This is a genomic window from Pseudoalteromonas sp. S554, assembly GCF_005930865.1.
Taxonomy (GTDB): Bacteria; Pseudomonadota; Gammaproteobacteria; order Enterobacterales; family Alteromonadaceae; genus Pseudoalteromonas; species Pseudoalteromonas marina.
Genome location: NZ_PNDV01000035.1, coordinates 57,672 through 100,914, shown reverse-complemented (window position 1 = coordinate 100,914; position 43,243 = coordinate 57,672). Strand labels below are relative to the sequence as shown.

Annotated in this window: 37 protein-coding genes, 1 other RNA gene and 3 pseudogenes; 21 read left to right on the top strand and 20 right to left on the bottom strand. The window is 40.2% G+C overall.

The genetic code is table 11. The features are described 5' to 3' along the window. Nucleotides 1-64: 64 nt before the first annotated feature. A pseudogene (locus CWB65_RS09370) lies at nucleotides 65-328 on the top strand (EamA family transporter); the annotation flags it as partial. 97 nt (nucleotides 329-425) lie between these two features. Here the strand turns inward: CWB65_RS09370 and CWB65_RS09365 are convergent. Next, a complete protein-coding gene (locus CWB65_RS09365) occupies nucleotides 426-1,304 on the bottom strand; it encodes a flagellar protein MotY (RefSeq protein ID WP_008132510.1) in 879 nt (292 codons plus the stop codon). A gap of 205 nt (nucleotides 1,305-1,509) precedes the next feature. On the opposite strand from CWB65_RS09365, the gene rnt reads away from it, so the two are divergent. Continuing rightward, nucleotides 1,510-2,193, top strand: a complete 684-nt coding sequence (rnt, locus tag CWB65_RS09360; RefSeq protein WP_138740454.1) for a ribonuclease T — start codon at nucleotides 1,510-1,512, stop codon at nucleotides 2,191-2,193. Here rnt and CWB65_RS09355 read toward each other — a convergent pair. Beyond that, nucleotides 2,177-3,802, bottom strand: coding sequence for a flagellar assembly protein A (locus tag CWB65_RS09355; RefSeq protein WP_138740453.1), 1,626 nt, complete (start codon nucleotides 3,800-3,802; stop codon nucleotides 2,177-2,179). The two genes, rnt and CWB65_RS09355, sit on opposite strands and share 17 nt — an antisense overlap. A gap of 267 nt (nucleotides 3,803-4,069) precedes the next feature. Here CWB65_RS09355 and ssrA point away from each other — a divergent pair. Then, nucleotides 4,070-4,426, top strand: a transfer-messenger RNA (tmRNA) gene (gene ssrA / locus CWB65_RS09350). A 95-nt stretch (nucleotides 4,427-4,521) separates the two neighbouring features. Here ssrA and CWB65_RS09345 read toward each other — a convergent pair. The 4 genes from CWB65_RS09345 to mnmC all read right to left on the bottom strand — a co-directional run bounded on the left by CWB65_RS09345 (nucleotide 4,522) and on the right by mnmC (nucleotide 9,257). Next, complete coding sequence (locus CWB65_RS09345; RefSeq protein ID WP_008126918.1) at nucleotides 4,522-5,580, bottom strand: hypothetical protein; 1,059 nt, start codon at nucleotides 5,578-5,580, stop codon at nucleotides 4,522-4,524. A 469-nt stretch (nucleotides 5,581-6,049) separates the two neighbouring features. Beyond that, a complete protein-coding gene (locus tag CWB65_RS09340; RefSeq protein ID WP_138740452.1) occupies nucleotides 6,050-6,685 on the bottom strand; it encodes an SDR family oxidoreductase in 636 nt (211 codons plus the stop codon). Between the two features lie 173 nt (nucleotides 6,686-6,858). After that, a complete protein-coding gene (locus tag CWB65_RS09335; protein ID WP_138740451.1) occupies nucleotides 6,859-7,188 on the bottom strand; it encodes a hypothetical protein in 330 nt (109 codons plus the stop codon). A gap of 59 nt (nucleotides 7,189-7,247) precedes the next feature. Beyond that, a complete protein-coding gene (mnmC, locus tag CWB65_RS09330; RefSeq protein ID WP_008126922.1) occupies nucleotides 7,248-9,257 on the bottom strand; it encodes a bifunctional tRNA (5-methylaminomethyl-2-thiouridine)(34)-methyltransferase MnmC2/FAD-dependent 5-carboxymethylaminomethyl-2-thiouridine(34) oxidoreductase MnmC1 in 2,010 nt (669 codons plus the stop codon). Between the two features lie 178 nt (nucleotides 9,258-9,435). Between mnmC and fabB the strand changes: the two genes are divergently transcribed. Next, a complete protein-coding gene (fabB, locus tag CWB65_RS09325) occupies nucleotides 9,436-10,647 on the top strand; it encodes a beta-ketoacyl-ACP synthase I (protein WP_008126923.1) in 1,212 nt (403 codons plus the stop codon). 71 nt (nucleotides 10,648-10,718) lie between these two features. On the opposite strand, the gene CWB65_RS09320 is transcribed toward fabB, so the two are convergent. Beyond that, a complete protein-coding gene (locus tag CWB65_RS09320) occupies nucleotides 10,719-11,087 on the bottom strand; it encodes a hypothetical protein (RefSeq protein ID WP_138740450.1) in 369 nt (122 codons plus the stop codon). Nucleotides 11,088-11,137: 50 nt separating this feature from the next. Here CWB65_RS09320 and CWB65_RS09315 point away from each other — a divergent pair, with 50 nt between their 5' ends. Then, entirely contained in the window at nucleotides 11,138-11,683 is a 546-nt protein-coding gene (locus CWB65_RS09315) for a GNAT family N-acetyltransferase (RefSeq protein ID WP_171047582.1), read from the top strand. 139 nt (nucleotides 11,684-11,822) lie between these two features. Beyond that, on the top strand, nucleotides 11,823-13,496 hold the full coding sequence (ggt, locus tag CWB65_RS09310) for a gamma-glutamyltransferase (protein WP_138740448.1): 1,674 nt from the start codon (nucleotides 11,823-11,825) through the stop codon (nucleotides 13,494-13,496). A gap of 66 nt (nucleotides 13,497-13,562) precedes the next feature. On the opposite strand, the gene CWB65_RS09305 is transcribed toward ggt, so the two are convergent. Genes CWB65_RS09305 through CWB65_RS09270 form a run of 8 tightly spaced genes read right to left on the bottom strand, consistent with a single transcriptional unit; the run spans nucleotide 13,563 to nucleotide 21,813 of the window. Then, nucleotides 13,563-14,315 carry a DUF3379 family protein gene (locus CWB65_RS09305; RefSeq protein WP_006793334.1) on the bottom strand — a complete coding sequence of 251 codons (753 nt, stop codon included), beginning with the start codon at nucleotides 14,313-14,315 and terminating at the stop codon, nucleotides 13,563-13,565. Further along, complete coding sequence (locus CWB65_RS09300) at nucleotides 14,315-14,872, bottom strand: sigma-70 family RNA polymerase sigma factor (protein ID WP_021032391.1); 558 nt, start codon at nucleotides 14,870-14,872, stop codon at nucleotides 14,315-14,317. The genes CWB65_RS09305 and CWB65_RS09300 overlap by 1 nt, the downstream gene beginning before the upstream one ends. A gap of 60 nt (nucleotides 14,873-14,932) precedes the next feature. Beyond that, entirely contained in the window at nucleotides 14,933-16,588 is a 1,656-nt protein-coding gene (locus tag CWB65_RS09295) for a BatD family protein (RefSeq protein WP_138740447.1), read from the bottom strand. Next, nucleotides 16,582-18,492, bottom strand: coding sequence for a VWA domain-containing protein (locus tag CWB65_RS09290; protein ID WP_138740446.1), 1,911 nt, complete (start codon nucleotides 18,490-18,492; stop codon nucleotides 16,582-16,584). The genes CWB65_RS09295 and CWB65_RS09290 overlap by 7 nt, the downstream gene beginning before the upstream one ends. Next, nucleotides 18,492-19,478 carry a vWA domain-containing protein gene (locus CWB65_RS09285; RefSeq protein ID WP_138740445.1) on the bottom strand — a complete coding sequence of 329 codons (987 nt, stop codon included), beginning with the start codon at nucleotides 19,476-19,478 and terminating at the stop codon, nucleotides 18,492-18,494. The genes CWB65_RS09290 and CWB65_RS09285 overlap by 1 nt, the downstream gene beginning before the upstream one ends. Beyond that, nucleotides 19,471-19,905 (bottom strand): DUF4381 domain-containing protein, encoded by a 435-nt coding sequence (locus CWB65_RS09280; RefSeq protein ID WP_008126932.1) that lies wholly within the window; start codon nucleotides 19,903-19,905, stop codon nucleotides 19,471-19,473. The genes CWB65_RS09285 and CWB65_RS09280 overlap by 8 nt, the downstream gene beginning before the upstream one ends. Nucleotides 19,906-19,908: 3 nt before the next feature. Continuing rightward, nucleotides 19,909-20,853, bottom strand: coding sequence for a DUF58 domain-containing protein (locus CWB65_RS09275; RefSeq protein WP_008126933.1), 945 nt, complete (start codon nucleotides 20,851-20,853; stop codon nucleotides 19,909-19,911). Between the two features lie 3 nt (nucleotides 20,854-20,856). Continuing rightward, nucleotides 20,857-21,813, bottom strand: a complete 957-nt coding sequence (locus CWB65_RS09270; protein ID WP_006793341.1) for an AAA family ATPase — start codon at nucleotides 21,811-21,813, stop codon at nucleotides 20,857-20,859. Nucleotides 21,814-22,119: 306 nt separating this feature from the next. Here CWB65_RS09270 and fadI point away from each other — a divergent pair, with 306 nt between their 5' ends. Together fadI and fadJ are read left to right on the top strand one after the other, a co-directional pair. Beyond that, complete coding sequence (gene fadI, locus CWB65_RS09265) at nucleotides 22,120-23,430, top strand: acetyl-CoA C-acyltransferase FadI (RefSeq protein ID WP_006793342.1); 1,311 nt, start codon at nucleotides 22,120-22,122, stop codon at nucleotides 23,428-23,430. Next, nucleotides 23,430-25,649, top strand: a complete 2,220-nt coding sequence (gene fadJ, locus CWB65_RS09260; protein WP_008126935.1) for a fatty acid oxidation complex subunit alpha FadJ — start codon at nucleotides 23,430-23,432, stop codon at nucleotides 25,647-25,649. Before fadI ends, fadJ begins: the two co-directional genes overlap by 1 nt. An 84-nt stretch (nucleotides 25,650-25,733) precedes the next feature. On the opposite strand, the gene CWB65_RS09255 is transcribed toward fadJ, so the two are convergent. Next, nucleotides 25,734-26,129, bottom strand: a complete 396-nt coding sequence (locus CWB65_RS09255) for an MmcQ/YjbR family DNA-binding protein (RefSeq protein WP_138740444.1) — start codon at nucleotides 26,127-26,129, stop codon at nucleotides 25,734-25,736. Nucleotides 26,130-26,322: 193 nt separating this feature from the next. Here CWB65_RS09255 and efpL point away from each other — a divergent pair, with 193 nt between their 5' ends. After that, the gene (efpL, locus tag CWB65_RS09250) at nucleotides 26,323-26,895 is read left to right on the top strand and encodes an elongation factor P-like protein EfpL (RefSeq protein WP_006793345.1); all 573 of its coding nucleotides are present in this window, start codon (nucleotides 26,323-26,325) and stop codon (nucleotides 26,893-26,895) included. 397 nt (nucleotides 26,896-27,292) lie between these two features. Next, nucleotides 27,293-27,487, top strand: a complete 195-nt coding sequence (locus tag CWB65_RS20050) for a hypothetical protein (protein ID WP_008126937.1) — start codon at nucleotides 27,293-27,295, stop codon at nucleotides 27,485-27,487. On the opposite strand, the gene CWB65_RS09240 is transcribed toward CWB65_RS20050, so the two are convergent. Both CWB65_RS09240 and CWB65_RS09235 read right to left on the bottom strand, forming a co-directional pair. Further along, nucleotides 27,484-29,742, bottom strand: a complete 2,259-nt coding sequence (locus CWB65_RS09240) for a putative bifunctional diguanylate cyclase/phosphodiesterase (protein WP_008126938.1) — start codon at nucleotides 29,740-29,742, stop codon at nucleotides 27,484-27,486. The genes CWB65_RS20050 and CWB65_RS09240 overlap by 4 nt on opposite strands. 53 nt (nucleotides 29,743-29,795) lie before the next feature. Next, complete coding sequence (locus tag CWB65_RS09235) at nucleotides 29,796-32,519, bottom strand: insulinase family protein (RefSeq protein ID WP_138740443.1); 2,724 nt, start codon at nucleotides 32,517-32,519, stop codon at nucleotides 29,796-29,798. Nucleotides 32,520-32,709: 190 nt separating this feature from the next. Here CWB65_RS09235 and sixA point away from each other — a divergent pair, with 190 nt between their 5' ends. The 3 genes and pseudogenes from sixA (at nucleotide 32,710) to CWB65_RS09220 (ending at nucleotide 34,292) form a co-directional block, all read left to right on the top strand. Further along, nucleotides 32,710-33,180: a phosphohistidine phosphatase SixA gene (gene sixA, locus CWB65_RS09230; RefSeq protein ID WP_008126942.1), complete on the top strand. Its 471-nt coding sequence runs from the start codon at nucleotides 32,710-32,712 to the stop codon at nucleotides 33,178-33,180. A gap of 14 nt (nucleotides 33,181-33,194) precedes the next feature. After that, nucleotides 33,195-33,547: pseudogene (locus tag CWB65_RS09225) on the top strand (RidA family protein). A 6-nt stretch (nucleotides 33,548-33,553) separates the two neighbouring features. Beyond that, nucleotides 33,554-34,292: pseudogene (locus CWB65_RS09220) on the top strand (SDR family oxidoreductase). A 1-nt stretch (nucleotide 34,293) separates the two neighbouring features. Here CWB65_RS09220 and CWB65_RS09215 read toward each other — a convergent pair. Together CWB65_RS09215 and smrB are read right to left on the bottom strand one after the other, a co-directional pair. Continuing rightward, the gene (locus CWB65_RS09215; protein WP_008126948.1) at nucleotides 34,294-35,223 is read right to left on the bottom strand and encodes an AEC family transporter; all 930 of its coding nucleotides are present in this window, start codon (nucleotides 35,221-35,223) and stop codon (nucleotides 34,294-34,296) included. Between the two features lie 27 nt (nucleotides 35,224-35,250). Continuing rightward, complete coding sequence (gene smrB / locus CWB65_RS09210; protein ID WP_006793353.1) at nucleotides 35,251-35,808, bottom strand: endonuclease SmrB; 558 nt, start codon at nucleotides 35,806-35,808, stop codon at nucleotides 35,251-35,253. Between the two features lie 152 nt (nucleotides 35,809-35,960). Here smrB and prmB point away from each other — a divergent pair, with 152 nt between their 5' ends. The 8 genes from prmB (at nucleotide 35,961) to CWB65_RS09170 (ending at nucleotide 43,116) form a co-directional block, all read left to right on the top strand. Beyond that, on the top strand, nucleotides 35,961-36,896 hold the full coding sequence (gene prmB, locus CWB65_RS09205) for a 50S ribosomal protein L3 N(5)-glutamine methyltransferase (protein ID WP_006793354.1): 936 nt from the start codon (nucleotides 35,961-35,963) through the stop codon (nucleotides 36,894-36,896). A gap of 103 nt (nucleotides 36,897-36,999) precedes the next feature. Beyond that, the gene (gene aroC / locus CWB65_RS09200) at nucleotides 37,000-38,097 is read left to right on the top strand and encodes a chorismate synthase (RefSeq protein ID WP_010555971.1); all 1,098 of its coding nucleotides are present in this window, start codon (nucleotides 37,000-37,002) and stop codon (nucleotides 38,095-38,097) included. A gap of 121 nt (nucleotides 38,098-38,218) precedes the next feature. Next, entirely contained in the window at nucleotides 38,219-38,611 is a 393-nt protein-coding gene (locus CWB65_RS09195) for a DUF4112 domain-containing protein (protein ID WP_138740442.1), read from the top strand. Between the two features lie 68 nt (nucleotides 38,612-38,679). Next, nucleotides 38,680-39,333 carry a glutathione S-transferase family protein gene (locus CWB65_RS09190; RefSeq protein ID WP_008126950.1) on the top strand — a complete coding sequence of 218 codons (654 nt, stop codon included), beginning with the start codon at nucleotides 38,680-38,682 and terminating at the stop codon, nucleotides 39,331-39,333. Between the two features lie 101 nt (nucleotides 39,334-39,434). Beyond that, nucleotides 39,435-39,989 carry an elongation factor P hydroxylase gene (locus CWB65_RS09185; RefSeq protein ID WP_006793360.1) on the top strand — a complete coding sequence of 185 codons (555 nt, stop codon included), beginning with the start codon at nucleotides 39,435-39,437 and terminating at the stop codon, nucleotides 39,987-39,989. After that, entirely contained in the window at nucleotides 39,979-41,142 is a 1,164-nt protein-coding gene (locus CWB65_RS09180) for an ATP-NAD kinase family protein (RefSeq protein WP_138740441.1), read from the top strand. Before CWB65_RS09185 ends, CWB65_RS09180 begins: the two co-directional genes overlap by 11 nt. Continuing rightward, nucleotides 41,139-41,414, top strand: coding sequence for a YfcL family protein (locus CWB65_RS09175; protein WP_006793362.1), 276 nt, complete (start codon nucleotides 41,139-41,141; stop codon nucleotides 41,412-41,414). Before CWB65_RS09180 ends, CWB65_RS09175 begins: the two co-directional genes overlap by 4 nt. A gap of 145 nt (nucleotides 41,415-41,559) precedes the next feature. Then, entirely contained in the window at nucleotides 41,560-43,116 is a 1,557-nt protein-coding gene (locus CWB65_RS09170; protein WP_138740440.1) for an AbgT family transporter, read from the top strand. Nucleotides 43,117-43,243 lie beyond the last annotated feature (127 nt).

Here is a 43,243-nt window from a genome sequence, read left to right as displayed (position 1 = left end):
GATTTGATTTTTTCATAGTTCCAGTTTCTCAAGTTATTGAGTCTCTGGCAAACACGGGGCGATTCAGTCGCTTTGGGCAATTGGTTATTTAGGACTATTTGGGTCGTTAATAGGGGCATTGGCATATTTTCATGTTTTACAAAACTTAAACGCGAGCACCGTTGCGTTAACAACACTTATTACACCTAGCTTTGCAATAGGGTTAGGTGCGTGGCTTAATAACGAGCCACTAAGTAAAGAGCTAATAATTGGCGCTGCTATTATTGTAATTAGTTTAGGCTTTTTTCAATTTGGTGATAAATACTTAAAAACTAAAAGTAAGCGCTAGGGTGTGTTTAACTTTGTGGCTTGAAGCCTGTTTAATCGAGGGGCGGTTAGTTAAATCACGGCGCAAAGTCTGTAACCTCGTCAATTAAGTAAACCCCCTACATTTTAGCTATTTGAATGATCAAACGGCGGTTTTTATCGCGGCCTAAAATATTATCATTGGTGTCTACAAAGCGTTTTTCACCAAACCCCGTTGTTTTTACTTTATTTTCATCCACACCTAAGCTCACCATATAATCTTTTATCGCTTTTGCACGCTTACGAGATAGGTCTAAGTTGTTCCAACGACCGCCATAACTGTCGGTATAAGAATCAATACTAATGGACTCAATGGTTGAATCGTTTTTTAGATATTCAGCAATTTTATCAAGGCGTTGCTGGGATGACTTAGTTAACTTACTGCTATTAGATTGATAGTTCATCACTGTAAACGAAATATCCTCAAAGCTGTAAGGTAATAGTTCGTCACGGCATTGCAAAAAGGCCCAATAGGCTTGCTTAAAGTTTACACTTGAAATACCAACGGCAATTTTATCGGCACTATTTTGCCAGTCTTGGTAATAAAAAGTGGGGTAAAACCCTTTTTCAAGTTCTGTAAGCATTTCCCAAGCAGTTTGATTACCGAGTTCACCATCAAACTTTTTAAGTAGCTTCATATTTGCTATGTCGCGTGCTGGCAGCCCAGAGCGCCAAGAAGGAGGAACTGCTTTAAGCCCTGCAATGGCGTAATTTTCAGGGCGAACAACCATATCTAAATTGAAAGTTAGGTTTTTATTTTTACTCGCCGATGCTTTAAAAATAGCCTCGCCATAGTAAGGTACCTCATGGTTCAACTGGCATTGCAAACGTGTTGTTTTAACCACTTCCCAATTTGAACTGTCTTGATTTGCAGAGTAATTACGCATGGCCGCATGTGCACTGACGCTCAATAGCGCAGAGCTAATACTAACGCTCATTAATAATAACTTTAATTTCATCAAAGACTCCCCGTAAACCCGACACGCCAAAAATTTGGCTTTGTTCAGTACTGCCACATTATATAGCAGTTAACACTTAGCTAGTATCACTTAAAGCAAATTGTATGCCTATAATTATAGGCATAAATAATAGGTAAAAGTCCCTAGCCGAACGGCACCTACTTTTGACATAATAGAAGGCTTATACCTACAAACCAAGAATACTATGGCAAATACTGAGCAAACCCTTTTCGCAAAACGCTTTCGTGGCTTTTTTCCTGTTGTTATTGATGTTGAAACTGCTGGTTTTAACAAAGAGACAGATGCATTACTTGAAATTGCAGTCTCTGTTTTAAAAATGGATGATGACGGGTTGCTTAGCATAGATCAAACAGTGCATTTTCACGTTGAGCCGTTCGAAGGCGCAAATATTGAGCAAGCAGCAATTGAGTTTAACGGCATTGACCCATTTTCGCCATTACGAGGTGCAGTCGCAGAAGAAGACGCTATCAAAGAGATTTGTAAGGTCGTGCGTAAAGCGCAAAAGGCAGCAGGGTGCCAGCGTTCTGTTATTGTGGCGCATAACGCCGCGTTTGATCATGGCTTTTTAAATGCGGCTATTGAGCGCAATAATATAAAGCGCACACCGTTTCATCCATTTGTGAGCTTTGATACAACAACGTTAGCAGGGCTTGCTTTAGGCCAAACAGTATTAGCTAAAGCTTGTCGTGCAGCTGGAATTGAATTTGATAACAGTCAAGCACACTCGGCACTTTACGACACAGAACGCACCGCTGAATTATACTGTTTAATTGTAAACCGCTGGCAAGAGTTAGGCGGTTGGCCGCTTGCGCCACTCGATGAAAGTGACGATGATGAAGCCGCCAACGAAGCTAAAACGACTGAGTAATTTTACCCTCAGATAATCTTACGAAGTGGGGGGGATAAATACGCGAAAACTGTTTAGTTTCTTTTGCTATTTTAAGCTCCACACCAGGGTGCATTAACTCGTTCACTTTTAAGCGGCTAGAGGCTAGTAGCTGGGCTATTTTTCTTTTTACGATTGCTTTTTGTTGCTTAACATGACGAGAGCGGACATTCACTTGCTTTTCGTTAGCCGTAATTTTATCAGTAAATTGCTTGCGCTGAGCAGGGTTAGTTATTTTCTCTGCTTTAGTTCGCGCATTTTTTAATTCCAGTAATTTAGTACTTAATACCTTTTCAAAGTCGTTAATTTGGCTTTGCTTATCACGCAGTTCAAACCAATTTTGTGCTAAAAATACACGCGTTTTAGTACCAGCAGGCGCACCTAATTCACCTGTTTCAATACGCATTGCATCAAATATATTACCACCAATAATTTTGCCACGAGGGTTATCGGCTTTGCCAACACGTATTAAACGCTTAGCTGTTAGGTCACAATGTAATACTTGGCGCTCTATGAATAAACTTTGTTCAGTCTTAATGTCACAATATTGAGCATAGCCTATAGAAATTGTACGCTTGGCTGAAATACGGCAAGTAAATGCTTCTTCGTTTTCACGGTTTCGGCCTATGGCACCTAATACAATAGTTACAGCACTTTCGCTCTGCACAATTCCTGATTCAACAAAGCCTAAAACAGTAATGTCACCTTTCGCTTTTACTCGCATTCCGTCTTTTATATCGCCACTAATAATTACACTGCCGTCAAAATCAATGTGGCCTGTACTTACATCTACATTATCGAAACATAAAACGTCGTCAACGCGCATTCCACGTGGCAGCGCAACAGGAACGCCTTTGCAATCTGCAATCAGTAAATTAGGGTTTGTTGGGTCTATTTTTGTCCCTTCAAAGGGTTGTAGTTCAAGTTCTTTTCCTGGCGAAGCAGGGATAATATCGCCAAACACCGTGTATCCGTCTTCACCCTGGGTGGCGGCTATACGTTGCATAAGAGGAGTGCCCGGTTTAACAGTAATGATAGCCCCAAGATCTTTCATATCAACTTTACCGCCAGCGGTTGCTTGCGGGCTTAAAACGCGATCTTGTGCTGTTGAACAAAGGCGAACAAATTTAGCATCGCTACCTTCTTTTGGATTGCGGCCATGGGCTACAATAGCGCTATATGCTACACCTGAAGCTTTTTCAAACTGTTGGCCTAAAAAACTATCAAGCGCACGCGGACTAATCCCTTTTTTTACACCTGCTTGGCTAAGCGCCTCTTGCGCATCTTCCATTGTTAGCAGTGATCCACCTTTAGCTGTAGTAATAGTGGCCTCTGCGACCATATTCTTTTCATCAATATTAATAGCAATAGTGGCATCCACTGCTTTAGCAATCACTAAAGATACTTCTTTGTGGTTTTTAGAAGGCGCAAAAAGTTTCCCGATATTAGCTGTAATAGTTTCATACTCGCCAAATTCAGATTGTTCAAACATTTCAATTAATTGAGTGCTTGTGACCGGAAAACCGCTATCAATAGGATGTTTAATTAAAGAAACACACCCTGTATTTTTATCTAATGAAAAAACCGACATTTTAAATCCCTACTTCTTATGCCTGTTATTATTCTTAACCTTTACAGTTACAACTAAACCTTTAGCACTAGCTGGCTAATCCCTTATTTGAACACAGGTTTGCCATATTGTTAAGTAAATGTTTACTGTGGCTAATACATTATTGCTAATTTGGTTGCTAAATATGCAGTTAGCCTGTGTAAATCAAATAAAGCGTTATTAAGCCTTGAGTATCATCACTTTACTCAGTTATACTGCTTGCACGCTCTGAATGAGTTTACTAATTCAGGGGCTGATTAGGATTCGACGGAATTCAAGAAGCCCAAGGTGCATGTCGAGGTGCGGTTTGCCTCGTAAAAAAGCCGCAATCTAAAGTAATCGCAAACGACGATAACTACTCTCTAGCAGCTTAGGCTGGCTAGCGCTCCTTCCATGTATTCTTGTGGACTGGATTCTGGAGTGTCACCCTAACACCTGATCGCGATGGAAACCCTGGCCGGGGTTGAAGCGTTAAAACTAAGCGGCCTCGCCTTTACTTACCGTGTTTGTCCGGGATTTAAAGGTTAATTAAATGACAATACTAAACATGTAGTACCGACGGTCGAGGCTTTTCGGACGGGGGTTCAAATCCCCCCAGCTCCACCAATATCGGTTTTTAAATTCGTTTGTTTAAAAACCCTAAAAAACCCGCAACTTGAGCAATCAAGTTGCGGGTTTTTTTATGTGGTTAATAAAAGCTATTATGATTCTCTTATTGTGCGTAGCTTCATTTTTATCACAATGATCATTAATATAAGTAGTGATAAAACACTAATTGATAGCGTTAAGTTAATTACGGCGTTGTTGGGCTGATTAACTTTAGGGTGTGCGTTGCCATTTTGCTGCTGCCTAATATAACGCTGGCTTATCCAGTCTACGGCGTTGATCCATTGTACTTTATTTGGATCTGTATTATTGAGTGTACTCATTGTATGTGCGTCATTATTTAAACTTTTTGCTAAATTAATGAGTTGCAACCAAAACGCATTTTTCTCACCTAAGTCGTCTATTTCTTGCAGGCGAAGGTTTAATTTTTCTCCTCCCATTTTTTCAATATTAGGCTGCTTTACACTGTCGGCATAGCTATTAATTAATAGAGAAAACCGATTGAACTGCTCGCTATCGTGGCTTTGCTGTGCATTATTATTGGCACTCAGATTCGTTTTTTGTTGATTACTAACTGCCTTTTGCTCAGTTATGTACTGTTTGTAATCTTGGTAGGTTAAGCCAATTATCGTGTTACTTTGTGATTCACTCATTGTATTTGAAAGCAAATTATAGCTAAGAGTAAGGCCCGTAATTGTCATAACTAACAGAGCTATATAGCAAAGATAGAGTAGGCTTTTTAGTGAAGAGCGCTGTAGCTTTACTTTGTCGTTTTTGTAACGCGTAATTATAGTTTGTATAGAATTAGTTTTTTTCTGCAGTAATGTACGTTTTGAATTAGACGTTTTATGTTCTTCTGCATCATCATGTTTTGTTAATTTTTTTAACGCTAAAGGATACTGCTTTGTTGTAAGAGCGGTAGATTGATGCAGTTCAACTCGTGTTATTAAGCCCATTTTTTTTAGTGACGATTCTGCTTTAACGGCTTCTATACTCGTTAGATCTTTTTTTAATGCGTAGGATTTACCATCAAACAACTTTATAGCAATAGTATGGGGAATATTTAAAAATTGGCTAAGTTGTTTTTGTACCAATGAAATATCGGCATGTTGCTGTAGTTGGCCATTAAAAATAATTTTAAATGTAGCGCTCACTTTAATTCCTTTGTTTTCATTTCCCTTAAGGAGCTTTTTTATCTATATACATAACATAAACTTAACAGATTAAGACTCTGTTTTCTATATTCCTCACTAATGATTTTTTATTAATAATTTAATGTGCTTAAACTTAATACAGTAAATGACTTTACGAGAGGAAAATTTGAAAGAAAGAGGGATAGTAGGTTACGTTTAGGTCACAGAACGCTGCTCACTAGGGGCTTATCGTCAAGGGATTCTATTGCTAATTTGTTAACTCTTATAGGCAATGCTTTGGTTTGCAGTTGTTGACGTGGTTAGAGGGTAAATTGTTTGGGGTCGCCTTATGGCTGTTGTGGCGTATCTAAATGATTTGTTCTTTTTGAATTAAATATTAGCAGCTTGTTTTGAGTGTCAGCTGTTTAGTTAACTTGCTAATAGTTGAAAGTGTTGCCCCATTAACGCTTTTGTTAATGGAGCACTTTGGCTATTTAACCGCAGATTTAATGGCAGTATCACCGTCAAAAAGTTCAAAAATACGGTTCTTTTCAAACGAATTGGTTGCGATATGCAGCAGTGCATTGGCTACATTTTCACGACTAATTTCAGCCTTATCTTGGTCATCAGGGCGCTGTGTTGTCACTTTCATTGATGCGCTTTCATTAGTGAGCGTACCCGGGCGAACAATGGTGTAATTTAAACCACTACTGGCAAGGTGTTCATCGGCCATATGCTTAGCAACTAAGTATGGTTTTAAATCACTTTCTATTGCGTCAGGGTTATCTGCACCTATTGAGCTGACCATAATAAAGTGCTTAACGTTATTGTTTTTTGCGTAATTAGCCGCTTTTGCTGCAGCCCATAGATCAATTAATAGTGTTTTGTCGTCGCCGGTGCTTCCACCAGAACCAGCCGCAAAAATTACTTGATCACAACCTTTAATAGCTTCACTAAAATCACCTTCTAAATCTTGCTCTACAATATTTAAAAACGGGCTTTCTAAATCACTTAGCTTAGTTTTATCACGAACAAGGGCGGTAACATTTTGTTCGTTCTTAAGTAATAACTCCGTTGTCATTTTACCAATTTGACCACTAGCGCCAATAATTAAGGTCTTACTCATAATTAACTCCTTTCACTTGTTAGTAAATGTATTTGCTTACAAGTAGACCTTGGGCTTAAAAATTGTTTTTAAAGGGCAAAAAGAGACATTAACGTATTAATTTTAAAAAACATTTAATATAAAAAGAGTACCTTAACTGAGTATGAAAATGAGTAGTTATATTTGTGTTTTTTTTATAATATTTTTTCAATCATTATACTCACTTCGGTCACATAGTTACGGTGGTATAAGCTAATACGTACTTTACGATTTTGGTAATTGTAATAAAGGGTGCGGTAGTTTTCACTGCCGGTTATCTTCAATGGGTCACCTAATTGTTGCTGATAAAAGTCTGTAATGGAGGAAATAGACTGCGTTAAATACCCAGTTTTAACAAGTGGGTATTCATCTGTTACTTCCATAGTTGTTATAAACTCATCTGGCACTGCAATATCAATAACATTTATGGCAAGTGTTTTAAACGAGGTAAACAATAACAGCGATAGTATAATTAATTTTTTCATTGTGACTCTTTAAGTTCCTTTTATTGAGAACAGTTTACCCAAATAGTGGGCTTTGTCATTTATATTTTATTACGAATTAAATCTCTTACAATAAAGCGAGCGGGGTGTATAGCTTGGCTTACTCGCTCGCTGAGTGGGCGCGGCTCGTTTGCTAAGCAGCTAATAAAATGTTCAGCACACAGTGGTGCGCTGCACAAGGCACGAGCTCCAAAGCCCGTAAAAATATGTAGCCCTTGTTGAGGGTGATTGAGAGGCAAATATTGATAACGCTTACCCAACCTCAGGTTTGCAAATGCATTTGTATAATCGCTTTGTTCACACCATTGCCCAGCCATTGGCAAGTGGTCGATGAATGTGCATCTTACTGCTGCTTTTGCAGAGCTTACTTTTCCTAACGTTGTAGCAAAGTCGCTATGATCGTAAAAGTTTATGAGTTGAGCACGGTTAGTTTGGTTATCCTCATCTGAAACATGGCGGCTTTTACTGTTTTTATCAAATGTAGCGCCCATGCAATGATGGTCTAAATAAGCTGGTGTAAAGTAGCCTTTATGGCAAAGTACCGTTTTAAGCTTTCGAGATTCAGGACTTGCTTGAACATGCGATACTTGCCCGCGCACGCCTACAATAGGAAGTGATTTTGTTTGCTCAAATGTGTCGCTGTGCTCACCAGCGCAAATAATAACATCGCTAAATGGGCCAAACTGTTGATTATTGCTTGTTAAAACCCAGCCGTTTGCTGTTTTTTCTATGTTTACTATATTGCAATTAAAGTGGCTGTTGTGGGGTATTAGCTTATTGGCTGCGCCTAGCATTGCATTAACAAGTTGTGGTGGATTAACCCAGCCACCTTGTTCAAAATAAACACCGGGGTACCCAGTTTTAACGCCGGCTATTTCATCGCCTTGCTCTGCGGTTACGTTTTGCATAAGTTGCTTTGGCCAAAGTTGCTTTTGAGCAAGGTTTTTGTGTTTATCTGCAAGGGGCTTTTTTACAGCATGTTGCAAAACACCACACCATTGGTGATCAAAGCTAAATCCATCATTTAATAATTGCTGATAAACGCGCTTTGCGTATAAAAAACTATGCGCAAAAAGTTCACTATGGGGTGAATCTTTAGCTTGTAAATGAGGATACACCGCGCCTTGCACATTATGTGACGCACCCATGGCAGGCTGCGGGTCTTTGCAGAATAATTCAGCGTTTATACCGCGTTTAGCAAGGCTGTATAAAATACAACTACTGGCTATACCGCCGCCAATAATAGCAACATTATTAAGTTTACTATCGTCTTGATTAAAGTAAGGGGGGGCTGACTGAGCCGTGTTTGCATGAGGTATTTGGCCAATTAGCATGTCTCTTTTTTTGCCAAAGCCTTTGGTTTTAATTGTATCAAACCCGGCTTCTATTAAACCACGACGAACAAAACCTGCTGCTGTAAACGTAGCTAGAGTTGCCTTTGCTTTTGAAATGTCAGCCATGCTATTAAATAAGCTTTGCTGCCACATTTCAGGGTTTTTGCTTGGGGCAAACCCATCTAAATACCAGGCATCTACAATCCCTGTTTGTGGGTAGCTCATTGTATTAATAGACGCGAGTGCATCGCCAAAATGTAAGTCGAGGACAACACGTCCGTTGTCAAACTCAAGTCGGTGACACCCTTGTAAATTAATAGGGTAATTGTTGACGAGTTTTTCACTTAATTTTTGTAATGTAGGCCACGCTTGAAGCGCCTTGCTTAAATCGTTAACTTTTAATGGGTATTTTTCAAACGAAATAAAGTGAAGGCGCTTTACACCTTTATCTAATTGATTTTGTGATTGTTGACGTGCAATATGATCGTTAAAGTGTTGCCATGTATTCAAAAAATTTAACCCAGTACCAAATCCTGTCTCTGCTATTACAAAGTGGGGTTGGTCATGAGTTTGTAATCGAGTTTCTATATTATTTTGCTCATAAAACACATAATGCGATTCAGCAAGACCGTCGTCATTCGAAAAATAAATATCACCAAAGTCATCAGCAAATGGTGTACCTAAATCGTTAAAGTGTATATGTGCGTTTTTAATCATAATGTTTAAATTTACAAAATATATTTTTCATTATTTTACGGGTTTTCTTTGTAATAGTCTGGCGTTATTTATAAGCTAGCAGTTCAGAGTACAAGTGTACGCTAGAAAGCTGACCACTTAAGTGATTAAATTCGCGTAAAATAAAACGCAATTAAGTATTAAGCTAAGGGAATCACCCATGAGAAGAGCCGTAATTACCGGTATCGGTGTTGTATCAAGCATTGGTAACAACAAAGAAGAAGTTTTAGAGTCATTAAAAACAGGTAAAAGTGGTATCGCTTTCAACCAAGAGTTTGCTGACTACAACTTGCGCAGCAACGTATCAGGTAAAATTGATATAAACGTTAAAGACCATGTTGACCGCAAAGCAATGCGCTTTATGGGTGATGCTGCTGCGTACTCTTACATTTCGATGACTCAAGCAATTGAAGACTCAGGGTTATCAGAAGAGCAAGTGTCAAACGAGCGCACGGGTATTATAGTTGGCTCTGGTGGTGGTTCATCTAAATGGCAAGTAGAAGCCGCCGATATTTTACGTGAGAAAGGCGTAAAGCGTGTAGGCCCTTACATGGTGCCTCGCACTATGGCCAGTACAACTTCAGCATGTTTAGCGACTCCTTTTAAAATAAAAGGGGTTAATTATTCAATTAGTTCAGCATGTGCTACGTCGGCGCATTGTATTGGTAATGCGGTTGAACAAATTCAACTTGGCAAGCAAGACGTTGTGTTTGCTGGTGGCGGTGAAGAGCTTCACTGGACGCTTGCAATGGAATTTGACGCAATGGGTGCACTCTCTACTAAATACAACGAAACACCAGAAAAAGCATCGCGCACTTATGATGCTAACCGTGATGGTTTTGTTATTTCTGGCGGTGGTGGCATTGTAGTTGTAGAAGAGCTAGAGCATGCATTAGCACGCGGCGCACATATTTACGCTGAAATAGTAGGGTATGGTGCTACATCTGATGGGTACGATATGGTTGCTCCATCGGGCGAGGGTGCTGCACGTTGTATGCGTCAAGCAATGCAAAATGTAGACAGCATTGATTACCTTAACACGCATGGTACATCAACACCTGTGGGTGATGTTAAAGAGCTTGGTGCAATTCAAGACGTATTTGGTGGTAACTCGCCCATGATCAGTGCGACTAAGGCAATGACGGGTCATGCCCTAGGGGCTGCCGGTGTGCATGAAGCCATTTTCTCTTTGTTAATGCTTGAGCATGGTTTTGTAGCACCTTCAATTAATGTTGATGAATTAGACGAGCAGGCTGAAGGTTTAGATATTGTTACTGAACGCAAAGATGTAGAGTTAAATACAGTGATGTCTAACAGCTTTGGCTTTGGTGGTACAAACGCCACTTTGGTAATGAGCAAATACAAAGCTTAATTACCTACATTTGTTTTTTTCGGTTAAAAAAAGGTAAGCCACAATGGCTTACCTTTTTATTATAAAGGGAGTTATTCCCCCTTACTGTGTTCTTCGCGGGCTTGCTCAATTTCGTCTGCAATCTCTTGGGCTTTTTGCTTGGTTTTTTCTGTTAATTCACCTGCGGCTTCTTTACTTTTTATCCATGCATCGATAGCAATTTCCTTACCATCGTCGTACATGTTTAAGCCCATGGCTTTGCTTTGTTGAAGTAACTCGTTTAACGACTCATCATTTTTAAGATCGTGTGTTGTTTCTTTTACTTCATTCCAGGCATCGCCTAGTTTTTCTTGCATTTGAGCGCTTTTTTCTTTTGTTTCTTCTTTTACTTCTTTAGCGTCTTCACAACCGGTTAAAGTAATTAAAGTGCCTAATAATGCTAAACCTGCTAATTTGTTCATATGCTATCTCCTCAAGAGATTAATAGTTAATTCCAGATAAGTATAGAGTAATGAAAATGAACGTTCCCGTAACAGAGCGGTTAAAGTTTAAATTAATGAACGAGCATGATTGGCAACAACTATATGAGCTTGATCAAGACCCTGCAGTAATGCAATTTTTAACGCGTGGTGTGCCTACAACTAAAAAACAAATTAGAGAAGAGGGGATACCGCGTATGCTGGCATATCGCAATGCTAAAAAGGGTTGGGGGCTTTGGTCTGTGACAACTAAAGACACCAATACATTTATTGGTTGGGTCCTTTTAAGACCTATGGATTTTTTTAGTGAACAACAAAACTTTAGTGATATTGAAATTGGTTGGCGCTTTAAACAAATAAGCTGGGGGCTGGGGTATGCAACGGAAGCCGCGAGAGCATTATGCGCAGAGCTCACCAAACAGCCTGATGTTAATTATATTAGTGCAAGTGCGTTAGCAGATAACATAAGTTCTATAAAAGTAATGAAAAAGCTTGGACTAACGTTTGTCAAATCTTACACGCATACTGATGAGCAGGGTGACTTACCTGCTGTTTTATATTCTAAACGCCTAAAGTAAGACTAAAATCTGCACCCACAAGGATTGACCTAGCCATAAATGCTGTGCATAAATATGGGAAGGTTATACTGCTTATTATTTTTAACTTAACTTTTAAGTGAAACTTCCAACAACTAAAACAATAATTTAAGGACGTTATATGGGCTTATTTTTTTCGCCAACCAAGCTAGTGATAACGAGTGTACTTGTGTTTCAATTCAGTGCATTTCATGTAGCAGCCAAGCAAGTTGCGCAAAGTGCTGTTGCTATGCCTGACTCGTACAGTGCTGATACGGCTAAAAATATATTAGAGCTGGGCGGAAATGCCGTAGACGCAGCTATAGCAGCACAGTTTGTATTGGCTGTAACCCTGCCTGAAGCGGGTAACATTGGTGGCGGCGGATTTATGCTGATCCAAAAAGATGGCAAAAGTGATTTTATAGATTACCGAGAAACGGCTCCAAGAGATGCACACCGAGACATGTACTTAGACGAACAAGGCAATGTAATACCTAATAGGTCTATTTATGGCATACACGCAAGTGGTGTACCTGGTAGTGTTGCGGGTATGTGGTTAGCTCATAAAAAACACGGTACGGTAGAATGGAAAAAATTAGTACAACCTGCCGTTACTTTAGCTGAGCAAGGTTTTATTGTGCCACCAAAATTGGCGCAAGGGGTTAGTAATTACATAAGCTATTTAAACGAGCAAAAAATAGATGTTAACTTCGAAAAATATTTTGCTGGTTTAAAAGCCAATGAAAAATTTACACAACCTGAGCTGGCAAAAACATTAAAGCGAATTCGCGATGACGGACAAGCAGGGTTTTATGAAGGCGAAACAGCCAATATTATCGAAAAGTTTATGCGTAAGCATGGCGGTATTATTACCAAAGCTGATTTAAAAAATTATACGGCTAAGTCGCGCACACCATTAAAAGCAAGTTGGAACGGGTATGAAGTGCTTACTTCGCCGCCACCCAGTTCAGGCGGTATTGCAATTTTACAATGGCTAAAAATGTATGAACTGCAAAAACTACATAACGAAGTGGCTCATAATTCGTCGTCTTACGTGCATTTGCTTTCTGAAATAGGTAAACGCGTGTTTGCAGACCGAGCAGAGTACTTAGGTGATCCTGACTTTTTTGATGTGCCAGTAAACGCATTAATCAATGAATTATATTTAAAAAAGCGTATGGCTGATATTTCATTAACCGCGATTTCAACAACCGAAAAAATAAAGCCCGGACTGAAAGAAAGCGAACAAACCACACATTTTTCTATTGTTGATAAAATGGGGAATGCCGTAGCAAATACCACAACTATAAATTTGGGGTTTGGTAGTGGGGTTGTAGTTGAAGGCGCCGGGTTTATTTTAAATGATGAAATGGACGACTTTAGCGCAAAACCGGGTGTTATGAATGCGTTTGGTGCGTTAGGTGGTAAAGCTAATGAAATACAGCCACATAAACGTATGCTTAGCTCCATGACACCGACCATTTTATTAAAGGATAACACAGTAAAAATGGTAACCGGCTCACCTGGTGGTACAACGATTATTAGCTCGGTTTACCAGTCAATTTTAAATGCAATAGAGTTTAATATGAGTGCAGAGCAGGTGGTTAACGTGCCTCGCTTTCATCATCAGCTGTGGCCTAAAAACATTATACGTGTTCACAAAGAGTTAAATGATGCGGTAAAAGTAGAGCTTCAAAAAATGGGTTACACAATTGACGAGCGCCACTTTGGTGACATGCATGTGATTATTAATAAAGATGGGGAATTAGATGCTGCGTCTGAAAATTCAGGAAGAGGTAAATCAATCGTTTTTTAACTAATTAAAATTAGATTAAAAAAAAACCGCTTAGTATGTACTAAGCGGTTTTTTATTTACTATGGCTTAGAGCCAGCGAATTGCGTTGGTTACTCGCTCGTTATAGGTATCTAGTGGTGCACCCACACTGGCAACCAAAATAGTATCAGCCTGCGATCCGCGATTGATTTGGCCTTCAAAGCGCTCATCTTGGAAATGATCATTTCCCAAACCAAACGATTTATTTTCTGAAGGTACAATAAATACCGTCATTGGTCCAAAGTCCGATTCAAAAATTAAATGTAAGCCTCTTTCCCCTTTAAAATCACAAAACATAGCGTAAGTTATATCGCCAGGAAGCTCATCTATGTGACCTCCAAGTACGGCCAGTTTGTCATTAACACTTTGAAGGCTGATAGGGGATTTTTTATCAAGGGCATTTATTTCGTAGTACACATGCGCAAGTGCATGCTCGCCCGCTTCGTGGCCAATATGCTGCTCTGAGCTGAAAAAGAACGCACTCACTGCGACCATGAATGATGCCGCTAAGGCAAGGTGCACACGGTCAAACTTAAAACGCGATTTAGCATCAACAACATTGGTGCCAGCAGCTTGCTCTTCTTGTAAGGCTTTTTCTTTTAACGATGTATTTAAAATAATACGATCAGCTAAGTTATCAGGCACAGGTATATCGAGTGCATCTTGTAGGTGTTGATCAAATTCTTTCATTTCGGTAATAAAACTTTGTCGCTCAGGGTTGCTCTGGGCAAACTCCATAAGTTCCTTATCTATATCGTTTGGTTGCGCAATAGTGCGGCGACGAAACTCAAGTTCATCCATTATTTTGATGCCCCTTTAAGTTGTTCATCATCACGGCTTAAAGCCTCTTTAAGTTGGTTTCTAGCACGGTATAAACGTGTCATTACCGTGTTTTTATTTAAATCGAGTATGTCGGCAATTTCCTCGCCGGTGCACCCCATTACGACCTGTAATAATAGTGGCTCTCTGTATTCGTCAGATAGCAATCCAATTTGTCGTTGAATAACGGTTTGCTCCATTTCATCATCAAGCGAATGACTGGTTTCATCAACTAGCGTATCGTTTTCTACATCACTGTAATCAAACTGTTTACGTTCAAATCGTCGTGCGTTTTCTCTGCGTAAAATAGTCAGTAACCACGGTTTTGCTGCTTTTTGATCGAGTAAAGAATCAAGTGAGCGCCAAGCGCGCAAAAATGTCTCTTGTACTAAATCATCAGCTATGTGCGGATCACGGCACAACCAGTATGCAAAGCGGTAAAGCTCTTTATTATAAACGTGAACTAAGGCTTCATAACGTTTTTGTTTCTCTGCCATATCGATTAAGACCTGATTATTTGATTTTTTATTTCCCAGCATAAGCACTTTTTTACTACTATATTTTTATTTAATGAAAAAAGACTCATACGTAACTTTATTTTAGCTATAAAGGTCTTTTAATACAGTTTGTTGCGAATTTGATGCTTGATCTTGCTCACTCTCAAGTATTTTTATAATAGCACCAAGGTCACTGTTTGTAGCTTTATTTCCATACAATTGCGCTTGTAATTTAATTACCTCAGTACTCAACTGTGAGTTATTAATCCGTCGGCATAACTCATCAATAGCGCCGGTATCCTGTTTGGTTATTTGTACAGCGTAACTATTTAGCTCATTGTAAAAGGCCTTAACATCACCTGCTTTTTTTATGTTTAACAGCTTTTTTAAACTTGGCTTGTTGAGTGGAGTAGGTAATGGCTTCACTTTTTCAATGGTATCTATATTAGAACGGGTAAACCAATAATAAATTGCAGTGCCAATCCATAAAATATAACCCAGTACAGCAACAGCAATAAGCCATAGTGGCGTGTAGCTGTGAGCAGTTTGCATTTGGATTGAGGTATCAGCGTCAGCTTTAGTTTCATCAACGGGTATATTATCAATACTTTGCTCTGTATTTACAGGGGTATTAACAACGGTGCTGCTTGGCGTTACAGTAATTTTACGCGCTGGGAGCGTGGCAAAACTAATACGGTTAATTTTAGTATTAAACCAAGGTAATTTAATTTCAGGTAAGGTGTAAGTGCCCGGTGTTTGTGGCAATAATGCATACGATGCAGTTTGTTGCGAAACAACACGCCCATTTCTTACTGCGTTGTTGTTCTCTTTTTGATCAGGGTAGCTACGGATCCCATTTATTGTTGGCATTTCTATATCTGGGAGTTGCTCTTTGGTGACGCCAAGCGCTGTAAGTGTAATTGTACGAGTTATAGGTGTGCCTACTTCAATGGTGTCATCACTTGGTTGCCATTCTTCACCAAGGTTCACCAGCTCACTGGGCAGCCATGCACCTTTGTAATCACTGGGAATGGGTTTAATTTCTATTTGTTGGTCTTCGCCAATTGCAGACACTTCTAACTGGCGATAATTTTGTTGCACTCGGCCCTGAAATACGGGGGCAGCAATAGTATAAGGACCACTTTTTTGGGGTTGAATCAAATACTCTCGAGTAATAACTAGGTAGCGTTTACCATCAACTAATTCGTAACTTTCTGTCTGTTTACCTAGTTGTGTTAGCTGTGCATCTTCCATGCTCGGTGTACTTAAACTACCATCAAGTAACTCTTTAGCTAAGTATAGTTTTAGTGTGTAAACGCCTGCTTCTTGCACATAGAGTGAATTGCTAGAAAGTGATGTTTTTACAAAAATGTCGTTATTATTGTCAGCGTTTGCAGCACGTTTTGTCACGGTTAAATCAATTGGCTGCGAGCTTAATCCACTTACCGTAAATGAGGGGATAGTGTACTGCCCCTCGGTGCGGGTCATTAATTTAACGCTCCACGTAGTTTGTTTATTAATGCTACCGTTTATGATGTTAGTTCGCGTACTTAAACTTGTTGGGCCGACTACAAAATCTTTCAGCAGTACAGACGTATCGGGTTGTTCACCTTTCACGTTATCGTCTACTGATATATTGAGCATAAAAAACTCCCCCGCCAAAACAGGGTTTTTATCTACGCTCGCTTGAAGTTTTGTCGCTGCGAACGAGGGGATCGCGCATAGTAGCAATAAACAGCAAAATAATCGCATTACCATGATTTTTCTACTCCTGTAGGGCGGCGTTGATATTGTCTTTTTTGGGCTTCGAGTTGCATTTTATTCCGTAGTAAAATTGCCGGGTCGTCCGGTACTTTTCTGAGTAACTGATTAAGCTGCTGGGCTTTTTCTTTTTCTTCATTTGTAAGCTCACTGGCTTGTGCTTGCATTGCCTGTTGTTGCGCTTTTTGTTTTTGCTCGTCGCTAACGGGTTGCTCACTCATTGCTTGCGATTGGGGCTGTTGCTGGTCAGGCTGTTCAGCGTTTTTATTTTCGCTTTGTTCGCTTTGTGGTTGTGCTTGCATATCAGGTTTATTTTGCTCCTCTGATTGCTCACCGGTTTGCCCTTGCTGATCTTCAGAGGGTTCAGACTCTTGCTCTGATTTTTCGCTCGCATCGCTCTGGCTTTGGTTTTCACCTTTTGCCGAGTCGTTTTGCTCATTATTTTGTTGCTCTTGCCCAGATTGTTCGTTATTGGGTTGTTGGTTTTGATCACTTTGTTGCTGGTTTTCTTGATTTTGAGATTCATCACCACTTTGTTCTTGCTGGTTTTGCTGTTCTTGTTGATTCAACAGCTGCTCAACTAAGGCTTGGTTATCTGCGGCTTGACTAAAATCACTTTGCAGCGTTTGAGCATGCTTATAAGCGTTTATGGCCTCTTCAAGTTTGCCCGCTTTGGCAAGTGCATTGCCATAGTTATAGTAACCTGTGGCGGATTTATCTTGACCAAATGCATCTAAAGCGGCGTTATAATTGCCTTGTTTGTAAAGCGCTGCGCCTTTTAATTGGTTTGACTTCGCGTTAGCGGCTTTGTCGTATTCTTCATTTTTATAGGCGGTGAAAGCCCGTTGGTCTGTATTTTTTAATAGTGTAGGGAGCTCCAATGCATACGCGTTTTGCTGAGGTAAAAAGGTAAGCAACAAAACCGCGCCTAAGAAGGCAGAGCGCCTGAATAAATACAAACCAAATGGTAACAAGAGCAAAAGCCCGTAAATACCGGCGTCGATGCGCCACAGTGCTTGGCTTTGTGTTTCATCTTTTAATAACTCACTATTAGCCATTGGCGAAAACGTATTTATGTCGCTATTACTTGGTTGATAGCGCGCAAATTTCCCGCCACTGCGCGTTGCTAAGCTTTTTAGTTGTGAAATATTTATAGTAGGGATGACAATTTGACCGTACCGGTCTTTTAAAAAACCACCTTCAGGTAACTTTATAGGCGCACCTTGCTCTGACCCTACACCATAAATGTTGAGTCTAAATGTTGTGTTATTTATAAAGCTTGTTACATCGCTTTGTTCTTCTTGTTCTATACCATCAGTTATTAAAATAATATCGCCATCAATATAACCTGCCTGATTTAATAGCTCTTTTGCCATATCGAGGCCAGCTAAAACATTAGAGCCTTTGTCGGGCATTATGTCGGGGCTTAAGCTTGGAATTAAATTGCTGAGTGTTGTGGCATCATTGGTTAGTGGCGATATGGTATACGCAGTGCCAGCATAAGCAACTAGCGCGGTGTCACCTTCTTTAAAAAGCTCAATCATATCAAGGGATTTAAAACGAGCTTGCGTTAACCTGTTTGGTAAAATGTCGGTGCTGTACATTGAATAAGACATATCCATAACGATGACTCGAGCACTTTTGCTTTGAAAAACGGGTACCTGTTTTTTTTCAAAGCTTGGGCCTGCACTGAATAAAACCCCTAAACTGCAAAATACAGCTATCAGCCAAAGTGGTTGGCTGGCTTTTGTGTTGGTATCACTGATGACAAATTGGGCTAAGTGCGGTGCAATTAATTGCACGTCTGTGGTTTTTTTGTGCTTAATTAACGCTACAAAAAATAGGCCAATTGCAGGTATAAGTAGCCATAAAATGGCAGGGCGAATAAATTCAAAATCCATTAGTTTGGCTCCTTTAATGCGCGCAATGTACTTAGCATCACGTTTAAGCTAATTAGTAAAATGGCAATAAGTAGCGGGTAATAAAATAATGAGCTTTGTGGGCGAAAGGTTTTTTCGTCCGCACTAATGGGCTCTAGCTTATCAAGCTCTGCGTAAATCTGTTTGAGGCCCGCTACATCCTTGGCTCTAAAGTAAAGGCCACCGGTATCGTCAGCTATATTTTTTAGTAGGCGCTCATCTAAATTACTTCCGCCTGAGCCACCCATATTAAATAGGCTAAAGCCACGTGGGTTATCAGAGCCGACACCTATGGTATAGACTTTAATGCCCTCTTCGCGGGCGAGTAATAATGCGTCGTCAGGGTTTAGGTTACCCGCGGTATTTTGACCGTCGGTTAATAGCACAACGATTCGGTTACTGTCGTCTTTACTGGCAAAACGTTTCACTGATAAGCCAAGTGCGTCGCCAATAGCTGTCGCGCGTCCAACTAAACCTATTTGTGCTTCGTTAAGCATTTTAGTTACCGTTTTTAAATCGCGCGTTAAAGGTGTTTGTAAAAACGCCGTATCGCCAAACAAAATAAGTCCAAGTCTGTCGCCAGTGCGTTGTTCTATAAAGTCGCTAAGTACTGCTTTTACCATTGTTAAGCGGTCAACATATTGACCATTGTAGGCCATATCCTGTTCGGTCATGGAGCCAGATAAATCCACCGCAAGCATGATATCTCGGCCTTCATTTGGCAACAAAATAGGCTCGTCTAACCACGTGGGGTTAGCAGCTGCGCTGACAAGTAATAACCAAAGTAGCCATTCAAATAACGATAAACGACGTGATCGAGGTTCAATACTTTGATTATTCAAGCTGTGCTGAGCAAACCCCGGAATTCGTAAGCGAGTATTGTTACTACTTGCTGCTGGCTTTAGTAATAAAAGCAGTAAAGGTAACGGAAGGAGCAAAAAAAGCCATGGCCAACTAAATTCAAACATATAGCGGCTCCTTTACTTTAAAGTTTTTGATTGCTTGTCGAAATTTTTCACTTAAATCGACATTGTTATTTTCGCTACTGTACAAGCTTAAAATTTCTTTCTCAGTAAACGTGAGTCCACTGAGTGTATTAAGCGTTTCACACCACTGCTTTGTAGGTTGTGTGGCAAGGTGCTTACCGTAATATTCAACAACCAGGCGTTTTAAAATAATATGTAAATGCTGAGGGTATTGCTCTTGTTGACTTAATGATACGGCATAACGTTTTGCTTTTTTAAATTGGTACGCTTTATAAATTGCATACACACCGGTTAAAAGCGCAATGCAAAGTAGAGCAATAATAACCCACCAAGCAGGGGCGAGTGGCCACCAATCAACTTGGTTAGGTGCTATTACATCGTGCAGGCCATCGAGTGGATTGGTTTGCATGGTTTATTTTCTCACAAGCTGCAGTTCAAGTGGTTCGGCTGCATTGAACGATATTAAATTAAGACCCGATTTAGTTAAGCGGGTCAGGCGCTTATTGAATGTATCTTCTGCATTTTTAGCAAAGCGCGCTCTAAAGGCATTATCCATTAGTGGCAAAGCAATATCTTGTCCATTTGTACTAACGCTTACAGTATTTTTATAAGCCGGTAATTGATGTTCAAATGGGTCGCTAATATGACAGCCAATAAGCTCACAATGACGGCTAAGTATTTCAAGCTGTTTGAAGCTTGCATCGTCAAGAGAACTAAAATCTGATACCAAATACACCAAGCTACCCGGCTTTGCCAAATGATTAAGGCGCTTTAGGTTATCACTAAAGTTATTGTGGGCTTTTGCATCAATTCCCCCAAGGGCTTGCTGGTGGTTAGCACATAAATTGTGGCAAAGCTTTAATACGGCTTTTTCTCGCGCGCTGGGTTTGAGCTCTAAATGAGCGTGCTGATTAAATACAATGCCGCCAATTCTGTCGCCACGCTGGCAGGCAGACCATGCAACTAAAGCACTAATGTGCGCAGCTTGCACTGACTTAAGCAGGAGCTTTGAGCCAAATAACATCGAGTTTGAAAAATCGGTAAATACAAATACAGGACGTTCTTTTTCTTCTTGAAAAAGTTTTGTATGGGTTTCGCCTGTACGCGCTGTAACTCGCCAGTCAATTGAACGAATGTCGTCACCTTGCTGGTAATGGCGAACTTCGGCAAATTCCATACCACGGCCTTTATGCGGTGCAAGATATTGCCCTGCTAAAGTATTTTTAATTTTAACCTTAGGAGCAAGCTCAAGCAGTTGCGCTTTGGCTTTGTAATACATCAGCTCTTTTAGTGCTAAATTAACACCGTGGCTATGGCTTTGTTTCAGCCATGCCTGAGGGTCTAATTGTTTATGCATAAATTAAGGTACAGCTACCAGTTCTACAATTCGGCTAATTACTTGGTCTTTTGTAATACCATCGGCTTGGGCTTCGTAGCTCAAAATAATGCGATGGCGTAGTACATTATGAACAACCGCTTGTATGTCGTCAGGGGCTACAAAGTCGCGGCCCTGTAACCATGCATGAGCACGTGCACATTTATCGAGCGCGATAGTGGCACGAGGGCTGGCGCCAAATTCAATCCAGCGGCCTAGTTGTTCATCTAATTGCGCGCCTTCTCGCGTAGCAATAATAAGTTGAACCAAATACTGCTCAAGAGGCTCGGCTAAGTACAAACCTAAAATTGCTTGGCGGGCAGCAAATAAATCGCTTTGGCTAATTTTTTGTAAAACAGCTTGTTGCTCTTTTAATGCTTCACCGCGCGTTAGGCGTAAAATGTCTAGCTCGTGCTCGGCGCCTGGGTAATCAATACTTAAATGCAGTAAAAAACGGTCAAGTTGTGCTTCTGGCAGCGGGTAGGTGCCTTCTTGCTCTAGCGGATTTTGAGTGGCCATTACTAAAAATAAGTCGCTAAGTGGGTAGGTGTTTTTTCCTACCGTAACTTGGCGCTCTGCCATGGCCTCTAGTAATGCTGATTGTACTTTTGCTGGGGCGCGGTTAATTTCATCAGCCAAAATAAGGTTATGAAATAAAGGGCCTTTCTCAAACACAAACTCGCTTGTTTGTTGGCGGTAAATATCGGTGCCAGTTACATCGGCTGGTAATAAATCGGGTGTAAACTGGACACGTTGAAACGAACCTTCAATCCCTTTTGCAAGCGCATTTACAGCGCGTGTTTTTGCAAGCCCTGGTGGGCCTTCAACTAATAAGTGGCCGTCAGCTAAAATAGCAATAAGTAGTGCTTGAGTAAGCTCTGGCTGGCCAATGATTTGTGTATCTAAGTACGTTTTTAATTGTGAAAATGCGTTAGCTGCCATAATAAGTGGACTGTCCTCGTCAGCTGGGTTAGTACCTAAATGGGTTAGGTTGCAAATACTGACCTATTTATAAGGTTTATAATAGGGTAACTCAAGAGTTAGACTGTATTTTTTAAAATAGTTCGTTATTTTTTAACGGTTTTTAGCGTACCACAAATCTTTGTAAATGCGTTTAAAAAAGCCTATTGTGTGATATGTAAACATGACTACTTTGTATAAATTTCAGTTTATCTATTGGCTTTAGCACACGGGTTGTTTAGAATCGAGGAAAACAAACAGGTCAGACCTGTCAGCGGGAGAGCATAAATGTCTGAGCAAAACATACTAAAAACACCAAAGGGTGATCGTATTGCCATTGTAAGTGGCCTTCGTACACCGTTTGCAAAACAAGCAACAGCATTCCACCATGTACCAGCACTTGATATGGGTAAATTAGTGGTTAACGAAATGCTTGAGCGATTAAATTTCGACAAGTCAGAAATCGATCAACTTGTATTTGGTCAAGTAGTACAAATGCCAGAAGCGCCAAATATTGCGCGTGAAATTGTACTTGGTACAGGCATGCCTGTTGGTGTTGATGCTTATTCTGTGTCACGTGCATGTGCTACAAGCTTTCAGGCAATTGCTAACGTAGCTGAGTCTATTATGGCGGGCTCTGTGAGTGTAGGTATTGCTGGTGGTGCCGATTCGTCGTCTGTATTACCTATTGGCGTAAGTAAAAAATTGGCCGGTAGCTTAGTTGATTTAAACAAAGCGCGTACTTTGGGTCAACGCTTGCAAATTTTTTCAAAGCTGCGCTTAAAAGACTTAATGCCAGTACCGCCTGCAGTTGCAGAGTACTCAACAGGCCTTTCAATGGGTCAAACTGCTGAGCAAATGGCTAAAACACATAATATTAGCCGTGAAGACCAAGATGCATTAGCGCATCGTTCACATTCACTTGCTACCCAAGCATGGGCTGATGGCAAGTTAAAAGATGAAGTAATGACGGCACATTTACCGCCATACAAAAGCTTTATTGAAGAAGATAACAATATTCGTAAAAATTCGACAGTTGAAGGTTACGCAAAGCTTAAGCCTGTGTTTGACCGTCAACATGGTTCGGTTACAGCCGCAAATGCAACACCACTTACAGATGGTGCCGCTGCGGTATTGATGATGAACGAAAGTAAAGCACGCGCGCTTGGTTACGAAATTTTAGGTTACGTACGTAGTTTTGCGTTTTCTGCCATTGGTGTGGAGCAAGACATGTTAATGGGTCCTGCGCATTCAACACCTATCGCACTAGACAGAGCGGGTATTACCCTTGCTGATTTAGATTTAATTGAAATGCATGAGGCATTTGCATCGCAAGCCCTTGCGAACATGAAGATGTTTGCTTCAGACAAGTTTGCGCAAGAAAAGCTAGGTCGTAGCAAAGCAATTGGCGAAATTAACATGGATAAGTTTAACGTGAATGGCGGCTCGCTTGCATATGGTCACCCATTTGCAGCAACAGGTGCTCGCTTAATTACACAAAGCTTAAACGAGCTTAAACGTCGTGGTGGCGGTTTAGCATTAACAACAGCATGTGCTGCTGGTGGTTTAGGTGCAGCCTTTGTATTGGAGAGCGCGTAATGACAGATTCAGTATTTAATTTAGCGGTAGATGAAAATAAAATTGCCGTTGTAACGATTGACGTGCCGGGTGAAAAAATGAATACCCTGCGTGACTCGTTTGCAGACGATTTAAAAGCATTACTTACGCAAGCACAAGAACATGCTGTTAAGGGCATGGTTTTTATCAGCGGTAAAAGCGATAACTTTATTGCAGGCGCTGACGTAAAGATGCTTGATAGCGTAGAAAAACGTGAAGATGCACTTGCTATTAGCGAGCTGTGTCATCAAGCTTTTTTTGATATGAAAAAACTACCATACACTACAGTAAGTGCCATTCATGGCGCTGCGCTTGGTGGTGGTTTAGAGTTTGCATTAGCGTGTGATTACCGTGTTGGTACAGATAGCGATTTAACTAAAATTGGCCTACCTGAGGTTCAACTAGGTTTATTACCTGGAGGCGGTGGTACGCAGCGTTTAACTAAAATAGTGGGTATTCAAAAAGCACTTGAATGGATGCTTACTGGTAAGCAAATTCGTCCTAAGCAGGCAAAAAAAGCCGGTGTTTTAGATGATTGCGTACCGCAAAGCGTGCTTTTAAAAGTGGCAAAAGAGTTTGCTGCCAAGAAAAAGCCTCAAGCTAAAGAGCCAAAGCTCGATAAAGTAAGCAAGCTATTAGAGTCAAACCCATTTGGTCGTAACTTTATCTTTAAAAAAGCAAAAGAAAACGTACTGAAAAAAACGGGCGGCCATTACCCAGCGCCATTGGCTATTATAAAAGCAGTACGAGCGAGCGTTGAGCTTGATGAGCTTAAAGCATATAAAACCGAAGCAGAAGGGTTTGCAACGCTTGTTATGAGTGAGCAATCTAAAGCGCTTCGTGGTTTATTTTTTGCAACCACCGAAATGAAAAAAGAGTGGCGCAACGATGACGCGCCAGCAGTGACTAAAACTGCCGTGTTAGGTGGCGGGCTGATGGGCGCTGGTATTGCCCATGTAAGTGCTGTAAAAGCGAAAGTGCCTGTTCGTATTAAAGATGTCGCAGAGCAAGGCATTAGCAATGCGATGAACTACACCTACAAAATTCTTGATAAGCGCCTTAAGCGCCGCATTATGTCTAAAGCAGATATGCAGTTAACAATGAACCGTATCACCGGTACAACTGACTACAGTGGCTTTAAACACATTGATTTAGTTATTGAAGCGGTATTTGAAGACTTAGCACTTAAGCAAGGTATGGTTGCAGACGTAGAACAGCAATGCCAAGAGAATACAATTTTTGCGAGTAATACGTCATCGTTGCCTATTTCTCAGATTGCGGCAAATGCTACACGTCCTGAAAACGTAATTGGCTTGCATTATTTCTCTCCAGTAGAAAAAATGCCACTGGTTGAAATTATTCCGCACGAAGGTACGTCTCAAGAGACAATCGCACGTGTTGTTAATTTTGCCCGTAAGCAGGGTAAAACGCCAATTGTTGTTAAAGACATGGCAGGTTTTTACGTAAACCGCATACTTGCACCTTACTTAAATGAAGCGGCTAACTTAATGCTTGCTGGTGAGCCAATTGAAAAAATTGATGCAGCCCTTGTAGAGTTTGGTTTTCCAGTAGGTCCGCTTGCATTACTTGACGAAGTAGGTATTGATATTGGCTCTAAGATCGCACCTATTCTTGAAAAAGAATTGGGAGAGCGCTTTAAAGGACCTGATGCCTTTTCACGTATGATTGATTCAAAACGCCTTGGCCGTAAAACGGGTCGTGGTTTTTATGATTACGAGAAAAAAGGCAAAAAAGTTGACGAGTCAGTGTACGAGTTGCTGGGTGTAACGCCTAATTCACGTTTAAACAAAAGTGAAATTGCTCAGCGTTGTGTAGCGCAAATGCTTAATGAAGCTGCGCGTTGTTTAGATGAGGGCATTATTGCAAGCCCACGTGATGGTGATATTGGCGCTATTTTTGGTATTGGCTTCCCGCCATTCCTCGGTGGTCCATTTAGCTACATGGATAAACTCGGTACGAGCAAAGTAAGTTCGGATATGTCTACGCTTGCTAATAGCAACGCTATATTTGCACCCTGTGAGTCATTAGTATCAATGGCTGAGTCAGGTGAAACGTTTTATGGCGAAAAGCCAACACAAAACGAAACCGTTGCTGAAGTAGTAAAGCTAGAAACATCAGAGCAAGAAGCAGACGTTGTGCCTGAAGAGCAATCAGACGTTGCTAAAGATGACACTAAATAACGTTTAACACGTATTAAAAAACCGCATTTTAGATGCGGTTTTTTTGTGTCCTAACTAGGCTAAGTAACAGGCTTATAAGTAAGCTTAATCAGCATTTAAATGTTGCGCTATCATGCTACGGTCTTTTTCAGGCATGTTTTCCACGACTAAATTAAACGAATTATCAATCATGCGTTCAATTTCACCTTGGGGGATTGAACCGTCTAAAATAACCGTATTCCATAAACGCTTATTCATGTGGTAGCCGGGGGTAACCGCGGGGAAAATATCGCGTAACGAAAGTGCCTCATCGGGATCGCACTTTAAATTAAGCCACCAAATTACTTCACCGTTTTCGTTTGTTTCACCATCGTTACCAACAGCAAGCGTGGCGAACATTTTATGATTCACTTTATAGACATCAACCTCTTGAGCAAATGGTTTTGTAACCAACACAAGCGGCTTTTTGATTAAATACTCATGTACTTTTATTTGATCCATGATCCATTCCTTGAAGTCATACTAGGTAGATACACCATAGCAGTTTTTTAATGAATTGATTATATGTATTTTAGTATAAATATAGATTTTACAAGTCAATACAAGGTATAAGCCGTTTTAGCTCACTTTATTGTTGAACAAAGTTCAGTTCGTGGTATGTTTCTGGCAATTAAAAAAATAATAGGATTTACACATGCCAAAGGCGAGTGAAGTAAAAAAAGGCACAGCTATTGAGTTTAATGGTCGTGTATTAGTAGTAAAAGATATTGTGCGCTCTGTTCCTCAAGGCCGTGCTGGTGGAAGCTTATACCGTATGCGTTTATACGATGTAGTAACCGGTGGAAAGGTTGATGAAACGTTTAAAGACAGCGATATGCTAACGCTTGCTGACTTAATTCGTCGTGAGGCTATGCTGTCGTACATAGATGGCGACGAATACGTGTTTATGGATAGCGAAGACTACACGCCATATAACTTGAATAAAGATGCTATTAGTGAAGAAATTTTGTTCATCAATGAAGAAACTCAAGGGGTGCACGTTATTGTCATTGATGGAGCGCCAGTAGGGCTCGATTTACCTTCAAGCGTTGAGCTTGTTGTTGAAGAAACTGATCCATCTATTAAGGGCGCTTCAGCCAGTGCTCGTTCAAAACCAGCACGCATGTCTACTGGTTTGAATATATCTGTTCCTGAGCATATTTCAACGGGCGATCGCATTCGTATCAATACGGTTGAAAACAAATTTATGGGGCGTGCTGAAAAGTAGCGCTCATCAAATTATTAATTAAAAAGCTGCGGTTTAGCTAGGGTCTGTTGATCCTTCAAGGTTAAATTTGCAGCTGTCTGTTTGGTATGTAGGTAAGGCAGAGCCTATGTAGTGTGGTTATACCCATCAACTGGCGATAACGTCGCGTTAATACTAAACAGCTGCAGCCCAAAGGGTTCTTCCTAAGGGCTATTAACTCTTTGTTACTCAGTTTTTACTTAATCTACTAGGTTACAAACCTCGCGCCGCGATTAAATAGCCGCTGATTTGAACAAAATTTAATCCCAAAGATCAACAGACCTAAATACGCTGCCTTTTTGTTAAAGGTGTATTGCTTTAAATTTAATCGAAGAAACGCTAAACTGCGCGCCAATTTATTTAGATAAGGTATGTGGTTTTGTGGTTTGTTTTACTTAGCAGTTTGTTTATCCCGCTTATGTACTTAGACACAATACAAAAAGGCATGCCTGTAAAGCGCTGGCTTTTACTCAGTGCGCTGCTTGGCCCATTGGCTTGGTTTTTATTTAACGTGCATTACAGGCGAGCTTGGGTGAGATATGTCGGTGTTAATACCTGCATGTGGCGCGCTTAGCTTATAGACGCCACATTACTTTTTTTAGAGCTAATTAAGCTTGGCGTTGCTTTACTTTGTTGTTGTTTTAAAAACTCAGTAAATTCGTCTTTAGATAACGGTTTTGAGTAATAATAACCTTGTACCGTTTCGCAATTAAGCGTTTTTAAAATGTCTATTTGATGTGCTTGTTCTACGCCTTCGGCAACGACATGTAAGTCAAGGTTGTGAGCAATCGTGACGATTGAATCGACCATATTTCGGCCGCGCTCGTTTTTCATATCATCAATAAACGCTTTGTCTACTTTTAATGTATTTAGCGGAAACTGTTTTAAATAAGCCAAAGAAGAATACCCAGTACCAAAGTCGTCCATGGCTAAATGAATACCTCGGGCGCTTAAAGAGCGCATAATATTAATGGCTTCGTTAGGATCATCCATTACAGTGCCTTCAGTGATCTCTAATTCTAAAAAGTACGATGGCAAAGCATTTTTTTGCAAAATAATATCAATACGCGACGTTAAGTCGGGGAGGCTAAATTGTTTAGCAGACAAGTTAACAGCAACGCGCCCATTAAACAGCCCATCGTCCAGCCATTTTTTTACATCGCGACAGGCTTTGTTTAAAACAACTTCACCAATATCTATTATTTGACCTGTTTCTTCAGCAATAGGGATAAATACGCCCGGACTTATTATTCCTTTTTTAGGAGTAATAAAACGGACTAACGCTTCCATGCCTGTCAACTTGCCCGTGCGTATATTCATTTTTGGTTGATAGTAGACTTCAAAGTGATCTTCTTTCAAACCAAAGCGCATTAGGTTTTCAATTTGTAAGCGTTTAACTGCTTGGCGGTTCATGGTGTCGTTAAAAAACAGGTAGCTGTTACCTTTCTTTTTAGCATGATACATTGCGGTATCTGCATTTTTAAGTAGTACCTCGGGTGTGTTTCCATCTTCAGGAAACAACACAATACCGACACTTGAGGTAATAGCCAGCTCGTGCCCTGCCATTTTAAATGGGGTGGAAATAGCCGCTAAAAACTGTTTTGCAGTGCGAGTGATTACATGAAGGTCGTTCGTATTTGACATTACAAGCGCAAATTCATCGCCTCCTAAACGATAAAATACATCGTTTTCGCGGGTGAGTTTATTTAATCGCATAGCAAGCTTTGCCAGTAAACTATCACCTAGTTGATGACCTAATGAGTCGTTTATTTTTTTAAAGTTATCTAAATCAAAAACAAGTAATGCATGGTGAGCGTCTTGCTGAACCAGTTTATGTAAGTTAGTAAAAAATAAATTACGGTTAGGCAGGCTTGTGGTGCGATCTCGATTTGATAAATTATGCAGCTGCGACTCTGCTTTTTTTCGCTCTGTTAAATCGGAATAAACAACCACGTAGTTAGTAATTTGGTTTTGCTCGTTTTTAATTTCATCAATTGATATTTCTATTGGCAGCAATACACGCTCATTATTGCGCAGTTTAATTTCTTGCTGAATATGCTCAGTTTGGCGCACTACATCGATAATGTTTTCAACGTAACTTGTATCGTATCCAGGCAAATTAAAATCTTTATTTAGGTATTGTTCGCGCATACCACCAAATAACGTTAAAAAACTGGGATTTATATCGACTAATTTAAAGTTCTTATCGTAAATTGCCAGCGCATCAGTAAACGACTCAACACATTTAGCAAACAGATTTAATCGTTCTTCGGTTGATTTTAACTGTGAAATATCGCGAACAGTGCCTGTCATTCTGAGCGGGGCTAGATTTGCATCTTTTTCGATAACCTTGCCGCGGTCAAGCACCCAATGCCACTTGCCAAATGTATCTTTGACCCGGTATGTGGCTTCAAAAAAAACGCTTTGCTCTGCAAAATGTTTTTTTAGTAGATGCTCAACATGAGGAATATCTTGTGGGTGTATAAGTCCTTTATTTGGTGGGAAACCCATAATAGTGGGGGAGTTCATCATGTATTTATCGTTAATACGAATAACTTCGCCTGTTTTTATATTCCAATCCCACAAGGTGTCACCACTGCCTTCAACGGTACTTTTTAAACGTTTTTCAGAGAGGCGAAGTTGGCGACGAGAGCGCCTAAGCTTGTATATAACAAATAATAGGTATGGCAAAGCGAGCGCAATAATAGCGCTCGACAATAACAGCAGAGTGTTTGAATTGTATTTAAATGAAGACTCAAAGGCGTAAGTATCAAACGAGTAAGCAAGTAATACAGCGAATAGGTTTAGTTTTATTGTTTTTATTATCATTTTTTATTACTACTAATTTACTAATGACAATTTAAAACAAGCACATTCAAGAGTCAAAGAGAATGCGAGTAAACCGCTGTTTTTTGAGATTTATTAACTTTAGCCTTACTTAAAAGCTCGTATCTTGGCCTATCTTCATCAAAAAGTACCAGAGCATAATCTTTAATTTCTTGTAGAGTCAGCATGTTCAGTGCACAAAGCAATCGTTTTTGCATATCAAAATTATGATCTCTATTACCTATAGCAAGCCATAATCGTTGTGAGCGCAAACGTAAGTTTTTATCTTTTTCTGCAATATGCGTTTTTAGACCATGTTTTTGTTGCTGCCAGCTATGCTCGTCTAGCTCATTGATATTACTTAAATATTGATTCACAAAGTGAGTATGGCGATGCAGCAAGGTTTTTGAGTCAAATTTAGGGGACTGTATATAAAAAGCAATGCCTGCCCGGGTGTTAAAAGGCGCGTAACCCGCACCAACCAAATAGCCTAATTGTTGTGTTGTGCGCAACTCGTTAAAGTAGTCTTGGTTCATTAAATGATTTAACGCCATCATTTTAACTTTTTCGTTCACGTCATTGGTTTGTGCCTGGTAATACACAACCATGGCATGATCGTTACACGGTAACTCAATTTCATAACGTGTTGCTTTTTTTATTTCAAATAAAGGGCGTCTTAAATCGTCGATAGTTGTGGCATTCTGCAAATGTGCAGCCACCTTTTTTTGAAATTCTAAAGCATGATTTTCTTGCCAGTTGCCATGTAAAAAAGATTCCACATGTAACGCCTTAAAAAAGTCTTGTCTAAATTCATTAAATTGCTGGAAGCTTGTTGCTTTTAAAGCGTCTGCTAAATCGTTAGGCTGTGGATTCCAAGGCATTAGTTTTGCACCTAAAATACTAAACAACTCACTAACAGGTTTGTTTTGGTTGCTGTTACGCCAATGCCTAACAAGTTGTTTTTTATACTCGGCAAAGCGCTTTGCACATATATCTACATTAAATAACGCATCTAAGAGTTCATCGACGAGTTCTAATTGGCTCGATGATAACCCTGCAGTATGTAGTGTAAGTCCCCCTTGGTGGGAGGTTAAATGATAACTTAAACCAGCCAGTTCTGCTGGGTAAAACTGTTCGCCAACACTATCCATAAATAAATCGGTAAATAAGCGTGTTAGCGCCATGTGCTTTACGTCTTTTACCGCAAAGTCAGAGTCCATAGCTAAATAAAAATGACCTTTCGCTACTCTAAATGTGCTGTCTTGTTTAAACCAAAAATCAAACCCCGGTTCTTTTACTAAAAGTGTGGGTTGCTCTTGGGGCTTTTCTATTTCGAAAAGCTCAACCTCTTTAGTGAGATATGGGTTTGCAGTGGGTAGGTACATATCTTTAAGTGGTTTATTGATATCACTAAGGGCATCAAGCCAACTAGGTGATACTTTTTCTACTTTATAGGGTGTGTTGTACCACGCAGTTTTATGCTCGGGTTCTACGTCAGGGTGAATGAGTACAATACGCATATTGTTAGGTTTTAACCATTGCATCGCCATTTCGTGCGTTGCTTTATTAAAGCCTTCCATTAGGTAGTCACCTTGTACATAGTTGCATTCGTCATAATGCTGCATATTGATGCTCAAACTACTTACCCAATCAATAAGTCGTGATTTTTCTTGGTTATCAAACGCAATTTGTAAAAGATTTTTTTTGTCTTGATATAAGCGGGGCAGCTTTTCTGTGTTGGCATTAATTAAACATATGTACTCAAAAAGCATTTCGATAATATCTTCAAAATATTCTATACCCTCATCGGTAAGCGCCATGCTGACATTAAAATCTTTAAAGTTACTGCCGTTAATACCCCCTCCCGCCGAAAGGGCATTTATCCAACCTTGCTCTTTTAAAATAGAATACAGTGAGCCTTGTCCTTCATAACCGAGTAAATGTGCAATAAAACTGACGGTTTTATGTCGGTAAAAGTCATCAATATTAGGCATTGCAAAACTAACGATTAGTTTTTGCATGTGTTTGTGTGGCTCTATATGTAAAATTTTCCCTAGGTCTTGTTTTCGATAAAGTGGCTCGCTGATCTCAGGTTTTACAGATGCTTTATTTCCTAAAATTTGGCTAAAGTGAGCTTTTACCCAGGTTTGAAGAGTGTCTAGCTTTTCGTTTGCACATACAACTAATGTCATCCATTGTGCTTGGTAATGCTCATTAAAAAAGTCACAAAGTTCGTCGCTAATGCAGCGTTCTCTGTCTGCGAGTGTTTGCAGGTTACCAACAGAAAACTTAGCGAAAGGATGTGCAGGGTTAACCGTTTCTTTATGGGCCTGATAAATGCGACGGGCATCGTCCTTAATTTTTAATTTAAATTCTGCATCTATAGCATTACGTTCTTTTTCTGTTTCATTAGCACTTAACAGTGGGGCAATAAAAAAGCGGCTAAATTGTAATAATGCGTGTTCAAACTCTTGATTGTTTATATCAAAAAAGTAGCAGCTGTGTTCTGTACCTGTCCATGCATTTGTGTTTCCGCCTGATTGCGAAACAAAATTATTAAAGCTTCCAGAGTCTGGAAATTGGTCTGTGCCTAAAAAAAGCATGTGCTCTAAAAAGTGAGCAAGACCTTGCCTATCAGCAGGATCGTCAAAGTGGCCCGCATTTACAGCCATTGATGCTGCAGCCTTTGTTGAATCTTTATCTTGCACAAGCAATACTTTTAGACCATTGTCCAGTGTAAGGGCGCGGTATGCTCTATTATCATTGCGGCTGATATTCAAATGGTGCTCCTGAAACTAAACGTTTACTTGATAACAACAGAGGATAACTTCAGGGCAGCAAGGGTGTGCTAAAAGATTTACCTGAATGTCGTGAAAGAACTATTTTAGAAAAAATAAGTTTATGTTGTTAATATAGCTGACAAGTGAGCAAACTGGCTACTGTTTATATTCTTTAATCGGTTGATTTTTTATGAAAACAATCTTAATAATGCGCCACGGCGAAGCTGCACCTATGCAGGCCGATGATGCGGCAAGAAATTTAACCCAAGTGGGTCATTTAGAAGCAAAAAAAATGGGGCAGTGGCTTGCCAATACGCAAAAACCGGATGCATTGTTAGTTAGCCCTTACATACGAGCTCAACAAACAGCAAACGGGGTCGCTGAAAGCATCACGTTTAAATATAGCGAAACGTGTGCCGATATTACCCCGGAAGGCAAACCGCATGTTGCAGCTGATTACCTTGAAACACTCATCCAAATGCACCCCGAGTGTAATAGCTGGTTAATTGTAGCGCATATGCCAATAGTGAGCTATTTGGTTGATCAACTTTGCCCAGGAAACATGCCTATATTTAATACAGGCGCTGTGGCTGTCATTCATTACAATGAAAATACGAATCGTAGCGAATATATAAATATAAACGCTCCTGCCGATTTATAAATTAAGAGACTAATATGACCATTGAACGTCTTCAAACCGGTGCGCGAATGAGCCGCATTGTAAAGCACAACGGCACTGTGTATTTGTGTGGACAGGTATGCGCTGATGCTGAAAGGGAATTAAAGAGCAAACGCAAACCATGCTCGATAAAGTAGAAGCATTGCTAGATGAGGCAGGTAGCTCAAAAAAGCATATGTTAAGCGCAACAATTTATGTAAAAAGTATGGAGTATTTTGCCGATATGAATGCTGTGTGGGATGCATGGGTACCAGAAGGTTATGCACCGGCACGCGCTTGTGTAGAAGCCAAAATGGCGCGCGATGCGCTATTGGTCGAAATTTCGGTAGTGGCAGCGCTAAAGGACTAATTTTGTATGAACAAAGCGCGGGTGGTACTCATAACCGGCTCTAGCCGAGGTATAGGGGCAGCCACCGCTGTTTATTTTGCGCGCCACGGATATGATGTATGTATTAACTATAAGACCCATTTAACTTAAGCAGAATACGTTGCCGATAGAGTATGAAGTTATGGTGTACGAGCCGAACCAGTTAGGGCCGATGTATCTCAAGAGATCGATGTTAACGATTTATTTTCACGTATAGATAAAGTATTTGGTCGGCTCGACGTGCTTGTAAATAATGCCGGTGTGCTTAAGCCTCAAATGCCCCTGCTAAACATGGACGCAAAGCGAATTAACGAATTACTCACTACAAACATTACCAGTACATTTATATGTAGCCGAGAAGCCATAAAGCGTATGTTACCCGGTAGCAGTATTATTAATGTGTCATCGGTAGCGGCTAAAACAGGTTCACCTAATGAATACATTGATTATGCAGCGACAAAGGGCGCTATTGATACATTAACCATGGGTCTCGCTAAAGAGGTTGCTTGTAAAGGCGTGCGCGTTAATTGTGTTAGGCCTGGCCTTATTTACACTGATATGCACACAGATGGTGGTGAAGAGGGGCAGGGTAGAACGGCTTAAAAGTAACCTTCCTCTGCGTAGGGGTGGGCAACCTGAAGAAGTGGCTGCTGCAATATACTTTTTAGCCTCACATTCTGCTTCATTTACTACAGGCACTTTTATTGATGTAGCTGGTGGCTTATAAATTAAAGTAAAACCGCTAACCAAAACGTTAAACTCACTACACTTAAAATAGTAGATAGCACCACCGCTCCTGCAAGCGTTGCTTCATGTTGTTTAATTTGACTCGCTATTAAATAGGCGTTTACGCCAACAGGTGAGGCACTTAATAAAACTAGTACGGTTAGTATTTGCGGGTCGAGCTTAAATATATATGACCCAATAAATAGTACGCCTGCCGGCAATATAATAATTTTTAAAATCGAGGCAATTAAAGCAGGTTGCCAGTTTGCTGCTATTTTATAAAACGCTAGGTTTGCGCCCAATACAAATAGCGCACAGGCTATTGCAGGGGTTGCTAATAATGCCAAACTGTCCGTTAAGTTTTTAAATAATACAATGCCCGAAACGTTAATGATTAAGCCGCAACCAATACTTAAAACAATAGGGTTAAGCACCATGCTTTTGCCAAACTGTGACCACGAGAACGAACTGCTATTGCCCTTTGCCCCAATTAAATAGGTCAGTGCAAATAATAAAGTGCTGTGGAAGGTGATGATCATAAAAGCAATGGCTATTTTCTCTTTGCCCAGCGATGCAATAATGATAGGAATACCTACCAACACCATGTTTGAGTAACTAGCCGCAAGGCCAAATACGCCGTGTTTTTGGTAATTTTTACTATTATTTTTATTCAAATAAAATCGGTCGACTAAAATACCTAATCCAAAAATACACAACACCGGGATATAAAAACTTAAAAATGCAGAAAGACTAATGCTTTGCTTTAAGTCTATTTGCGACATATTCAATAATAAAAAAGCCGGCAAACTTATGTAAAAAGTAAATTTACTCAGCCCTGTAATGTGCAGTTTGTTAAAAAACGAAAGCCGGCAACAGCCATAACCCAATGCGACAATGAATATAAGTGGAAAAATAATAGAAACAATATGCACGTAATTACTTCCTAGTAATATGTTGGGTTAGCGTCTAAATTCATCGCTTTGTGGTAAGTTTATCAAAATAAGTACCGCGCCTTTACCACCGTATTCAAGTGGCGCTTGATGCATTGCAATTACGTCTGGGTGCTGAACTAGGTACTGAGGAATTTTATGTTTAAGTATGCCACCACCAATTCCGTGCACAACACACGCACAATAATAATGCTGTTTTTTACATTCGTGAATGAGTCCTGCTAATTCATCTTTAGCAATTTCTTTGTTTAAGCCATGCAAATCAAGCGTTAAATCAGGTGCAAAGTCGCCTCGTCGCAATTGCTTAGGTAAATAAGTGTCGTGCCCTTCTTTTACATAATGGACAGTACCGTGGGTGTCTATATCGGGAATATATTCATCTGAAAAATAAAATTCAGATTGAGCCTGCTTTTTTTGCTGGGCAAATTGCTTTGCTTGTGACACCTTAGGCTTTGTATCAAAACGATGAGTATCTTGTTTAAATACTTTAGCGCCTGTGATCGTTTGGCGAAATAAGTCTATGTCGTCATTGCTTAGGGACGATGGTGATGGAGAGTCTTTTTTCATAACAATTACCTAAACAAAAAAACGTAAAAACGCAGCGCAAAAGGCGGTACAATACTTAAATGAGAGGCAATTGTAATTTGCTAAGCCAATATAGGCAATGCAATCGTCTTAAAGACTCAAAACAGTCAGTAAGCTAATACAGGTAAAAATATATGAGCGATTTACAAATTGAAGAAGCAACACTCGAAGAAGCTGTTGCAGAACTGTCAACTTTACATGACTGGTTACGTTGGACTACAAGCCAATTTGCAAGTAGTAGTATATTTTTTGGACACGGAACAGATAACGCGTGGGATGAAGCTGTGAGCTTGCTTTTACCAGCGCTTAGCTTACCCGTTGATGCACCAAAAGAATTAATGCATGCGCGTTTAACAAGTACAGAAAAAAACCGACTAGCGAGTCTTATTGCTGAGCGTATAAACGACTGCACTCCAGTTCCTTATTTAACTAACATTGCATGGTTTGCAGGTATGCCGTTTTACGTAGATGAACGTGTACTAATTCCTCGTTCACCATTTGCAGAACTTATTAGCAATCGTTTTACGCCTTGGCTTGTTGAGCCAAACTCGGTAAATCGTATTTTAGATTTATGTACAGGGTCAGGTTGTATAGCCATCGCACTTGCACAAGCATTTGAGCAAGCGCAAGTAGATGCTGTTGATATTTCGTATGAAGCGCTTGAAGTAACTGATATCAACATTAATGACTACATGTTAAGTGATCGAGTACTGCCTATCCAATCAGATGTATTTAGTGGCGTAGAAGGCCAAAAGTACGACTTAATTGTGGCTAATCCACCGTATGTGGATGCTGAAGACATGGCAGACTTACCGCGCGAATTTCACCATGAGCCAGAGCTAGGCCTTGCATCAGGGCACGATGGTCTTGATGTAACGCGTACTATTTTAAGCGAAGCCAGCAATCATCTAACCGATAACGGTTTGTTATTTGTAGAAGTGGGGAACTCTATGGTACATATGGATGCTTTATATCCAAATGCGCCATTTGAATGGATTGAGTTTGAGCAAGGTGGTTTAGGCGTATTTGTTATTAGCAAAAAACAGCTAGATGAGTATTTTTCAAAATAACACGATTTGCTTTAGGTTAATATGAGCTAACTTAAACGTAATTGAATACATGGCTGGGCATATTAGCCCAGCTAATGGTCGTCATTAGGAATGAGGAAAGTTAATGGCAGGTAATAGCATTGGACAGTTATTTAAAGTGTCCACTTTTGGAGAGAGTCATGGCGTTGCTTTAGGCGGCGTTGTTGACGGTACTCCCGCAGGTCTTGAATTAACAGAGGCCGACTTACAAATAGATTTAGATCGCCGCAAACCAGGCCAAAGCCGATATACCACGCAGCGCCGCGAGAGCGATCAAATAAAAATATTAGCAGGCGTTTTTGAAGGTAAAACAACGGGTACAAGTATTGGTTTATTAATCGAAAATACCGATCAACGTTCACAAGATTACGGCAAAATTAAAGACGTGTTTCGCCCAGGCCATGGTGATTACAGCTATTGGCACAAATATGGCCTTCGTGATTATCGCGGAGGTGGCCGTTCGTCTGCACGTGAAACCGCAATACGCGTAGCAGCTGGCGCCATTGCTAAAAAATATTTAAAGCAATTTCATGGTATTGAAGTAAAAGCATGCTTAAGCCAACTAGGTCCTATTAAAGCAGAAAGTTACGATTGGGAAGAAGTTGAAAACAACTTGTTCTTTTTTCCTGATGTAAGCAAGCTAGAAGCGCTCGATGAATATATGCGTGACCTAAAAAAACAAGGTGACTCAGTAGGCGCTAAAGTTAAAGTAATGGCAAGCAATGTACCTGTAGGGTTAGGTGAGCCTGTCTTTGATCGCCTTGATGCGGAGCTTGCGCATTCATTAATGAGCATTAATGCAGTTAAAGGTGTTGAAATTGGTGATGGCTTTGACGTTGTTGAACAAAAAGGCTCAGAGCATCGTGATGAACTAACACCTGAAGGGTTTACTTCAAACCATGCTGGTGGTGTGCTTGCAGGTATTTCTACAGGGCAAGACATAGTAGCGTCTATTGCATTAAAACCGACGTCAAGTATTACTATCCCTGGTAAGAGCATTAATACAAGCAACGAAGCGGTTGAGATGATCACCAAAGGTCGTCACGATCCGTGTGTGGGCATTCGAGCAATACCTATTGCTGAGGCTATGATGGCTATTACATTAATGGACCATTTACTGCGCCAGCGCGGGCAAAACCCGCATGTAAACCACGAACACGGGCCTATTAACGGCTCTGTATAATGGTTTGAATTTAGTCACTATAAAAGCGCGTTTTTCGCGCTTTTTGTTTGTGTAAAATAGTTAATGTAGTTTAAGGCGCAGTTCAACTTTACCGTTATATAATTTTCCATAGAGGTAAATTATGCAGAATTCAATTCAAACACACAGTAAATACGCTAAACAAAAAGCAACCCTTGCGCGCCTTGAGCGTTTTAGCCAATTAACCGACAGTAGTATTCGTTTTCCTTTCACAAACTTTAGGTTTGGTATTGAGGCGGTGATTGGTTTTGTGCCCGTTGTAGGGGATGTGATAGGGCTTATTTTATCTAGTTACGTATTATTTGAGGCTCAAAAGTTAGGTATTAGCTGGCATGTTAAACTGCGGATAATTATTAATATGCTGATAGATTTTTTTATCGGATCTATTCCTATTTTTGGCGATATATTTGATGCGTTTTTTAAAGCTAATACCCGAAATACAAACATACTTAAAAAGCATATTACTAAGCAACTAAATAAAAACAGTAACGGGTAATTTTTAGTATTTATTTTGCGGTTAATTAATGTACAGTTGAGAAGTTCGTTTTTAACAAGGAATAGGTAATGGAATTATTTATCGGCAATAAAAACTACTCAAGCTGGTCTTTGCGCGCATGGTATCTAATGAGTAAATTTGAATTGGAGTTTGATGAAATTCAGCTTGTACTCGATACCCCAGACTTTTACAGCGAGTTAAAAAAACATTTTACAGTTCAAAAGGTACCCGCATTAATTGATGGTGATTTACACGTTTGGGACTCACTTGCTATTTGTGAATACATTAACGATGCGTACCTTTCGCAAGTTGCCTGGCCTAAATACGTAACGCAGCGTGCAACTGCACGAGCTTTAAGCGCTGAAATGCACTCAGGCTTTATGGCGCTTAGAAGTGAAATGCCAATGAATATAAGGGCAAAGCGAAAAATTACACTTTCAGATGATGCTAAAAAAGACATCGCCCGCATCGACGACATATTTGCTAAACAGCAAGAAATTTACCCAAACCAGTGGATGTTTGGCGATTTTAGTATTGTTGATGCTATGTATGCCCCCATTGTACTGCGATTGAAAACTTATCAGGTAACCCTGTCTAAAGCCGCTAATAGTTATTGCCAACATGTATTAGCATGCCCTGTATTACAAAGCTGGATAACTCAAGCACTGCAAGAAACCGATATTGTTGATGCAGATGAAGCCGGGGTTGATGTAAAAATATAGGTCAGTAAGCGACTTTTACTTTAGCTATAAAAGCCCGTACAATTCGTCTCGTTTTTAGTGCGCCAAAAGGCGCTTTAACCGAGACGAATTAGTCGTATTATATGCATCAAATCGCTGATCTTATTTCTATTTTCGAAAACACATTTTACCAAAGCCATAATACAAGGCTGATTAAAGGTGATTGTGAGCCCGTGTACCTTCCCGCAACACAAGACACCCCTTATCATCAAATTGTGTTTGCACATGGTTTTTATGCCAGTGCCTTACATGAAATAGCCCATTGGCTGGTCGCGGGCATTGATCGTCGACAACAAGAAGATTACGGCTATTGGTATTGCCCCGATGGCCGCGATAAACACCAGCAGGCTGAGTTCGAAAGTGTAGAAGTCAAGCCACAAGCCATTGAATGGCTATTAAGCACTGCAGCGGGTTTTCCCTTTAATGTATCGGTAGATAATTTAAATGGTGAGCAAACGTGTCGTTTTGATTTTCAAAAGCGGGTTCACCAGCGCGTGCTTACGTTGATTGAAAGTGGTTTTAATGCACGAACTCAATCATTATTAATCGCGCTTACTCGTTTTTATCACACACCATGGCCAATGACTGCAAATCAGTTTGATTGGCAACACCCTCAGGAGTTTTGTGATGCAGTTTAAATTAGGTTTAATTATAAACCCTGTAGCAGGATTAGGCGGAAGTGTCGCCCTCAAGGGAAGTGATGGGGCGCAAACCGCAGCAAAAGCGATTGAGTTAGGTGCACAACCTAAAGCGAATAGCCGTACTAAAGCCGCACTAGAAATACTGTTACCGTATAAAGAGCAGCTTGTTATTTATACCGTAAATGGCGAAATGGGCGAACAAACAGCAAAAGCTTTAGGTTTTAATGTTGAAGTTGTATACAACACAGACGCAGTAACAACGCCGGATGATACCGAGAGTGCCGCACAGGTGTTAAAAAATGCCGATGTAGATTTAGTTCTATTTGCAGGTGGCGATGGCACCGCACGTAATATTTGCCATGCCATTGAAGATACTGCCCCAGTGCTTGGCATTCCTGCCGGATGTAAAATCCACTCTGGCGTATATGCCATTACACCAAAAGCTGCAGGGCGAGTCGTTGAAATGCTCGTAAAAGGCGAGTTAGTGACGTTAGCTGATGCCGATGTAATGGATATTGACGAAGACGCATTTAGGAAGGGTACAGTAAAAGCTAAACGCTTTGGCGAAATGCAAATACCCAGTGAAGTACGTTATGTGCAAGCTGTAAAAAATGGCGGTAAAGAAACAGACGAATTAGTACTTTCAGATATAGCCGCTTACGTTGTGAGCGAAATGGACGAAGACACACTTTACATTATGGGTAGTGGTTCAACAGTCGAAGCTATAATGGAAGAAATGGGCCTTGAAAATACTTTGTTGGGTGTTGATTTAATAAAAGATCAAACACTTGTAGGCCAAGACCTAACAGCCGCCGACTTACTTGAACTTACCCATAAGAAAAATACCAAACTTGTAATCACTTTAATTGGTGGGCAGGGTCATATTTTTGGTCGCGGAAATCAGCAGCTAAGCCCTGCGCTTATCCGCGCTATTGGCAAAGAGAATATTATTGTTGTTGCAACAAAAACCAAGCTACAGGCATTGAATAACCGCCCGTTAATTTGCGATACAGGCGACAACGAACTAGACGACGAATTAACAGGTTACATAAAAGTAACCACCGGATTTAACGACCATATTATGTATGCAGTAGGGCACCAATACCAAGATGAAACGGGTGCTATACAAAATCAGGAGATAAACAAGTGACCTTAGTAAACTATATTGACGCGGCTCAACAGTATTATGATGATTTAGTTATCAAAGCAACGGATGACGAATTATTTGCAGGCGGCTACTTACGTGGTCATTTTGATCTTGCTGTAGGCTATGCTGAAGTTGAGCAACTTACTATCAGTATTGAGCAGTTAAACGAAACAGTAGAGCAAAGTCTTGTAAAAGCGTACCGTAACGGAGAACTTAACGAAGAAGACAAGGCACTAGTTGTTCGCTTATGGGAAGAAGTTAAAGCGCTAGCTTAGTAACCAAATGAACAAAAAAAGCACGATTATCTTTGGTAATCGTGCTTTTTTTGTTTAACGTTCCTAAAATAGCTTTTTACGTTAATTTACTGTTGCGTATTAATGAGATATTGTTACTTAAATAAATTTTAATGAGCGAAATACAATGAGTAATAATCAAGATGCTTTACCTTCAGGAGTTGTTGCGCGCTTCTTGAATGTAGTTGAGCGGGTTGGTAATAAGCTACCTGATCCAGCAATTATATTTTTATTTGCTATGTTATTAATATGGGGTTTGTCGTGGTGGTTTTCTGGCGTAAGTTTTGATGCGATTGATCCGCGTACAGGCGAAGCAATTATTATAAACAACATGCTTGCAAGCGATTCGTTGGCCACTTTTTTATCTTCAATGGTAAAAACATTTACCGGCTTTGCTCCTTTAGGCGTAGTACTTGTTGCTATGTTAGGTGTTGGTGTAGCTGAGCACTCAGGCTTTATTAATACTGGCCTTAAGCTGATGTTAAAAGTAACGCCTAAAAAGCTGTTAACACCGTCAATTATTTTAGTTGCTATTGTAAGCCATACAGCCACGGACGCAGGTTACGTGCTTGTGATACCTTTAGCTGGCGTAATCTTTTATGCAGCAGGAAGGCACCCATTAGCGGGTATTGCAGCGGCATTTGCCGGTGTAAGTGGTGGCTTTGGCGCCAACTTTATTCCATCTGGAATAGACCCACTACTACAAAGCTTTACACAAAGTGCTGCTCATATTATTAATCCTGATATGTCGATAAATCCATTAAATAATTGGGCGTTTGCATCAGCATCAAGCATGTTTATTGTATTACTGGGTTGGTATATTACCGATAAGATTATTGAACCTCGTTTACAAAATACGCCACTTGATGGAAACAGTGAAGATTTACCTGTTTTTGAAGATGCGCGTAGCGATGAAAAGCGCGCATTCTTCATAGCAAGCAGCGTAATGATTGCAGGCATTGCTTTACTTGCGTATGTCTCTGCACCGGCAGATTCAGCCATGCGCAGTAGCGATGGCTCCTTAACTAACTTCCGTTCACCTTTAATGCAATCTATAGTGCCGTTGATCTTTTTGTTATTTTGGATCCCAGGCGCAGTATATGGCTTTACAGTAGGTACATTTAAAAGCTCTAAAGATATGATAGATGCCATGAGCAAGGCAATGGGCGGTATGGCTTACTACATTGTTATGGCATTCTTTTGTGCGTTATTTATTGCTGCCTTTAGCAAATCTAACTTAGGGGCATTACTTGCAATCGAAGGGGCGCAGTTATTAAAAGCCATGGCCCTTCCAAGTTCGGTAACGGTGGTAGGTATTATATTTTTAACCGCATTTGTTAATTTATTTGTAGGCTCTAGCTCGGCCAAGTGGGCATTACTAGGGCCGGTATTTGTGCCTATGTTAATGCAACTGGGTATTTCACCTGATTTAACGCAAGCGGCTTATCGTGTTGGTGATTCTAGCTCTAATATTATTACACCGCTTATGCCTTACTTCCCATTAGTTGTGGTCTATTGTCAAAAGTACGTTAAAAGTACGGGAATTGGGACGCTAATAGCGATGATGCTGCCATACTCGGTTGCATTTTTAATAGGTTGGAGCTTGTTTCTACTCGGTTATTGGGCATTGGGTATTCCGCTAGGGTTAGATGCAAGTTACGTGTATCCAGCAGTAGCGCCTTAACATAGAGCATTCGGTACAATACAGTAAAAGCCTCACTATTAATAAAATGGTGAGGCTTTTTAGTTTTAATTGAATGATTTACACAGAAGTTTATAGTCGCCGTGCTTAGAAGATAATCATGGCTTGA

Bases quoted from the DNA above. Each gene is read 5' to 3' on its own strand.
- CWB65_RS09365 (WP_008132510.1), bottom strand. From the start codon at position 1,304: ATGAAATTAAAGTTATTATTAATGAGCGTTAGTATTAGCTCTGCGCTA.
- rnt (WP_138740454.1), top strand. From the start codon at position 1,510: ATGGCAAATACTGAGCAAACCCTTTTCGCAAAACGCTTTCGTGGCTTT.
- CWB65_RS09355 (WP_138740453.1), bottom strand. From the start codon at position 3,802: ATGTCGGTTTTTTCATTAGATAAAAATACAGGGTGTGTTTCTTTAATT.
- CWB65_RS09340 (WP_138740452.1), bottom strand. From the start codon at position 6,685: ATGAGTAAGACCTTAATTATTGGCGCTAGTGGTCAAATTGGTAAAATG.
- CWB65_RS09335 (WP_138740451.1), bottom strand. From the start codon at position 7,188: ATGAAAAAATTAATTATACTATCGCTGTTATTGTTTACCTCGTTTAAA.
- mnmC (WP_008126922.1), bottom strand. From the start codon at position 9,257: ATGATTAAAAACGCACATATACACTTTAACGATTTAGGTACACCATTT.
- fabB (WP_008126923.1), top strand. From the start codon at position 9,436: ATGAGAAGAGCCGTAATTACCGGTATCGGTGTTGTATCAAGCATTGGT.
- CWB65_RS09320 (WP_138740450.1), bottom strand. From the start codon at position 11,087: ATGAACAAATTAGCAGGTTTAGCATTATTAGGCACTTTAATTACTTTA.
- CWB65_RS09315 (WP_171047582.1), top strand. From the start codon at position 11,138: ATGAAAATGAACGTTCCCGTAACAGAGCGGTTAAAGTTTAAATTAATG.
- ggt (WP_138740448.1), top strand. From the start codon at position 11,823: ATGGGCTTATTTTTTTCGCCAACCAAGCTAGTGATAACGAGTGTACTT.
- CWB65_RS09305 (WP_006793334.1), bottom strand. From the start codon at position 14,315: ATGGATGAACTTGAGTTTCGTCGCCGCACTATTGCGCAACCAAACGAT.
- CWB65_RS09300 (WP_021032391.1), bottom strand. From the start codon at position 14,872: ATGCTGGGAAATAAAAAATCAAATAATCAGGTCTTAATCGATATGGCA.
- CWB65_RS09295 (WP_138740447.1), bottom strand. From the start codon at position 16,588: ATGGTAATGCGATTATTTTGCTGTTTATTGCTACTATGCGCGATCCCC.
- CWB65_RS09290 (WP_138740446.1), bottom strand. From the start codon at position 18,492: ATGGATTTTGAATTTATTCGCCCTGCCATTTTATGGCTACTTATACCT.
- CWB65_RS09285 (WP_138740445.1), bottom strand. From the start codon at position 19,478: ATGTTTGAATTTAGTTGGCCATGGCTTTTTTTGCTCCTTCCGTTACCT.
- CWB65_RS09280 (WP_008126932.1), bottom strand. From the start codon at position 19,905: ATGCAAACCAATCCACTCGATGGCCTGCACGATGTAATAGCACCTAAC.
- CWB65_RS09275 (WP_008126933.1), bottom strand. From the start codon at position 20,853: ATGCATAAACAATTAGACCCTCAGGCATGGCTGAAACAAAGCCATAGC.
- CWB65_RS09270 (WP_006793341.1), bottom strand. From the start codon at position 21,813: ATGGCAGCTAACGCATTTTCACAATTAAAAACGTACTTAGATACACAA.
- fadI (WP_006793342.1), top strand. From the start codon at position 22,120: ATGTCTGAGCAAAACATACTAAAAACACCAAAGGGTGATCGTATTGCC.
- fadJ (WP_008126935.1), top strand. From the start codon at position 23,430: ATGACAGATTCAGTATTTAATTTAGCGGTAGATGAAAATAAAATTGCC.
- CWB65_RS09255 (WP_138740444.1), bottom strand. From the start codon at position 26,129: ATGGATCAAATAAAAGTACATGAGTATTTAATCAAAAAGCCGCTTGTG.
- efpL (WP_006793345.1), top strand. From the start codon at position 26,323: ATGCCAAAGGCGAGTGAAGTAAAAAAAGGCACAGCTATTGAGTTTAAT.
- CWB65_RS09240 (WP_008126938.1), bottom strand. From the start codon at position 29,742: ATGATAATAAAAACAATAAAACTAAACCTATTCGCTGTATTACTTGCT.
- sixA (WP_008126942.1), top strand. From the start codon at position 32,710: ATGAAAACAATCTTAATAATGCGCCACGGCGAAGCTGCACCTATGCAG.
- smrB (WP_006793353.1), bottom strand. From the start codon at position 35,808: ATGAAAAAAGACTCTCCATCACCATCGTCCCTAAGCAATGACGACATA.
- prmB (WP_006793354.1), top strand. From the start codon at position 35,961: ATGAGCGATTTACAAATTGAAGAAGCAACACTCGAAGAAGCTGTTGCA.
- aroC (WP_010555971.1), top strand. From the start codon at position 37,000: ATGGCAGGTAATAGCATTGGACAGTTATTTAAAGTGTCCACTTTTGGA.
- CWB65_RS09195 (WP_138740442.1), top strand. From the start codon at position 38,219: ATGCAGAATTCAATTCAAACACACAGTAAATACGCTAAACAAAAAGCA.
- CWB65_RS09190 (WP_008126950.1), top strand. From the start codon at position 38,680: ATGGAATTATTTATCGGCAATAAAAACTACTCAAGCTGGTCTTTGCGC.
- CWB65_RS09185 (WP_006793360.1), top strand. From the start codon at position 39,435: ATGCATCAAATCGCTGATCTTATTTCTATTTTCGAAAACACATTTTAC.
- CWB65_RS09180 (WP_138740441.1), top strand. From the start codon at position 39,979: ATGCAGTTTAAATTAGGTTTAATTATAAACCCTGTAGCAGGATTAGGC.
- CWB65_RS09170 (WP_138740440.1), top strand. From the start codon at position 41,560: ATGAGTAATAATCAAGATGCTTTACCTTCAGGAGTTGTTGCGCGCTTC.